This is a genomic window from Blautia sp. MSJ-9 (genome assembly GCF_018919065.1).
GTDB lineage: Bacteria > Bacillota > Clostridia > Lachnospirales > Lachnospiraceae > Blautia_A.
On record NZ_JAHLQG010000024.1, the window covers coordinates 1 to 57671 of the forward strand.

Annotated in this window: 52 protein-coding genes and 3 pseudogenes (1 of these 55 running past the window's edge); 12 read left to right on the plus strand and 43 right to left on the minus strand. The window is 42.0% G+C overall.

What is annotated here, in order from left to right:
* From KQI87_RS06295 to tnpA, 11 genes and pseudogenes are all read right to left on the minus strand, one after another.
* Positions 1-295 (minus strand): annotated as a pseudogene (locus KQI87_RS06295) (IS200/IS605 family accessory protein TnpB-related protein); the annotation flags it as partial.
* Positions 296-595: 300 nt separating this feature from the next.
* Positions 596-1957 (minus strand): MATE family efflux transporter, encoded by a 1362-nt coding sequence (locus KQI87_RS06300; protein ID WP_216459394.1) that lies wholly within the window; start codon positions 1955-1957, stop codon positions 596-598.
* 461 nt (positions 1958-2418) lie between these two features.
* Positions 2419-3384 carry a sulfite reductase subunit C gene (asrC, locus tag KQI87_RS06305; RefSeq protein WP_216459395.1) on the minus strand — a complete coding sequence of 322 codons (966 nt, stop codon included), beginning with the start codon at positions 3382-3384 and terminating at the stop codon, positions 2419-2421.
* A 13-nt stretch (positions 3385-3397) separates the two neighbouring features.
* Positions 3398-4186 carry an anaerobic sulfite reductase subunit AsrB gene (gene asrB, locus KQI87_RS06310; RefSeq protein WP_216459396.1) on the minus strand — a complete coding sequence of 263 codons (789 nt, stop codon included), beginning with the start codon at positions 4184-4186 and terminating at the stop codon, positions 3398-3400.
* Position 4187: 1 nt separating this feature from the next.
* Positions 4188-5186: an anaerobic sulfite reductase subunit AsrA gene (asrA, locus tag KQI87_RS06315; protein ID WP_216459397.1), complete on the minus strand. Its 999-nt coding sequence runs from the start codon at positions 5184-5186 to the stop codon at positions 4188-4190.
* Between the two features lie 20 nt (positions 5187-5206).
* The gene (locus KQI87_RS06320; RefSeq protein WP_216459398.1) at positions 5207-5896 is read right to left on the minus strand and encodes a Crp/Fnr family transcriptional regulator; all 690 of its coding nucleotides are present in this window, start codon (positions 5894-5896) and stop codon (positions 5207-5209) included.
* A gap of 340 nt (positions 5897-6236) precedes the next feature.
* Positions 6237-6416, minus strand: coding sequence for a hypothetical protein (locus tag KQI87_RS06325; RefSeq protein ID WP_216459400.1), 180 nt, complete (start codon positions 6414-6416; stop codon positions 6237-6239).
* 179 nt (positions 6417-6595) lie between these two features.
* Positions 6596-7918: an ATP-binding protein gene (locus KQI87_RS06330; RefSeq protein WP_216459402.1), complete on the minus strand. Its 1323-nt coding sequence runs from the start codon at positions 7916-7918 to the stop codon at positions 6596-6598.
* 549 nt (positions 7919-8467) lie between these two features.
* The gene (locus KQI87_RS06335) at positions 8468-8836 is read right to left on the minus strand and encodes a hypothetical protein (protein ID WP_216459404.1); all 369 of its coding nucleotides are present in this window, start codon (positions 8834-8836) and stop codon (positions 8468-8470) included.
* A gap of 244 nt (positions 8837-9080) precedes the next feature.
* Positions 9081-10184, minus strand: a complete 1104-nt coding sequence (locus tag KQI87_RS06340; RefSeq protein WP_118342288.1) for an RNA-guided endonuclease TnpB family protein — start codon at positions 10182-10184, stop codon at positions 9081-9083.
* Entirely contained in the window at positions 10181-10588 is a 408-nt protein-coding gene (gene tnpA / locus KQI87_RS06345) for an IS200/IS605 family transposase (RefSeq protein ID WP_055058969.1), read from the minus strand. Before tnpA ends, KQI87_RS06340 begins: the two co-directional genes overlap by 4 nt.
* Before the next feature lie 132 nt (positions 10589-10720).
* Between tnpA and KQI87_RS06350 the strand changes: the two genes are divergently transcribed.
* On the plus strand, positions 10721-11062 hold the full coding sequence (locus KQI87_RS06350; RefSeq protein ID WP_330655713.1) for a Fur family transcriptional regulator: 342 nt from the start codon (positions 10721-10723) through the stop codon (positions 11060-11062).
* On the opposite strand, the gene KQI87_RS06355 is transcribed toward KQI87_RS06350, so the two are convergent.
* The 9 genes and pseudogenes from KQI87_RS06355 to KQI87_RS06390 form a co-directional block, all read right to left on the minus strand.
* Complete coding sequence (locus tag KQI87_RS06355) at positions 11053-11826, minus strand: YibE/F family protein (RefSeq protein WP_026649539.1); 774 nt, start codon at positions 11824-11826, stop codon at positions 11053-11055. The genes KQI87_RS06350 and KQI87_RS06355 overlap by 10 nt on opposite strands.
* A complete protein-coding gene (locus tag KQI87_RS06360) occupies positions 11823-12923 on the minus strand; it encodes a YibE/F family protein (RefSeq protein ID WP_216459406.1) in 1101 nt (366 codons plus the stop codon). The genes KQI87_RS06355 and KQI87_RS06360 overlap by 4 nt, the downstream gene beginning before the upstream one ends.
* Before the next feature lie 195 nt (positions 12924-13118).
* Positions 13119-13883, minus strand: a pseudogene (locus KQI87_RS17510) (beta-L-arabinofuranosidase domain-containing protein); the annotation flags it as partial.
* Between the two features lie 27 nt (positions 13884-13910).
* Positions 13911-14453, minus strand: a pseudogene (locus KQI87_RS17515) (ATP-binding cassette domain-containing protein); the annotation flags it as partial.
* A gap of 270 nt (positions 14454-14723) precedes the next feature.
* Positions 14724-15362, minus strand: coding sequence for a bifunctional 4-hydroxy-2-oxoglutarate aldolase/2-dehydro-3-deoxy-phosphogluconate aldolase (locus KQI87_RS06370; protein ID WP_216459409.1), 639 nt, complete (start codon positions 15360-15362; stop codon positions 14724-14726).
* 58 nt (positions 15363-15420) lie between these two features.
* Positions 15421-16473 carry a sugar kinase gene (locus tag KQI87_RS06375; protein WP_216459411.1) on the minus strand — a complete coding sequence of 351 codons (1053 nt, stop codon included), beginning with the start codon at positions 16471-16473 and terminating at the stop codon, positions 15421-15423.
* A 2-nt stretch (positions 16474-16475) separates the two neighbouring features.
* A complete protein-coding gene (gene ilvD, locus KQI87_RS06380; protein WP_173706105.1) occupies positions 16476-18221 on the minus strand; it encodes a dihydroxy-acid dehydratase in 1746 nt (581 codons plus the stop codon).
* A 62-nt stretch (positions 18222-18283) separates the two neighbouring features.
* Positions 18284-18520, minus strand: coding sequence for an HPr family phosphocarrier protein (locus KQI87_RS06385; RefSeq protein WP_195284904.1), 237 nt, complete (start codon positions 18518-18520; stop codon positions 18284-18286).
* A 13-nt stretch (positions 18521-18533) separates the two neighbouring features.
* Positions 18534-19889, minus strand: coding sequence for a GntP family permease (locus KQI87_RS06390; protein ID WP_161276054.1), 1356 nt, complete (start codon positions 19887-19889; stop codon positions 18534-18536).
* A 281-nt stretch (positions 19890-20170) separates the two neighbouring features.
* Between KQI87_RS06390 and KQI87_RS06395 the strand changes: the two genes are divergently transcribed.
* Positions 20171-20863, plus strand: coding sequence for a FadR/GntR family transcriptional regulator (locus tag KQI87_RS06395; protein WP_216459413.1), 693 nt, complete (start codon positions 20171-20173; stop codon positions 20861-20863).
* Between the two features lie 66 nt (positions 20864-20929).
* On the opposite strand, the gene KQI87_RS06400 is transcribed toward KQI87_RS06395, so the two are convergent.
* Positions 20930-21589 carry a trimeric intracellular cation channel family protein gene (locus KQI87_RS06400; protein WP_216459415.1) on the minus strand — a complete coding sequence of 220 codons (660 nt, stop codon included), beginning with the start codon at positions 21587-21589 and terminating at the stop codon, positions 20930-20932.
* A 168-nt stretch (positions 21590-21757) separates the two neighbouring features.
* Positions 21758-22768: a LacI family DNA-binding transcriptional regulator gene (locus KQI87_RS06405; RefSeq protein WP_216459417.1), complete on the minus strand. Its 1011-nt coding sequence runs from the start codon at positions 22766-22768 to the stop codon at positions 21758-21760.
* A gap of 387 nt (positions 22769-23155) precedes the next feature.
* Between KQI87_RS06405 and KQI87_RS06410 the strand changes: the two genes are divergently transcribed.
* Positions 23156-25591 carry a GH36-type glycosyl hydrolase domain-containing protein gene (locus tag KQI87_RS06410; RefSeq protein WP_216459419.1) on the plus strand — a complete coding sequence of 812 codons (2436 nt, stop codon included), beginning with the start codon at positions 23156-23158 and terminating at the stop codon, positions 25589-25591.
* 230 nt (positions 25592-25821) lie between these two features.
* Here KQI87_RS06410 and KQI87_RS06415 read toward each other — a convergent pair whose 3' ends face one another.
* Both KQI87_RS06415 and KQI87_RS06420 read right to left on the minus strand, forming a co-directional pair.
* Positions 25822-26832, minus strand: a complete 1011-nt coding sequence (locus KQI87_RS06415) for a GGGtGRT protein (RefSeq protein WP_008707497.1) — start codon at positions 26830-26832, stop codon at positions 25822-25824.
* 18 nt (positions 26833-26850) lie between these two features.
* Positions 26851-27543: an iron-sulfur cluster assembly scaffold protein gene (locus KQI87_RS06420; RefSeq protein ID WP_019161164.1), complete on the minus strand. Its 693-nt coding sequence runs from the start codon at positions 27541-27543 to the stop codon at positions 26851-26853.
* Positions 27544-27926: 383 nt separating this feature from the next.
* On the opposite strand from KQI87_RS06420, the gene KQI87_RS06425 reads away from it, so the two are divergent.
* The gene (locus KQI87_RS06425) at positions 27927-28667 is read left to right on the plus strand and encodes a TraX family protein (protein ID WP_216459421.1); all 741 of its coding nucleotides are present in this window, start codon (positions 27927-27929) and stop codon (positions 28665-28667) included.
* A 165-nt stretch (positions 28668-28832) separates the two neighbouring features.
* Here the strand turns inward: KQI87_RS06425 and KQI87_RS06430 are convergent, their stop codons facing one another.
* The 12 genes from KQI87_RS06430 to KQI87_RS06485 form a co-directional block, all read right to left on the minus strand.
* The gene (locus KQI87_RS06430; protein ID WP_216459425.1) at positions 28833-29609 is read right to left on the minus strand and encodes a transglutaminase domain-containing protein; all 777 of its coding nucleotides are present in this window, start codon (positions 29607-29609) and stop codon (positions 28833-28835) included.
* Between the two features lie 41 nt (positions 29610-29650).
* The gene (locus KQI87_RS06435; protein WP_216459426.1) at positions 29651-30319 is read right to left on the minus strand and encodes a UDP-N-acetylglucosamine pyrophosphorylase; all 669 of its coding nucleotides are present in this window, start codon (positions 30317-30319) and stop codon (positions 29651-29653) included.
* A gap of 86 nt (positions 30320-30405) precedes the next feature.
* A complete protein-coding gene (locus KQI87_RS06440) occupies positions 30406-32577 on the minus strand; it encodes a DNA topoisomerase (protein WP_216459427.1) in 2172 nt (723 codons plus the stop codon).
* 1 nt (position 32578) lies between these two features.
* Complete coding sequence (locus KQI87_RS06445) at positions 32579-33334, minus strand: formate/nitrite transporter family protein (protein WP_216459428.1); 756 nt, start codon at positions 33332-33334, stop codon at positions 32579-32581.
* Between the two features lie 215 nt (positions 33335-33549).
* On the minus strand, positions 33550-34599 hold the full coding sequence (gene selD, locus KQI87_RS06450) for a selenide, water dikinase SelD (protein ID WP_216459431.1): 1050 nt from the start codon (positions 34597-34599) through the stop codon (positions 33550-33552).
* A gap of 141 nt (positions 34600-34740) precedes the next feature.
* Complete coding sequence (locus tag KQI87_RS06455; protein ID WP_216459433.1) at positions 34741-34977, minus strand: DUF3343 domain-containing protein; 237 nt, start codon at positions 34975-34977, stop codon at positions 34741-34743.
* A gap of 193 nt (positions 34978-35170) precedes the next feature.
* The gene (asd, locus tag KQI87_RS06460; protein ID WP_119233950.1) at positions 35171-36256 is read right to left on the minus strand and encodes an aspartate-semialdehyde dehydrogenase; all 1086 of its coding nucleotides are present in this window, start codon (positions 36254-36256) and stop codon (positions 35171-35173) included.
* Positions 36257-36392: 136 nt separating this feature from the next.
* Positions 36393-37772 carry an argininosuccinate lyase gene (gene argH / locus KQI87_RS06465; protein WP_216459434.1) on the minus strand — a complete coding sequence of 460 codons (1380 nt, stop codon included), beginning with the start codon at positions 37770-37772 and terminating at the stop codon, positions 36393-36395.
* Between the two features lie 78 nt (positions 37773-37850).
* Entirely contained in the window at positions 37851-38483 is a 633-nt protein-coding gene (locus tag KQI87_RS06470; protein WP_216459436.1) for an epoxyqueuosine reductase QueH, read from the minus strand.
* Positions 38484-38557: 74 nt separating this feature from the next.
* Entirely contained in the window at positions 38558-39469 is a 912-nt protein-coding gene (locus KQI87_RS06475) for a phosphatidylserine decarboxylase (RefSeq protein ID WP_216459438.1), read from the minus strand.
* Between the two features lie 126 nt (positions 39470-39595).
* On the minus strand, positions 39596-40216 hold the full coding sequence (locus KQI87_RS06480; RefSeq protein ID WP_216459440.1) for a CDP-alcohol phosphatidyltransferase family protein: 621 nt from the start codon (positions 40214-40216) through the stop codon (positions 39596-39598).
* Between the two features lie 10 nt (positions 40217-40226).
* Positions 40227-41255, minus strand: coding sequence for a lysylphosphatidylglycerol synthase transmembrane domain-containing protein (locus KQI87_RS06485; RefSeq protein ID WP_216459442.1), 1029 nt, complete (start codon positions 41253-41255; stop codon positions 40227-40229).
* 266 nt (positions 41256-41521) lie between these two features.
* Here KQI87_RS06485 and KQI87_RS06490 point away from each other — a divergent pair, with 266 nt between their 5' ends.
* Positions 41522-42289 (plus strand): ABC transporter ATP-binding protein, encoded by a 768-nt coding sequence (locus KQI87_RS06490; protein WP_216459444.1) that lies wholly within the window; start codon positions 41522-41524, stop codon positions 42287-42289.
* Positions 42282-43073 carry an ABC transporter permease gene (locus tag KQI87_RS06495; protein WP_334300725.1) on the plus strand — a complete coding sequence of 264 codons (792 nt, stop codon included), beginning with the start codon at positions 42282-42284 and terminating at the stop codon, positions 43071-43073. Before KQI87_RS06490 ends, KQI87_RS06495 begins: the two co-directional genes overlap by 8 nt.
* Before the next feature lie 195 nt (positions 43074-43268).
* Here KQI87_RS06495 and KQI87_RS06500 read toward each other — a convergent pair whose 3' ends face one another.
* The 3 genes from KQI87_RS06500 to pdxS form a co-directional block, all read right to left on the minus strand.
* Positions 43269-43544: a metal-sensing transcriptional repressor gene (locus KQI87_RS06500; RefSeq protein ID WP_216459446.1), complete on the minus strand. Its 276-nt coding sequence runs from the start codon at positions 43542-43544 to the stop codon at positions 43269-43271.
* Positions 43545-43622: 78 nt separating this feature from the next.
* Positions 43623-44189 carry a pyridoxal 5'-phosphate synthase glutaminase subunit PdxT gene (pdxT, locus tag KQI87_RS06505; protein WP_216459447.1) on the minus strand — a complete coding sequence of 189 codons (567 nt, stop codon included), beginning with the start codon at positions 44187-44189 and terminating at the stop codon, positions 43623-43625.
* Positions 44189-45061 (minus strand): pyridoxal 5'-phosphate synthase lyase subunit PdxS, encoded by an 873-nt coding sequence (pdxS, locus tag KQI87_RS06510; RefSeq protein WP_154779728.1) that lies wholly within the window; start codon positions 45059-45061, stop codon positions 44189-44191. The genes pdxT and pdxS overlap by 1 nt, the downstream gene beginning before the upstream one ends.
* Positions 45062-45369: 308 nt before the next feature.
* Here pdxS and pdxR point away from each other — a divergent pair, with 308 nt between their 5' ends.
* From pdxR to KQI87_RS06525, 3 genes are all read left to right on the plus strand, one after another.
* On the plus strand, positions 45370-46767 hold the full coding sequence (gene pdxR / locus KQI87_RS06515; RefSeq protein WP_216459448.1) for a MocR-like pyridoxine biosynthesis transcription factor PdxR: 1398 nt from the start codon (positions 45370-45372) through the stop codon (positions 46765-46767).
* Positions 46768-46978: 211 nt separating this feature from the next.
* Complete coding sequence (locus KQI87_RS06520) at positions 46979-48673, plus strand: hypothetical protein (protein ID WP_216459450.1); 1695 nt, start codon at positions 46979-46981, stop codon at positions 48671-48673.
* A 248-nt stretch (positions 48674-48921) separates the two neighbouring features.
* The gene (locus KQI87_RS06525) at positions 48922-50295 is read left to right on the plus strand and encodes an MATE family efflux transporter (RefSeq protein WP_216459452.1); all 1374 of its coding nucleotides are present in this window, start codon (positions 48922-48924) and stop codon (positions 50293-50295) included.
* Positions 50296-50313: 18 nt separating this feature from the next.
* On the opposite strand, the gene KQI87_RS06530 is transcribed toward KQI87_RS06525, so the two are convergent.
* The 4 genes from KQI87_RS06530 to KQI87_RS06545 form a co-directional block, all read right to left on the minus strand.
* The gene (locus tag KQI87_RS06530) at positions 50314-51651 is read right to left on the minus strand and encodes an MATE family efflux transporter (protein WP_216459455.1); all 1338 of its coding nucleotides are present in this window, start codon (positions 51649-51651) and stop codon (positions 50314-50316) included.
* A 375-nt stretch (positions 51652-52026) separates the two neighbouring features.
* A complete protein-coding gene (locus KQI87_RS06535) occupies positions 52027-52767 on the minus strand; it encodes a hypothetical protein (RefSeq protein ID WP_216459457.1) in 741 nt (246 codons plus the stop codon).
* 70 nt (positions 52768-52837) lie between these two features.
* Positions 52838-53899 (minus strand): acyltransferase, encoded by a 1062-nt coding sequence (locus tag KQI87_RS06540; protein ID WP_216459459.1) that lies wholly within the window; start codon positions 53897-53899, stop codon positions 52838-52840.
* Positions 53900-54011: 112 nt separating this feature from the next.
* Entirely contained in the window at positions 54012-54767 is a 756-nt protein-coding gene (locus KQI87_RS06545) for a DUF3825 domain-containing protein (RefSeq protein WP_253292402.1), read from the minus strand.
* Between the two features lie 359 nt (positions 54768-55126).
* On the opposite strand from KQI87_RS06545, the gene KQI87_RS06550 reads away from it, so the two are divergent.
* From KQI87_RS06550 to rfbB, 3 genes are all read left to right on the plus strand, one after another.
* Positions 55127-56308: a MerR family transcriptional regulator gene (locus tag KQI87_RS06550; RefSeq protein WP_216459461.1), complete on the plus strand. Its 1182-nt coding sequence runs from the start codon at positions 55127-55129 to the stop codon at positions 56306-56308.
* 224 nt (positions 56309-56532) lie between these two features.
* Positions 56533-57429, plus strand: coding sequence for a glucose-1-phosphate thymidylyltransferase RfbA (gene rfbA / locus KQI87_RS06555; RefSeq protein WP_216459463.1), 897 nt, complete (start codon positions 56533-56535; stop codon positions 57427-57429).
* Between the two features lie 163 nt (positions 57430-57592).
* Positions 57593-57671, plus strand: partial view of a dTDP-glucose 4,6-dehydratase gene (gene rfbB, locus KQI87_RS06560; RefSeq protein WP_216459465.1) — the beginning only. Its footprint extends 950 nt past the window's final position; the window shows 79 of its 1029 coding nt (coding positions 1-79); it begins with the start codon at positions 57593-57595; its stop codon lies off the right edge, out of view.

A 57671-nucleotide genomic window follows, 5' to 3' on the forward strand; every position in this document is an offset into this window, starting at 1 on the left:
CTGACTTTTCCCACAGTTCCATCCGTGTTTCGTAAGAAGATACACTTCCCAATGCATGCTGGATTGCGGCTCGCCTCAGGTAGGACGGCATCTTCGGAAAGCGAAGATCAAAATCAAAGCGTGCAGGATTCTTTTTTGTAGTATGCACCAGATGCTCTGCAGCATTAAACCGCCTTTTGGCATCCGGTATCTCTGCCAGTTCTTCCCACACCTGCTCATATATTTCTGTCAGGTAACTGACCGCAGACCGGTAGATTTCCAGTGTCTGGCGGACTGGGATATTCTGTTTTCTCACTCATAATGAATCCTCCTTAATTTTTGTATATTATTATCTAAAAAATAATGTTCAAAGTAAAGCAATCATCACATTACATTGCATATATAGTTACGTAAAGATTCTTTGACAGGTGCTTTTCTCTGGAAATTCCGATTGTTCTAATTATTTTTAGTTCTACCTTCTTGCCCTTCGGACAAGAAGTATCCCTCGTTTTCAGCTCGGTCAATTCCGATTGAGATTTCACCCGTTTTATAAGCTGATTTTCTTTCCAGTCAATTGTGGAATCCACCTGGCATATAAGTCACAGAGTGGCTGTGACTATTTTCCAGCCCAAATTTTCTTAAAACTTATAACAAAAAACAGAGTTTCTGCAAGTCCTGTAATTCCCCATGAGAAGATATATAAAAGATACAGTGATGAAATCGTCTGGAAATGTGCAAATACTGTATAAATCCAGACAATACGAAATACGCAGGAGCCCAGGATAACGATAATGGTAGGCGGAATACTTTTTCCGATACCTCGGGATGCGGCGATGCTGCCGTCCATAAAACAGCTGAATGCATAGCTGAATGCCATAATACGAATCCTCTGCATACCAGCATCAATAACTGCTGGTTCCGTGGCGAACAGAGAAAGAAACTGTGGGCCAAACACAAGGAGTAGTCCACCCAGGATTGCACCGAAAATGAAGGCATATGTAAGGCTGATTCTATAAGATTTCAGCATTCGTTTTTTATTACCGGCACCCCAGTTCTGACCGATAAAGCTTGCACATGCAGTATAAAAAGAAAACATGACATTATAGATCAGGGAGTCAGCATTTGCAGCAGCTGCATTTCCGGAAACCATCACTGCATCAAAAGAGTTGACACCAGTCTGCACAAACAGGTTTGCAATGGCAAAGATTCCGTTCTGAAGACCTGTAGGGATACCAAGCATGAGAACTGCTTTGCAGGCCTTGGGGTGCAGGCAGATCTTACGCAGAGATACTTTGCAGTCATCGGTTCTTCTGAGGAGATGGATCATCACCAGAGAAGCAGAGACATAGAGAGAAATCGCGCTGGCTGTTGCAACACCTGCGGCTGCCATATGACAGACGATAACGAAAAATAAATTCAGAAGAACATTGATCACACCTGCAATGAAAAGGTAGATCAACGGTCTTTTTGTATCGCCCCGGGCACTTAATACGCCGTTACCGAAATTGTACACAGCCATTGCCGGCATTCCCAGAGAATAAATCTTCATATATAAAATAGCCTGATCAATAAGTTCCGGCTTCGTGTTCATCATGGACAGCATCCGCCCGGAAAACAGAAGACAGATGGCGCAGACGAGCAGACCTGTGATTGCGCACAAAAGAAGAGAAGTATGGATTGTTTCTTCTATGCCTTTTTTATCTCCGGCACCCAGTTCGTGAGCTACGCGAACATTGACACCGGCACCCATTCCGATAAGGATTCCGGTAAACAGAGTAACCAGCAAAGTTGTGGAGCCGACGGCACCTAATGCCATATAATCTGCAAACCGTCCAACAACGGCAACATCGCTTAAGTTAAAAAGAACCTCCAGTACCTGTGATCCCATAAGTGGAAGGCTGAAGAGGAGTATATTTTTCCAGAGAGAGCCTGTGGTCATCTCAATGGAATGAGATTTCTTTTTTTCATTTTCACACATAAAATTACCTCATAAAAATTACTTCATCCGAATTATACAATACTCTGTTGAAAAAGGTTTGTAAAGAGGTGAAAATGAAGAATATTTGCGTGCTTTTTCTTGCTAGCTTTCAGCTCGGGAGTTTGACAGTTGAATAATAAAAAAAGTACTTGCAATTACTATACTTCAAAACAATGGCAAAAATCGCTGAACCCCAGTAAACACAAGGGATACAGTGATTTTTTCTTCTAACAACTGTCAAAGACAGGATTATATCAGAAAAACAAAGAGTTCTCAATCTGACCAAAATCGTTTTATCTACAAAAGGTAACATCCTGTTTCCTGACCGACATCTCGAATGACAAGTCCTGATGAACCAGTAAAAATCAAATTTTCAAAACCTCTGTAAAATCAATAAAGCCCATGCAGTATTCAAAAATCCCGCATCGGCTTTATTGATTCTGATTATCTTTTCCCTGAAATTATCTATAATGTATTCCGCTCCAGTAAATATTATCTTTCACGATTGTTTCCGGTGGAAGCTCTACACCGTCCAATGCCCATTTTTTATATTCTGCAAAACCCACACGGTCAATAATGTATCCCACATGTTCCTTACCGCCAGGCGCATTGGGATCAATATATTCCTTCACAAATTTATAGGTATTCAGGATAACTTTGATGATGGTGTCTTCGTCTGCCCAGATCAGAAAATCTTCTCCCAGACGTGGATTTTTCTTTCCTGTTCGTCCCATAAGTGTCAGACGATAGTATTTCTTTTCACTTCTGGTCCATGCTCTGGTCGGACATTTTGTCACGCAGACGCCACATCCTACGCATTTTTCTTCGTTGCGTACGATCCTGTAGTTTTCCATCTTTAACGCATCCACTGATAACTTATCACAGCCTTTTATGCAGGCACCACAGGAAACACAACGATTCGGGTCATATTGTGGCTCTGTCATGCCGATAATTCCAAAATCATGCATTCTCGCCTTGATACAGTCATTGGCACAGCCTGTAAGTGCAATTTTGAAATGAAAATCATTAGGAAATATCGCCTTTTCAATTCTCTTCGCAAAGGCTGCTGTATTATAATTTCCAAAAGGACAGACTCTGTTTCCGATACATGCACAGACATTTCTGGTTCCTGATGCCGGATACCCGGTACCTGTCTCATTTTGATTAATCTGAAGATTATCTATGATCGGCTGGAGCATCTCATTAACTTTATCCATATCTTCCATATGGATTCCTTCAATTTCAAATCCCTGGCGTGTGGTAAGATGAATCTGTCCGTTTCCATATTTTCTGGCAATATCCACCACCTGCTGCATGACATCTGCATTACAGCAGCCTCCCGGAACACGCACTCTGGAGGCCGTAAGCCCACGAACCTTTGATACACGGAAGGCATTTTTCTTCAGTTTCTTTGTATTAATATCCATTATGATTTCCTCCCTAATCAAACAGTTTTTTGCCTTCTGAATAGCAGAATACCGGACCATCCAGACAAATATAGGTGTCATTCATTCGGCAATGCCCGCATTTACCAAGTCCGCAGCACATTTTTCTTTCCTGCGAGATCCATATCTGTTCTTCCTTCATTCCCAGCTTTAAAAGCTCTGCTACTGCAAATTTCATCATGACCGGAGGTCCGACAACAATAGCTGCAGTCTCATGGATATTATCAGGTTCAAGTTCCGGAATATATTTTGTAACAAGTCCTGTCCTATAAGAATCGTCATCGGATGAGTCCACCGTCAGGATCAGATCCATCTGCTGTTCCCATTTCTTCAGATCTTCACGGAACAAAATATCTGACGGAGATTTAAAACCAAGGATCGTATGTAATTTTTTTACTTCATTCTGATGCTCACCGAAGTAACTGATCACACCTCGCACAGGAGATACTCCTGTTCCACCGGCTACCACGATCAGTTCTTTCCCCTGATAATTCTCTTTCTCGAAACCATTTCCATAAGGACCACGCATAAAAAAGCTGCTTCCCTCATTCAATTCAAAAATTTCTCCGGTTACTTTACCAACCTTACGTATGGTCAGATCAACATAATCTTCTCCGATACCACTGACAGAAATGGGCGCCTCACCATATTTCGGAATAGAAACTTCAAAAAACTGCCCTGGTCTTACATCTCCCACATATGTCATGCGGAATGTATATTCTGTTTCTGTATGCTTCACAATTTCTTTTATCTTAGATAAGAAAGGAATATATTCATTTGCCATCTTATTTTCCCTCCTTTTCTTTCAGTTTCTGAAGACATGCAATATAGGAAATATACTCCGGACACACATTTTCACAACGTCCGCAACCGACACACATATGGTATCCAAATCTTTTCTTATAATCTGAAATTTTATGTAATACCTTAAAACGCATTCTTTCACCCTGATTCTGGCGGAAGCTGTGCCCTCCGGCAATGTCAGAATATCCGTCCACCTGACAGGAAGCCCATACACGGCGGCGCTCTCCAGCCTTTGGATTGTCTTTATAAAAAATATCCTGCATAGTAAAACAGGTACATGTGGGACAGACAAAATTGCAGCGGCCACAGCCAATACAGCGGCTGCCATATTCCTGCCACATGGAATCCTGGTGAATTGTATCCGGAAGTTTCTCCGGAACCTCTACATGAACCTCATTCTTTTCCACAAAAGTGGGTTCCTCCTGAACATTCTGTCCATAATCCCATAATAATTCTTCCAGTTCTCTGCATCTCAGTTCCATGTAACAGCCCTTTTCATCCTGAAAAATATACATATCATATTCTTCACAACGATTTGTGCCCATACTTACACAAAAACAATTTTTGCCGGATTCCTTACACCCCATCACAGCAAAAACTGTATTTTCCCGCATTCTTCTGTAATAATAATCCTCTGCACCGTTTTTCAGGTACATCTCATCCAGACGTTTCAGAGCATGAAAATCACAGCTTTTCAAAAAAATCAATCTCTGCCTTGCTGCTCCGTCTGCTGTTTTCATCTCATTCTCTGTAAAATAAAGAATCGTCTCTGAAATTGGAAACAATACTTCCTTAAAACTGTAATCCGACTTCTGATCCCAGACAAGTTCTTCCCAGCTGTCCAACCGTCCATAACGAATTACATCTGTATCTGAAAAACATCCTGTTCCCTGGTAAATTCTCGGTCCATACACATCATAGGATTCCTGCAGAATTTCAAAAATCTTCTGCATCTCATCATTGTTGAAACGTTTTCCCATCAGATACCCCTTTCTTATAATCACATTTTATAGAATTCTGCAAGACCTTCAAAATCTGTCAGTGTAAATCGCTTATTACCATAATGGATCAGACCTCTGTCCGTAAGGACCTTACAGGCACGGGATACATTTTCCCTTGGTGCTCCAACCAGATCTGCCATCAGGGTAATGGTAAGATCAATATCTATCATCACTCCGTCTTCCGTATCCACACCAAAATCACGACCCAGCTTCCACAATTTTGCAGCTATTTTTCGCTCCATCTGCATGTTCCCGGTCGTATTTTTTAACTGATGGCCCATTCGCCAGAGATTTCTTTCATATTCTCTCAGAACAGCTCTTGTCAGATCATGACTCTGCTCCATAAGATGAAGGAATGGTTCTTCTGCAATTTCCAGTATCTGCACCGGACAGGCAGCCTCACAAAAAAGTGCATTGGGCTTTTTACTTACAATACTCTGATTTAAAAGCCGTCCTTTTCCCAGGATAAAAATCACCTTTCGATTTCCGTGCTTTGTCAGATTATAAAGCATCACTTCTCCTGAATACACAAAATACACTGTTTTTGTTCTGCTGCGTGAATGAAAAATCACTTCCTTTTTCTTATAAGAAACAATCTTACTTTCATTAAGCAGATTCTGCAGAATGTCCTTTGGTATTTCTCTGAAAAAATCCATATTCCCCAATTCCCTGATTGTTATCTGTCCCATTGTATCAACCTCACTGGCATAACTTTTGCAGCCTTGATAATAAACTACTCCTGTCTTGCTCTCCTTTTGTATTATAATGAAAAAGTTTATCGTTTTCCGTGATGTACGTCACATTTATATAGATAATTACTTCATCCGAATATTTATGTACAGATGTCCATCTGCTTATAATTTACCAATCTTATAATTAAAAATCAATCTTCACTTATCAGTTCTTGTCCACACATGGACATTCTTGTAAAATTGTACATAAAAATGCCAGTGCATATTTAATGTCCACTGGCATTATGATTTTGCAACATTCAATTTTCTCTGATTAGACAAATACCGAGTTGTATCATCACTTATCTTTATCTTTTTTCGAAAAAATAAGACTGCCAGATATACCAAACGATATACCCAGGCATATTCCGATTCCAATTCCTGCCATGCTGTTTAATGAGTTTATAAAAACAACGCTCCAGAGCATCGCTGCTATGATTCCGATGGTGATACCTATAATTATCCTTTTGCTTTTCATAATCTTATCCTCCAACAAGCTTTAAATCCCGATTAAGCATTCACCTGTTTTAGGAGATTTAATAACTGTTATATTCTGTTATTAAATTCTTCACACCCCCTTAAAAACACTGAATTTATCACAGATGAACTTTCCCTTAAAAAGACTGTTAGATATTATTTCTACAAAAATAAGAACAGTTATTCTGATACTTTATCAAAGAAAGCGATCATATAGAGCGGTAATGTGATTATTCCCTCTTCGCTGGTTCCTACATTCCCATCTATGAACTTATATCCATAGCTTATATCTTTATTATTTTTCATGATCGACTTTAGTGAATTTGCACGTGTATTTCCACTCTTGACCTCAATAGGAACTACTTTTCCATCTTTTTGAATGATTACATCAATTTCTTTTTTCGTTGTCTCATTTTTGTAGAAATATAACTGATATCCCTTCTTATAAAGAGCATCTGCTACAGCACATTCAAATATTCCTCCTTTGGAATTTCCTGCTAAGGTATTTTCTATAATATGCTGCTTCAAGGAAAAATCTTTCATCGCCATCAACAGAGACAAGTCCGTTGTATAAGCTCTGAAAAAATCATCTCTTGCATAATCATCCAGATCAAATCTTATATCTGTTACAAGTTTACACAAATACAACATATCTGCACGAAGTAACCATTCGATACTAGAAAAATACTTCTGTGCCCTGCCTCCATGCTCAACTTCTTTATATTGAAATTTATGATTCTCTTTATCCAATAACTGTTTCGCAAGGGAAAGGTAGCACTTCTCCGCTTTTACCTTTTCTTCAGCTGTAGCATAATGAACTATATCATACTGATATCCCTGTAACAGGCTTCTCTGAATCCGGTCAACCTCCCTAAAATCTTTTGTATCTATATACTTCTGAACTGCTTCCGGCATACCACCTATAGCGACATACTGCCTAAAATATTTCATCATCTGAGAATGAATTGCCTCTGGAATAGTAGCTTTTGAACCAAGATATCCACAGAGATTCATTATCATATCCTCAGAGATTCCCATTCCCCAAAGAAACTCCTCAAAATCTATTCCATACATTTTCAAATAATCAACATACCCAACAGGGTAAGAAGAAGCACGTTTATAATCAATTCCTAAAAGTGATCCTGATGCAATAACATCAAATCTATTATCTAATGCCCAAAACTTAAGAGAAGTTATTGCTTCCTGACACTCCTGAATCTCATCCAGAAAAATCATAGTCTTTCCTGGAATAATCTTCTTTTCAGGAAAACGAAACCGCATAGCCATAACCATATTATCTACTGTTAGATCACCGGAAAAAATATCCATCGCAGACGGTATCTGTTTAAAATTAATTTCAACAATTTCTTCATAGTTCTCTTCTGCAAATCTTTCAACTATATATGTTTTTCCTGTTTGTCTGGCTCCCTGAATCACAAGACATTTTTTGTTTTTTGAATCTACCCATTTTTTTATGTAATGCGTCACTTTTCTTTTTAACATAAAACACCTCCTGTTACCAAACAATATTTTTATCAAGAACAACTTTGCAACATTTTTAATTACTATATTTCTTTTATTATCAACATTTTAGAAAGCAAAAATGTCCATATGTCAACATTTTAGAAAATAAAAATGTCCATCCATCAATATTTTAGAATATTATATCATTGATCAGGATATATTAAAAGACTTTTTTCTATCAAAAGCCCTCATAACTGCAACCTCCGATGTTCTCAAGGTACCGGCATTGTAACTCTCTTAATTATAAATATATGTATTTAATAATGAAAAATTTCAATCATTTTATATTTACATGAGAACAAAGGAAGTACCCGTGAAGAAGGATTCTATATTACTACAAAATATAAAAGAAAAACATATGTCTGCAAAGTATATGTAGTAAAAAATTCAAGGATTTACGTAGTAGCAACCGCACCGACAGGCGCTTGACAAGGGGCATATCATCCCGCATCGGCTTTTTACTTCGGTTTCTTTTCCCTGTAATTTTTTCTACCTCCCAAACATATCATTGCTCCATAACAAGGAAATCTATTGTACAGCTTTTTTTAAGTTCATAAAGAAAATTGCTATTTTATCTAACTTTCCTTCATTATATTCTGCAAAATCCAGATAATATTTTGGAATACTTACAGCTTGAATTTCTTTTTTATATAACCATTGTCTTGTTTTTGCTTCCGGTGCAAAAATAACTGCCTGATTTTCACCGGAAAAAATCTCATTATAAGTACATGCTGAACGATCCAAAACACACTTCCAATCCATATTCTTATTCTGAAAATATCGATTTAATTGATTCAAAAATTTCTTTGCTTTTTGCATATAAATGACATTCATAATTGGATTATAATGTTCTCCCTCTATTACAGGAATTTCCCATACTAAACAACACGTTTTCATTTACAAATCTCCCTTTACAAAATGCATGACTCCTCAATTTCCTAATCAACAAAACTTGAATTTATTTATGTTTCGTCATTAGTGACATGCTCCCACCACTTAAATCTCTGATTTTGAAGTGGGGGCTTCTTGCTCAATGGCTCTACTGAGCCAAGTATCTACAAGCTATCCTCGCGTGCCCCGCGATTTTTTGCCCGGACACGGGCATATTTCTTACTTATTGTCTTGTCCGGATACGGACAGTTTATGCTGCCAGCATCCTTCTTGCCTCTTCACGGATGTTGATTGCTGCATTTCGATCTCTGTCCATCTCATTTCCGCACGTACAGCGGTAAACTCTTTCGGATAATTTCAGCTCTTTTTTTATCTTTCCGCATTTACTGCATTTTTTGCTTGACGGGAAAAAGCGGTCTACCTTTACTAATTCTTTTCCCTTCCAGGCAAGCTTATAATCCAGCATATTCCGGAACATCCCGTATCCATTATCCTGTATACTTTTCCCAAAATGCAGGCACTGGCTCATCGCTTTCATATCAATATCTTCCACCGCAACTATATCGTACTGGTCTGTGATCCTGCGGCTCAGTTTATGCAGATAATCTCTTCTCTGGCTGCGTATTTTTTCATGGCACCTGGCAACTTTCTTTTTCTGTCGCACATAATTACGGCTTCCTTTTACACATCTCGACAGTTTACGCTGCTCCCTTGCCAGCCTTTTTTCATTTTTTCTGAAGAATCCTGCTTCTTCCATCTCAATCTCTTCTGAAAACACAGCCATCCCCTGCATCGCATAATCAATCCCAAGTATTTTAGCATTACTGTAATCCTTATCTGCTGCTTGATTTTCGCAGCTGTATCCTTCATACAGCAGACTTGCAAAATATTTTCCGGATGGCTCCATACTGACTGTCACTGATTTCAAACGGCAGTTTTCTGCAGGCTCCCTGTGTTTTTTCATGGAGATCCATTTTAATTTCGGAAGCCGGATCCGGTTATCTTCTACCAGAATATTTCCGTTGACTACATTTGTTGTATAGCTGTTTTTGGAGTGATGTTTTGACTTGAAACGTGGAAATCCAACCTTAGGATCACGAAAAAAATTCTTATATGCTTTTTCCAGATGGAGCTGAACATTTGCCAGTGCCAGCGAATCAACTTCTTTCAGAAATGGATACTCCTTTTTATACATAGCTGGTGTATTCTTTAACATCTTCTTTGTCTTTTTATACTCCTGGATCTTGTCATTAAGCATCTGGTTGTACAGAAAACGACAGCAGCCAAATGTTTTTCCAAGGAGTATCTTCTGTTCTTCTGTTGGATAAATCCGGAAACGATATGCTATGTTCAATTCTTTTTCTCTCCCTGATTTTCGATGTATTGACGGATCACTTCTACTGGTGCCCCTCCTGCCGTCAAAAGACAGAAACTCTGACTCCAGAACGCTTCTTTCCAAAGTTTTTCCCGGATTTCCGGATACTCTTTTTTCAGCAGCCTGCTGCTGGCACTTTTATAAGCATTGATAAATTTGCTGAGTTCTGTTTTAGGCTGTGCACGAAACATTACATGAACATGGTCAATATCATGATTCCATTCCTCCAAAACAATTCCATACCGTGGGGCAATATATCCCCATATTTCCTTTGCTCTTTCTGAAATCGGATCATTGATAACTTTTCTTCGATATTTCACCACCATAATCAGGTGATAATACATCAAGTACACTGAATGTGCATTATGATCCATATTTTCCATAAAACCAGTCCTTTTTTTGAGTAATTATCTTATCGACTGATTCTATTATACCATGGATCCCACTACCAAACAAGTGTTCTTTTTATTTTTTGCAATTCATCTCCCACCTGTAGAGGAAGGAGAATTCTTGCTATATATTATGTTAAAAAGTATTTAAAAGAAATGGGAATTAAAGTAAACACAACAACTGTCTACCGCTATCTGGATAAGCTTTGCGCAGAACACGTTGTAATTAAATACCCGGATCTGAATTCTGACAAAGCAGTGTTTCAATTCGCAGGAGAAGAAAAAAAATGTACAGACCACCTGCATCTGAAATGTATCAGATGCGGAAATGTTGTACATCTTGACTGTGACTTTATGGGTGAATTAAAAGAGCATCTGTTCCGGGATCATGGATTCCGTCTGCAGTGCAGCGGAGATATGCTTCATGGAATCTGCAAAGACTGTGAAAACAAATCCGATCAGCTGTGATCTGTTTCAGATGTAGCATGATGAATCTGGCGAATCACACATCTGATTGATACCGGTACTGTAAAAAGGCAGGCAATCGCCCCAGACAGCATGATTGCAACATCCTGAAAAAGAAATTTGGAATTGAGAATAATTTCCAGGTTATATTGCTGTGTCTGAACATAGGCAAATAACAGAATAGAGCCTCCAAGATAAGCAAAAAGCAACGTATTTACAGTTGTTCCTATGATTTCTTTTCCAACCTGATAGCCGGAAGAAGTAAGTTCTTTCGCTGTCAGGCTGTTTTTATGTGTCCAGACTTCATATACAGAAGAAGTTACAGATAAAGCAGTATCAATAACCGCTCCAAGAGTACTGAAAACAGTTACAAAAACTGCCACATGAAGCATATTAATATGGATATCCGTACTGTAATAATACATAAAATCATCTTCTGAAAGCTGAAGCTCATTCAGTCCGTAGCTTCCTGATCTCCATATAATAAGATAAATCGGAATAAATAAAAGCAGCATTACAAGCAAGGTAGCCAGAAAAGCCGCCCGTGTCTTTGGATTGTTTCCATTCTGGTAGAACAGGGAATTATAGCAGACTCCTGCCCCTGCAGCCAATATCAGAAGCAGCGCCGGGAAACCAATGGACATCAGAAGAATCGAAATAAACAGAATTACAATATTACCGGCCAGTGTCATAAGAGAAACTGCTCCGCGCTCCCCACCAATCAGAATCATTAAAATAATCAACACCAGTGCAAGAAAAATTATCATTTTTTGTCGCTCCTTTTCAGAGATGGTAGTTTCATGATAATAGAAGAAATAAAAACAGATACAGGGATTGCCAGTACAATTCCTATACTTTCAATCAGAAAACGACAGATATCATATGGAATATGATATCGTATGATCGTTATAAACCTGATCTCATTGTTCATTTTCAGGATAAACATAGGAATCATGCCGCTTGTCAGAACAAAAAGCAACACATTTATCATAGTTCCCATAATGTCATATCCGATTTCCCGTCCTGAATGTATTAATTTTCTCAGAGAAACATCTGGATTTTTCCGGACAATTTCCCCTGTTGCAGCACTAATAGTTACAGCTACATCCATGATAGCTCCAAGTCCTGTCAGCATAATATCTGTCCAGAATATATCAGCAGAATTACTCATACTCCCCAGATATTCCAGATTGGAATAATCCAGATCTCCAAAAAACTGAATAGAAAATTCAAATAGTGCCATGATCAGAAACAGTACACATATGGTTGAAATAACAGAAGCCCATGTTTTTCTGTGGATTCCATTCAGACAGATCAAAGTTGTTACCGAAAAAAGAAAAGCAATTACATTGCAGATATTTAAGATATTTTCCCCTTTCATAAAAGCCTGAAATCCAAACACGAATATAATTGTGTTCAATATCAACGATATGATCGTATAGAATCCCTGTTTTCCTGTAATACAGATCAGAAGAAAAAACAGACCACCTGCCAGCAATGCCAGATAACCATCACGCTTTATGGAACGTATGGATTTCCCTGGATTTTCCCTTGAACCGCTTAAAAGGACCGTGTCTCCTTTATGATATTTCTGATTCTGAACCTGAGACGATGTATATTCATTAGAAATAGAAATCTCTTCCCCTTTATGGGTACCGTTTAATATACGCGCTGTAATTTTCTGAGTATAATAATGCTCTTCTGCATCTCTGGTTCCTTTCCTGCTCATTGTTTCCTTTTCTGTTACTGAAGATATCTTCGCCAGAGGCGTATGGTAAAACCTGGCGTTAAAGCAGGTAAATAAAACACAAATAATATAGATACCTGCCAATAGATATTTCATCCGAAATAAATGAGATTTCATAGGATTCTTTTTTCTCCTTCTTAGTAAAAAACATTACAACCTTAAAGATACTAATCAGTTACTTTTTATCGAAATAATATTTTACACTTTTTTAAATCCTAGTCAAGATATAAATTTGCAAGTAATTTGCAATATAAATTTAAAATACCCTTTAATAGATATTTCTCATCTACTTAAGGGGTATCTGTTTCATTTCTATGGTCTGAGTTCCTTCATCCACACAAGCATTTCACCCTCGCCTCTGTTATTCCAGTAAGGATACGGGATTGCTGTGAGTTCTATGTCTTCCAACTGTGGTTTCTGTCCGCTGTAAAGGCTGTCGGAAACGGAAGATTCTACGATTTTCTTTGCTTTGGCTTTTACAGTTACAATTCCGCCGAAGAGATCAGATTTTTCTTCTCTCAGAGGTGCATCTGTATCAACAAAGATTGCCGGGAGATTCTGGGAATTGTCGATTTCTTCCAGACTGTAAGTATTTACCCATGGAAATTCTGTCTGAAGTTTTACGGAAATCTTATCTTCATTCCAGTCAAGCTCTGTCTCATTGGATACAAAGAGATTTACATACAGTTCTTTTTTCTCCGGTTTCTGCGCATAAACATACTGTCCGAGAGATGCCAATGTTCTCGCGATATTCGGAGGACAGCATGCTACTCCAAACCATTTCTGGCGAATTGGTTTTACATGTTTCTTGGAGGTTCCTTCCATGCATGCAGGCGGCCATACCTCCAGAGGATTCACATAGAAGAAGCTCTTTCCGTCCAGCACGATTCCCGCAAGAACCGTATTGTATAATGCACGTTCTGCCACATCCATGTACTGACTTTCTCCTGTGATCTGTGCCATTCTCAGTCCAAACAGGGCAAGTCCGATGGATGCACAGTTCTCAGAATAGTTGTATTCATTTGGCAGGTCATAATCTACGGTAAAGCGTTCCAGATATCCGGATGAACCAATTCCCTGCGGATCAAGTCCATTTACAGGTTCATCCAGAATTATAATTTCCGGATTTCCAAGCATGGCACCAGCGATTCCAAGTCTTTGCTTCATTCCCATAGAAAATCCGCCAAACTGTCCTTTTGCATTCTGTAATCCGACAAATTCAAGAACACGGTCAATCTCTTTCTTATCCTTGATGCCTTTCATCATGCAGTAATAATCCAGATTATCTCTCGCATCCAGATAATCAAAGAAATTCTTTCCTATAAAAAATCCTATTCTTTTTCTTGCCCGCAGCAGATCATTGTTGCTTTTACTTCCTGCAATTGATATTTTCCCATGTTCAAACTCACTAAGACCTAATATTATTTTAAATATCGTTGTCTTACCGGCACCATTTTTTCCAATCAGTCCGTATATTTCTCCCTGATGGATATTCAGATTAACATCTTTTAATACCTGATGAGTTCCATAACTTTTTTGAATATCTTTTAGTGTAATCATATTCATATCCTCTGCTTCCTTTCGTATTTGTTGACCTGATTGTATAAAAAAAGTACGGTTGCAGCCACCAATTATTGCGTATATCATGCTTTACATTGGGGTTTACATCGTACATTTACAGCGTTTTATGAGATATAAGGTTAGTATTTTATGCCCCTGACTGTATCAATGCTTTTTGCGCAGCCGTCTTGTAGTACTTCGTACCGTTAAAAATGGAATAGCCGTTTTGCAGTAGCGGAACTGGCATTCCGTTTAAGCGTAATTTGCACTACTTGCTCATAACCGAAACATAACGAAGGGACAGGAAATCCTAAACGACTCCTGTCCCTGTCTGTTGAATATGTGTAACAGCACCGATTATTTTCGGATAGATTCAACCAGATTTCTGGCTTCTGCTGTCAGCTCTTTAATTTTGTCAAATGCCCCTGCTTTTACAAGATCTCCTTTTACCATCCAGCTTCCGCCGCAGCATACGATCTTGTCAAAGGAGAGATAATCTTCCAGGTTCTTTGCATTAATTCCGCCTGTAGGCATGAATTTAATTCCTGTATAAGGTGCTGCCATAGCTTTGATCATGGCAATTCCTCCTGCCTGTTCTGCAGGGAAGAATTTTACAGTTTTCAGGCCGCGTTTCACTGCCTGTGCAACCTCAGAAGGAGTAACGCATCCCGGTAAAACAGGAATCTCTTTTTTCAGACAATAGTCTACGATTTCCGGATCAAAGCCAGGGCTTACAATAAACTTTGCACCTGCTTTCACAGCCGCATCTACCTGCTCTGTGGTAAGTACAGTTCCTGCTCCAACCAGCATTTCCGGGAACTTTTCAGCCATCAGACGAATGGACTCTTCTGCTGCCGCTGTACGGAAAGTAACTTCCGCACATGGAAGTCCGCCTTCTACAAGTGCCTGGGCAAGCGGCACTGCATCCTTTGCATCTTCCAGAACTACTACAGGGACAACTCCCACTTCATGAAATCTTTCTGCTAAATCTTTCATTCGAATTTTCTCACCTTTCATAATGTTTTATCGAACTTCAGCCATAAATCCTGATGTCTTATCTCTTAATATCAAAATTCATTTCCATTACATGTCTGATCAGGGAAACGTCATCTGTAATATTTCCGTCTCCATGGATCGTATGCTTCACCGCACTTGCAGCAACACCGAAGTTTACTGTATCCTCAGGTGTGTAATCATTCATCAGAGCGTAGATGATTCCGCTTACAAATGCATCTCCGCCTCCCACTCTGTCCAGAATGTGGAAAGTCAGACGTCTGCTTTCATAGATTTCTCCATCTTTCCACAGATAAGCAGAAAGACTGTTTTCACTGCAGCTGTGTGCAAATCTCACATGTCTCGCAATGCATTTGATATTTGGATATCTCTCCACAAAGGCTTCAAATACTTTTTTCTGTTCTTCACAGTTGGGCTGGAAAGGAACACCGTCCTTCACATCTCCGGCTCCATGATCCTCTTCATTTTTCCAGATATGATAAGGTTCTATTCCAAAAAGGACATCCACATACGGCAGACAGAGTGTGCAGAAATCTCTTGCTTCCTCCCAACTCCATAAGGTACTTCTGAAGTTTCCGTCAAAGCTTACTGTCATACCCATTTCCTTTGCAGTTTTCAGACAGGTCAGGATCAGTTCCCTGCAGCTTTTTCCAAGGGCAGGAGTGATGCCGCTTAAATGAAGCCATGTATAACCTTCCAGCAGTTTTTTCACATCTGTCTTACTGAAATCATACTCAGAAAACGCACTGTGCTTTCTGTCATAAACCACCTTGCTTGGGCGGATTCCATATCCGGTTTCCAGATAATAAGTTCCCAGACGATGAGTAGGAGTCTCTTCTTCTGTAGAATAAACAATGCTGTCACAGTTTACATCATTGCTCCGCATCATACGAACAGCACTTTTGCCCAGACTGTTATCCGGCACAACTGTGAAAAATGAGGCATCAATTCCAAGATTTGCAAGGGAAAGGGCCACATTGGCCTCACTTCCCCCATATCTTGCTTCAAAGGTTGTAGCTGTTCTGATTTTTTCATAATCCGGCGGTGTCAGACGCAGCATAATCTCGCCGATGGTAATAAATTTATGCTTCATAATCAATACTCCAGATAAGCTCCCTTCATTGGGCTTGCTGCATGCTGGCTGAAAAGACGCAGCACACCTTTTTTGTATTTTGCTTCTCTTGGTTTCCAGTTTTTACGTCTTTCTGCAAGAATCTCATCGATTTCTTCCATGGACTTGCGCTCTCCTGCGATTCCGATGATATTTAATTTTCTTTCCATAACATCGATTTCGATCAGGTCGCCTTCTTCTACCAGTGCAATAGGGCCTCCGTCAACAGCCTCCGGGCTGCAATGTCCGATAACCGGACCTGTAGATGCACCTGAAAAACGGCCGTCAGTGATCAGGGCAATGCTCTTTCCAAGTTCTTTATCACTGCTGATTGCTTCGGAAGTATAGAACATTTCCGGCATTCCGCTTCCTTTCGGTCCCTCGTAACGGATAAATACAGCATCACCTTTCTGAACCTTATGTTTCAGTACTGCATCCAGGCATTCTTCCTCGCTGTCAAAAGGTCTTGCGCGAAGAACAGATTTAAACATTTCCTTCGGGCATGCAGTATGTTTAATCACTGCGCCTTCCGGTGCCAGGTTTCCACGAAGGATTGCAATACTTCCATCTGTTCCGATTGCTTTATCATATGGACGGATAATATCTTCTTTTGTAAGATTTACATTGTATCGTTTGTTAAATTCCTGAAGCCACTTCTCACATTTCTCATAGAATCCGTTGTTCTTCAGCTCTTCAAGGTTTTCACCCAGAGTCTTGCCTGTAACTGTCATGACATCCAGATGGAGATGCTCTTTGATTTCTTCCATGATTGCCGGTACACCGCCTGCATAGTAGAAGCATTCTGCAGGCCAGCGTCCTGCAGGACGAACATCCAGAAGATATCTTGCATTTCTGTGAAGTCTGTCGAAGGTGTCTCCTGTGATCTCAATGCCAAATTCATGAGCAATTGCAGGAATATGAAGCAGACAGTTTGTACTTCCTGAAATTGCTGCATGTACAAGGATTGCATTCTCAAAGCTGTCCATTGTTACAATATCAGAAGGACGCATATTTTCCATCTGTGCGATTCTCACAGCCTGTCTTCCCGCTTCTCTTGCAAAAGCCAGAAGATCTGGACTTGTGGATGGCATCAGTGCTGTACCCGGAAGTGCAAGTCCCAGTGCTTCTGCCATGATCTGCATTGTAGATGCTGTTCCGATAAAGGAACATGCACCACAGCTTGGGCAGGCATTGCATTTTGCCCAGTCAAGCTTCTCTTCATCAATTTCACCACGTTCAAATTTAGCGCTGTACATTCCAAGCTGTTCCAGAGTCAGCATTTCCGGTCCTGCATTCATAGTTCCGCCCGGTACAAATACAGACGGAATATTAACTCTTGCAAGTCCCATCAGATTTCCGGGTACACCCTTATCACAGCTGGAGAGATAAACTCCTGCATCAAATGGTGTTGCATTTGCATGAATTTCAATCATGTTTGCGATCATTTCACGGCTGGCAAGACTATAATTAATTCCATCTGTACCCTGGCTTTCTCCGTCACAGATATCTGTGCAGTGATAACGGGCACCAAATCCACCTTCCTCAGCAATTCCCTTGCGGACCTCTTCCACAAGAATGTTCAGATGTCCACTTCCTGGATGGCTGTCTCCGTATGTACTCTCTACCATAACCTGTACTTTTCCCAGGTCTTCTTTCTTCCATCCTGTACCAATACGCAGCGGATCAAGCTCCGGTGCAAGCTTTCTCATTTCCTGACTTTTTAACTGCATGATTTTTTCCTCCTGTAATTTTATACTGTCAGAATCAAAAGGTATTTTGACCCTGATATCATTTATTTTCGGATCAGATTCAGGCTTTCCAGCTTTTCTCTGACGAACTCTGCTTCTTCTTCTCCTACACCTATTTCCACCTGTTCAAAGGTCGGCAGACTGAATACCCCAAGCATGGACTTGGCATCTACCACATATCTGCCACAGAGCAGATCTACGTCACCTCTGCAGCTCTCTGCAATCTGTACCAGATGTTTCGCATCATACATATCTCTTAAATAAACCGGTATCTTTACCATTTTTCTTTGCCTCCTATGCAAAAATCGAAATGACCAAGCTTACAATAAGTGCTGTGACACCGATCAGTGTCTCCATAATTGTCCAGGATTTCAGTGTTGTCTTCTCGTCAATCTCAAGGAAGGTTCCTACCAGCCAGAATCCTGCATCATTTACATGGCTCAGAGCTGTGGCACCTCCGCAGATAGCGCAGCACATTGCTGCTCTGTAGAGCATGCTGGTATCCATAACTGCCGGCATGGTTGCCATAATTCCGGATGCCATTGTCATTGCTACGATGGAGCTTCCCACAGAAGCACGGACAAGAATAGCAATGAAAAATGCGATCAGGATCAGCGGAAGTCCGCTTTTCTCAAGAGCAGGTCCGATGATGTTTCCAAGTCCGGAATCCTGCAACATCCAACGGATCACACCGCCACTGGCAATAACCAGAAGGATCATACCTACAGGTCTGAGAGAGTGATCCAGGATTTTCTTTAACTGTGCACCTGAGAAGCCTCTGCGGATTCCCAGGAAATACATTGCAGCCAGAGTTGCAATTGTCAGTGCCAGGAATGGTTTTCCAAGGAATCCCAATACATCCTGTACACCTGCCGGAAGCGGCATATATTTTGATAAGGTACTGAGAAGGATCAGAACAAGAGGTATGAGGATCACACCAAGTACCAGTCCAAAGGATGGCAGTTCTTTTCCGTCATCTTTGATCTCGCCTACATTGGCAGGAAGCTCTGTAAAAATCTTATTTCCGATAAATCCGCCCCAGATAATACCAGAAACCAGCATACAGATTAATGCTGTAGGAATTCCGACCATGATCATGGTTCCAAGATTTACGCCAAGGGCATTTGCCACAAGTACAGATCCGGCTGACGGCGGTACAAAAGCGTAACCACTGGCAAGACCTGACAGAAGGGGGATTGCATAGTACAGAGTTGATTTTTTTGTCTGCTTCGCAACACTGAATGCCAGCGGGATCAGTACCACAACTCCTGCTTCAAAGAACACTGTGGTTCCGATTACCAGTCCTGTAAGTCCCAGTGCCCATCCTGCTTTTTTCTGACCGAATTTATGGATCAGTGTCTCTGCAATCCTCTGTGCGCCACCGCTTACTTCCAGGATTCCTCCAAACATGGAGCCAAGACCTACCAGAAGTGCAATACCCTGAAGTGTTTTTCCAACACCCTTTTCTACTGTGTCGGAAATCATGGTAAGCGGCATTCCTGCACCTGCTCCGATGATAATAGCTGAAATCATCATTGACAGAACCGGATGAAGTTTGAATTTGATGATCAGTACCAGTAATACGATGATTCCTACTGCTGCTGCGATCATTAATCTCATGGGATCTGCTGCAAAAGTTGTTTCTTCCATTTTTTCCTTTTACCTCCTTGATTCATCTGATGTTTTTCTGTTTTTTCTCAAATACATCTGACCTATTTTCTGTTTTTCTTCTGAATTTACTTGTTTTTTCGCTTTTCGCTCTTTAATTCATCTGATGTATTTATCATATATTCTCTTCTCCAAAAATGCAATATGGAATTTTATCTAAATTTTTGTATTTATTTTTGTGCATATTAGCACTTTGACATTCATTTCGAAACACATTATCATAGAGATTAAGAAATTTCACTTTTAGAAACGGAGTAAATCATATGACGAATTCATCAGAAGAAAAAAGTCTTCCACAGAAAATCTCGGAAGACATTATTTCACTTATATTAGAAGAGAACCTGCAGCCCGGAGACAAGCTTCCTAATGAAACGATTCTTTCTGAGCGTCTGAACGCAGGAAGAAGTTCCGTCCGGGAGGCCATGAAGCTGCTTGCTTCACGAAACATTGTTACCATACGTCAGGGTTCCGGCACTTATATTGCTTCTTCTCCGGGAATGGTAGAGGATCCTCTGGGCTTTACCTTTATCGGAAACAAGCAGAAGCTGATCCATGATCTTCTGGAGGTACGCTTCCTTCTGGAGCCTTCCATAGCAGCTATGGCAGCTACGAACGCAGAAGAAAAAGACATAAAAAAAATCACCGCTCTCTGCGATAAAGTAGAAGTGTTACTGAATAATCATGAGGATCACACACAAAAAGATATTGAATTTCACGCTGCCATTGCCCTGAGCAGTAAGAACGTTGTGGTTCCGCGGCTGATCCCGGTGATCAACAGCTCTATTCCTCTTTTTGTGGAGACCACCGGAAATACTCTTCATACCGAAACAATTGAAACGCATCGTGAGATTGCAGATGCCATCGCAGCCCACGATCCTCTCCGCGCACAGGATGCCATGTATCTTCATCTGGTCTATAACAGAAAACGAATCCAGCTTATCGAAAATAAAAACTGAAAAAGTTCTGGCAAAACATACAGAAAAAGAGAATTCCGGAGAAATATGACTCCGGAATTCTCTTTTTTATTTTCGTTCATGTGGTGACAGCCTCGGCAGATTCCAGTGGTAATGTGCTGCCAGATAACGGATCAGCACTACCACGATTGAAGATACGATCATAGCTTCCACATTTCCAACAAACCGATTCATATAAACACACACGATTGCACCAATAATCGACGCACAGGCATAGATATGCTTTACAAAAATATACGGCGGTACACTTGCCATCATGTCTCTGAGCAGACCGCCGCCTACTCCTGTGATGGTTCCAAGGAATACAAGCAGGAATGCATTGTCCATATATCCCTGGTGGATTCCCGTATTTACTCCTACTACTGTAAAAATCCCCAGCCCGACAGAGTCCATCGCCAGCATAATTTTATCATAGGTTTCCCGTCTGTGTCCCTGCAACAGTTCTCTCTTGAAATAAAAGATAAAGAAAACAATGCAGGAAGTAAGCACTGACACCAGCGCATACACGGGATTCGTAAATACAGCCGGAGGGATCACTCCCAGAACAATATCCCTGATCATCCCTCCTCCTACTGCTGTTGCCACTCCCAGAACGCTGACGCCGAAAATATCCATATTCCGTTCTACGCCTACCATGGCTCCTGAAGCGGCAAATGCCACTGACCCTGCCATTTCCATAACAAATGTTACAATTGACTGATAATCCATATTTAGTTTTTAACTCCTGATTCTATTTTATTGTTACTGTTGATTCCATGCACAGTAACTTCTTATTCGCTGCTGTCCCATCCTCTCTGCAGCAGTATACTTTTACAGTATACAAAACATGTTCCCCAAAAGCTTCAAAAATCCTGCCCCTGTAAAAATTCTTTTCTCCTATAACAACTGCTGTACAGATGCTCCTTTAAACAAAGTACCATCCACTGTAAATCTGTCAACCAGTGTTGTCTTCGGATTCTCGATCAGATCGATCAGCTTCTCCGCCGCGATCCTGCCGATCGCCACTGTATCCTGACAGAGTGTGGTCAGTTTCGGCTCCAGTATCTTCGCAATGGTAATTCCATCATATCCCGCAATGGAAATATCCTCCGGAATCCGAAGTCCTCTTTCTCTGATCTCATTGATCCCTCCGATCGCCGCGTAATCATCCGGATAAAGGATACAGGTCGGCGGATTCGGAAGATCCAGAAGTTCTCCCGTTGCTTTCGCTGCACTGTCCGCATCTCTGTATGGACTTTCCTTAATATATTCATCCGGAGTGTCCACTCCCATTCTCTGCAGGGTTCTGTGAAAACTTGTAAGCCGGATTCTTGTCACAGAAGTATTATCGCCGTGAATATAGGCAATTCTTCTGTGTCCCTGCTGGTAAACATAGGTGACAAGATCCTCCATGCCCTGACTGTTATTGGAAACAACCGCAATATTTCCATCAAATACATGGTCGATGGTAACCACCGGAATATCTGACCGGATCAGTTCCTGCACCTCATCTGCATAAAAATCCACGCAGGCAACTACAACTCCGTCTACTCCTCTGTAACGGCAGTGCTCATAGTAACTCAGCTTCTGTCCGGAAATTTTCCCGCTTGTAAAAGTGATATCGTAACCTCTCTCCTCTGCCGTTCTCTTAAAACTCTCCAGCACATGATTAAAATAATCATGGGTAAGTCCGCTGGCCGCTTCATCCACGAACATCACTCCAAGATTGTAGCTTCTCTTGGTCTTCAGCGTTCTTGCCGAAGAATTAGGCAGATAGCCCATTTCCGAAGCCGTTTTCAGGATAAATTTCCTTGTTTCTTCACTGATATCAGAATAACCGTTCAGTGCTTTGCTGACACTCGCCACTGAAACATTACACTTCTTTGCAATCTCTTTCATTGATACCATAGGCGTGCCTCAATCTTTCCTAAAATTTTTCGTAAACGTTTTCGTACATTTTTATGTTTTCATTATATAACTACTCGCACAATTTTTCAAGCTGTAAGGCGATTTCTTTGTGCATTTTTCATACATTTCGTATGGTTGCACAATTTTTCGCCTTCATATTTTCCTTTTATCACAAAGACCATTCATCATTTTAACGAAAATCATCCTTTGATTTTGGCTACTTATTTTTATTCAAAACAGTTGATTTTCTCGTCTTCTTCCGCTATACTAGGGACAAATAGCAGTAATCGCCACGATGATCGTTTGTTTTAGTCTAAACTTATTCGTTTTCGTGTTTGAATTTTCTGTATATTTCAAACAATTCCAGCAAAAACAGGAGGATATTTTATGAAATTCGGTTATTTTGATGACAATGCCAAAGAATACGTCATCACCACACCAGATACTCCACTGCCATGGATCAATTATCTGGGTTCTCAGGACTTCTTTTCACTGATCTCCAACACCTGCGGTGGATACAGTTTCTACAAAGATGCCAAACTTCTTCGTATCACCCGTTATCGTTACAACAACATTCCGGCAGACTCCAACGGAAAATATTACTACATCCATGACGGAGAAGACATCTGGAATCCAGGCAGCATGCCATCAAAGACGCCTCTGGATTCTTATGAATGCCATCACGGAATCGGCTACAGCCGTTTTCTTTCTTCCAAAAACGGATTAAAAGCAGATCTTCTTGCTTTTGTCCCGGTAAATACTACCTGTGAGATCAACAAACTGACTCTTACCAACACAACCGACACTCCGAAAACCTTTTCTCTTTTCTCTTATGTAGAATTCTGTCTCTGGAACGCAGTCGATGACAGCACAAACTTCCAGAGAAATTTAAGTATCGGAGAAGTGGAACTCGAAGGCAGTACGATTTATCACAAAACAGAATATCGTGAACGCCGCAGACATTACAGTTTCTTCAGCGTAAACAGCCCGGTTGATGGTTTTGATACAAGCAGAGATGCTTTTCTTGGTATGAATAACGGAAACTCTTTTCCTGCTGCTGTAAAAGAAAATAAAGCAAGAAATTCCGTGGCAAGCGGCTGGTATCCAATCGCAAGCCACCAGATTAATATAACACTTTCTGCCGGAGAATCCAAGGACTTTATTTTCGTTCTTGGCTACAGTGAAAATCCGCAGGATCAGAAATTCGTGGCTCCGAATGTAATCCGCAAAGACGGCGCACACAAAATCCTTGAACAGTTCCAGACAACTGAACAGGTTGACGCTGCATTTGCAGAGCTGAATGCTTACTGGGATAAATTACTCTCACGTTATCATGTAGAAAGTAACGATGAGCATGTAAACCGTATGGCAAATATCTGGAATCAGTATCAGTGTATGGTTACCTTTAACATGTCACGTTCTGCTTCTTATTATGAATCCGGTACCGGCCGTGGAATGGGATTCCGTGATTCCTGTCAGGATCTGCTCGGTTTCGTACATCTGATTCCTGAACGTGCAAGAGAACGTATCCTGGATATCGCAGCCACCCAGTTCGAGGACGGAAGTGCTTATCACCAGTATCAGCCGCTTACCAAGAAAGGCAACCTGGATATTGGAAGCGGATTCAACGATGATCCGTTATGGCTGATCGCAGCGGTTTCCGCTTACTTAAAAGAAACCGGTGATTTCTCTATCTTAAACGAAATGGTTGACTTTGATAACCAGAAAGAAAAAGCAGCTCCTCTGTATGAGCATCTGCGCCGTTCTTTTGAATACACAGCTACTCACCTCGGACCGCACAAACTTCCGCTGATCGGACGCGCAGACTGGAATGACTGCCTGAATCTGAACTGCTTCTCCACAGAACCAGGAGAATCTTTCCAGACTACAGGACCATCTGAAGGACCGGTTGCCGAATCTGTATTTATCGCCGGTATGTTTGTAAAATATGGTAAAGAATTTGCAGAAATCAGCCGTCATATAGGCGATACCGCCGCTGCTGATAAAGCTGAAAAAGAAGTCGACGCCATGTATCAGGCAATTCTGGATGCAGGCTGGGACGGAGAATGGTTTGTCCGTGCATATGATGCAGAATCTAAGAAAGTCGGTTCCAAAGAATGCAAAGAAGGTCAGATTTTCATTGAGCCGCAGGGCTTCTGTGTTATGGCAGGAATCGGTGTCAAAGAAGGTCTGGCAGAGAAAGCTCTGGATTCTGTCAAAAAACGTCTGGATACCAAATATGGCATTATGATCCTTCAGCCGGCTTACACCCAGTATTATTTGAACCTTGGAGAAATTTCCTCCTACCCACCGGGATATAAAGAAAATGCAGGTATCTTCTGCCACAATAACCCATGGGTTTCCATCGCAGAGACTGTGATCGGACGCGGCAACAGAGCTTTCGAAATCTATAAGAAAACCTGCCCGTCTTATATTGAAAATATCAGTGAAATCCACTGCACAGAGCCATATGTATATTCACAGATGGTCGCAGGCGCTGACGCAGTTTTCCATGGTCAGGCAAAAAACAGCTGGCTGACCGGTACTGCAGCATGGACTTTCTGGAACCTGTCTCAGGCTATCCTGGGTGTACAGCCATCCTACGATGGACTTTGCATCAATCCATGTATCCCGGAAGGATTTGGTGATTTCACACTTACCAGAACATTCCGCGATGCCGTTTACCACATCGAAGTAAAAAATCCGGATAACGTTCAAAAGGGTGTTAAGAAAGTGGTTGTAGACGGCAAAGAATATGAAGGCTGCCTGATTCCATTTGAAAAAGGAAAGAAAGAATATCATGTGACTGTTTACATGGGATAATGATTTCATTCTTTTTACTCACAACAGACACATCATAAACATAAAAGTCGATTTTCAGATATCATCCACAGGAGTTTACTTCTCCTGTGATGATCTGAAAATAGACTTTTTTATTTCCAAATGTAAAAAAACAGACACACCACCAGCTTTTTCAGCTGATAATGTGTCTGCTATTAAACCTGTCTGGACACAAATCTTACTTTATTAAGATCAAAATCTATATTCTGATATTAGAATTTACCAGCTTTAGCAGCTTCCTCGATGGAAACAGCTACTGCAACTGTCATACCAACCATCGGGTTGTTACCAGCGCCGATGAGACCCATCATTTCTACATGAGCCGGTACGGAAGAAGAACCAGCGAACTGTGCATCAGAGTGCATACGTCCTAATGTATCTGTCATACCGTAGGAAGCTGGACCTGCTGCCATGTTGTCCGGGTGAAGTGTACGTCCTGTACCGCCACCGGAAGCAACTGAAAAGTATTTCTTACCTGCTTCAAGACGTTCTTTCTTGTATGTACCTGCAACCGGATGCTGGAAACGTGTCGGGTTTGTGGAGTTACCTGTGATAGAAACGTCAACGTCTTCTTTCCACATGATAGCAACACCTTCCGGAACGCTGTTAGCGCCGTAGCAGTTAACTTTTGCACGAAGTCCTTCGGAGTATGCTTTTCTGAATACTTCTTTAACTTCGTTCTTGTATGGGTCGTATTCTGTCTCTACATATGTAAAGCCGTTGATACGGGAAATGATCTGAGCTGCATCTTTTCCAAGACCGTTCAGGATAACACGTAATGGTTTCTGACGAACTTTGTTAGCTTTCTCAGCGATACCGATAGCACCTTCAGCTGCTGCGAAGGACTCATGTCCAGCCAGGAAGCAGAAGCACTCTGTTTCTTCTTCAAGAAGCATCTTGCCAAGGTTACCATGTCCAAGACCTACTTTACGTGTATCAGCAACGGATCCAGGAATACAGAATGCCTGAAGACCTTCTCCGATAGCTGCTGCTGCGTCTGCTGCTTTCTTACATCCTTTTTTGATTGCGATTGCAGCACCTACTGTATATGCCCAGCAAGCGTTTTCGAAACAGATTGGCTGAATGCCTTTGATCTGATCGTATACGTTAAGACCTGCGTCTTTTGTGATTTTCTCAGCTTCTTCGATAGAAGCAATGCCATAGCTGTTTAAAACAGAATTGATTTTGTCAATTCGTCTCTCATATGATTCAAATAAAGCCATTTCCTGTTACCTCCTAAATTATTCTTTTCTTGGGTCGATAATTTTAACAGCGTCTGCAACACGGCCATACTGACCTTTTGCTTTTTCCCATGCAGTATTCGGGTCATCGCCTTTTTTGATGAAATCAGTCATTTTTCCAAGGCTTACGAACTGATATCCGATAATCTCATCATCTGCATCAAGAGCAATACCTGTTACATAACCTTCTGCCATTTCAAGGTAACGAGGTCCTTTTTTCAGAGTTCCATACATTGTACCAACCTGAGAGCGAAGTCCTTTACCAAGGTCCTCGAGTCCAGCGCCTACCGGAAGTCCGTCTTCTGAGAATGCAGACTGTGTACGTCCGTAAACGATCTGAAGGAAAAGTTCTCTCATAGCTGTGTTAATCGCATCACAAACTAAGTCAGTGTTCAGTGCCTCCATAACTGTAAGTCCCGGAAGGATCTCAGAAGCCATAGCTGCAGAGTGAGTCATACCTGAACATCCGATAGTCTCAACCAGTGCTTCCTGGATGATACCTTCTTTAACATTTAATGTAAGCTTACAGGCACCCTGCTGTGGTGCACACCAGCCAACACCGTGTGTAAGACCGGAAATATCTTTGACTTCTTTTGCCTGTACCCATTTAGCTTCTTCTGGGATTGGAGCGGCGCCATGATGAACGCCCTGTGCAACTGGGCACATTTCTTCTACTTCGCGTGAATAAATCATTGTAAAACTCCTTTCAAGTATAGATTAACTTCATGTTGTTATACCCGTCACTGTACGGAACTGCTGAATGAACCATACAATGTAAATCTCTGAAGTCTGCTGAATCACTTCAGATGAGTATGCCTAACAACCTAGTGTTATTTTCTCACAAAAGTGGTGATTCGTCCAGTCATAATTTGTAAAATTTTTAACTATCTTTAATTTTTTTGGCTGCACAGACATCTTCTTATGCAATGTTTTGGTAAATTTTAATAAATCCCCGCCAAAAATCTCTTTCTGTTAAATAGCGAAGTATATAATTTTATGATACAATGTACTAGAGCGTGTTTGAAAAATCATTTCTCGTTAAATTTTAATCTTATTTTTAAGAAAGGATTTCTGTTATGACAACACAATTACCAGCTTCCTTTCTCCCGGAGAAATTCCGGATTCTGAGTGGAAGCATCTTGAAATTAATTGCTATTATTCTGATGCTCATCGATCATACCGGATTGATGATCCTGTATAATTATCCTGCCACAACTGCGACTCTTTTTCATTTTGGTGGAATAGATTACAGCTGGTATCGCATTTTTCGTGATATCGGAAGAGCCGCATTTCCCATCTTCTGTTTTCTTCTGGTGGAAGGATTTCTGCATACCCATGACCGTAAGAAATACGGGCTGAACCTACTTGTGTTTGCATGTATCTCTGAGATTCCGTGGAACTTCATGTTTACCAACACCTGGAGATACGAGAAGCAGAATGTATTCTTTACTCTGTTTCTGGGATATCTGGCTTTCTGTGCACTGGAATATTTCTGGGATAACCAGAAGATGCAGTTCCTGTGTATACTGGCACTGCTGGCCGTTTCAGTATTCCTGAAGGCAGATTACGGATGGCGTGGATTTGTGTTCCTGCTGATCATGTACTGGTTTCGCAATGAAAAAACCGCTCAGGCAATCATTGGAAGCTGCTGGCTGTATTACGAATGGAAAGCATGTTTTGCATTTCTGTCCATTAATATGTACAATGGCGAACGTGGATTCATAAAAGGAAAATTTCTGAAATATGTTTTTTACTGGTTCTATCCGGTACATATCATCATTTTGGTAATCCTCAGAAAAATCTTATTTCTGTCCTGATGTCCGGCGGATATTCGCAATTAAAGCAGGGGGCTTACCTGATTGGGTTAAAACGCATATAAAATACAGGGCAGACCGATATAAACAATAGGCTTACATAAGCTGACCAAAATAAAAAGATGCAAGAAAGATATCAAGCATATCTTATCTCTATTGCATCTTTTATTATTTCCAGTTTACTTTACCGCCATCTATCTCTAATGCATATGTCTTATCGCATCTGAGTCTATACGGGTATTTGTTTCTTGCCACAAAAAACAGGTTGGCGTCCAGATGTCCATTCTGCATACTGCAGTCTATCATTTTCCATCCTGAATCAACACGTACCTCGCACCATCCATGCGGGGACAGGGGATGTGTCGGTCCCCAGGCTGTTACAGCTCCCACTGCAACCCTGCTGTCATATCCAAGAACCCGGGCAATATATGCCATGGTTACTCCATAATAATAGCAATCACCACAATGTCTGGTAAACATAAACCGGGCATAAGACGGCAATTGCGAAACACCAGGCGGCGTATCCCCTTTATTCAGATATGGGTATTTTCTCAATGCGTCAAAACACTGCCTCAGTCGTGCCCTTTGTCTGGAACCCGGATTTGAATTCTTCATCACAAAATCCACTGCCAGTTTTACCTCAGTTGATGTAACTCTGACTCCGGCTCTGTCTACATAATAGTATCCTCTGGATCTGGAACCTACGATCTTATTTCTTGCCAGAGCATAATCGGATCCAAAATAGTAATATTGTCTTCCAATCTTTTTCCATCCTTTGATCCGTTTACCATTTTCCGCATAATAACGCTGTCTGTTCTTTGTATACCATCCTGTATACAGATTTCCTGTCCTGTCACAGACTTTTCCTTTTTCCATGGTTATTTCAGCCTCTGCAGCAATATTCGAAGCCCCATACGCAGCAGAAGTCAGGAGCAGTATCACCATAAATAACACTGCTATGACAAAAATCTGTTTTAATATCTTTTTCACTGTTTCTCAACAACTTCTGTTCTTGATTTGTAAATGTGATTTGCAGGTACACATCCTCTTACTGAGGAGAGCGGATAAATATTGCAGCAACGTCCGATCACTGTTCCTGGATTTAATACAGAACCGCAGCCAACTTCTACATTGTCGCCAAGCATTGCGCCAAATTTTTTCAAACCTGTTTCAATCTTTTCATCGCCATCTTTTACAACTACCAGTTTCTTGTCAGATTTTACATTAGAACAAATGGAACCTGCACCCATATGGGATTTATAACCAAGAACAGCATCACCTACATAATTGTAATGCGGAACCTGTACTTTGTTAAAGAGCACCGCATTTTTCAGCTCTGTAGAGTTTCCTACCACTGCCCCCTCACCTACGATTGCCTTACCACGAATAAATGCGCAATGACGTACCTCTGCCTCTTTGCCAATAATAACTGGTCCATTGATACAAGCTGTCGGTGCTACTTTTGCACTCTTTGCGATCCACACGTCTTCTGACGGATGGTCATATTCTTCTTCTCTCAAAGTCTGTCCGAGTTTCATAATGAAATCGCCAATCTCTGGTAATACTTCCCACGGATAGGTCTTTCCTTCGAATAAATCCTTTGCGATTGTTTCATTTAAATCCAGAAGATTTGCAATTGTAAAATCTTTTAACATAATATTTTCCTCTTTTCTCTTGCTATACGATAATTTTCATTAAGCCTCTGTTTTCGGCTTCAGATTATAATCTGAAGGCTGCAACACTACTTTTTATCTGCCGTTTTCCTGTAAGTACGTGAACGACTTGTTCCTGCTGTTGTTCTGCCTGCCGTTTTCGTCCCGGTTTTGGCAGTTGAATCTTTATAGTTCACTGCTGCAGCATCAAAAAACCGACGCAGATATGGCTGAAAATTACTTTCCTCTACCTGTTTGGTCCTGATACGGATAAAATGTTCCAGTTTATCCATATACTCCTGTTCCGTGATGCTTCCCTCGGCTACATAATTAAGACCTTTTTCCCAGCTTGCCGTAAGCTCCGAATTCAACAACTGCCTGATAGAACAGTTTACCACGTCAAAAATCATCTCTCCCAGAAGGGTCGGTGTGATCACCTGTGTTTTCTTATTCAACGACAGATATTTGATATTAACCAGTTTCTTAAGAATTTCTGCTCTGGTGGCGCTGGTGCCGATTCCGCAGCTCTTAATCTGAGCACGGAGTTCTTCGTCCTCAATAAGCTGTCCGGCATTTTCCATTGCAAGGATCATCGAACCGGAATTGTAACGCTTCGGCGGTGATGTCTCACCCTCTTTGATACTCAGGCCGTCCACGGAAAGTATATCACCTTTTTTCAGGTTCTGCAACGCAGCAAGGAGTCTGCTGTCACATGCCATATCTTCCGAAGAATCGTCTGAACCATTCTTTCCGTTATCTGAATCTGCATCATCACTTCCATTATTCCCTGCTGCACCAGTTCGGTTTCCACCACTCATAGCATCTGCTGCTTTTCGCTTCGCAAAAGAATTTGTGGCAACTTTTAAGTATCCTTCATCCAGCAATACTTTAAATGAGGAAAAGAAACTTTCATTTTGGATTTTTGTCACAAGACTGACTTTCTGATACACGGCAGGCGGATAGAAAATGCACACAAATCTTCTGACAATTGTTTCATATACACGCTGCGCGGTAAGAGATACACTCTTTAACGCATTCAATCCCTGACCAGTTGGTACGATCGCATAATGGTCGGTAATCTGCTTATCGTTGACATATCTGGTCTTCGCCAGATTTTTATAATTGCCCTGCTCGATAATGTGCTGTGCGATCTCTGCTGTATGTTCATAATTACGCAGGCCGGAGATATTTTTGTAAATCTCCTTTGCTGCAGCAGTTGATAACACACGGGCATCGGTTCTCGGATAAGTGACCAGTTTCTTTTCATACAGTTCCTGTACAATCTTTAATGCCTCATCCGGGCTGATCTTGAACAGTTTGGAGCAGACATTCTGAAGCTCCGCCAGGTTAAACAACAACGGCGGATTCTTATTCTCTTTCTTTCGCTCTACTTTTTCTACAATACACTGCAACGGCTGATTTACGGATAACTCCTGAATCAATTTCTCCGCATACGCTTTCTCTTTAAATCCATTCTCTTTATACAGATAAGGAGTCTGGAAATATCTGCTGCCTTCGACAGCTCTCCACTCTCCCTCAAAGTTTTCTCCCTTAAGGGCAATGCTGCTGAGCACACGGTAAAACGGTGTTTTCACAAATGCACGGATCTCGCGTTCTCTTCGCACTACCATTCCAAGTACACAGGTCATGACTCGTCCTACGGAAATAGCCTGATACTTCGTATTTAAATAATTCGACACACTGTTTCCATAACGCAGTGTCAGTACACGGGAAAAATTGATTCCCATGAGATAGTCTTCTTTCGCCCGAAGATAGGCTGAAGCAGAAAGATTATCATAAGATGACAGATCCTTTGCCTCTCTGATTCCTCGCATGATTTCTTCTTCTGTTTGGGAGTCGATCCAGACTCTCTTTTCTTTTTTTCCATGAACGCCTGCCATCTGTGCGACCAGGCGGTAAATATATTCTCCCTCGCGTCCGGAGTCGGTACACACATAAATCGTGTCCACATCCTCTCGATTGAGCAGTCCTTTTACAATCTCGAACTGCTTCTGAACGCCGGGTATCACTTCATATTTAAATTCGCGCGGCAAAAAAGGCAGGGTATCTAAACTCCACCTTTTATATTTGATATCATATTTTTCCGGGTAGCTCATGGTGACCAGATGTCCTACACACCAGGTCACCACGCTGTCCTGAGATTCCAGGTAGCCATCCCGTCTTTGTCCGTTGATCTTCAAAGCTTTCGCGAATTCCTGTGCCACACTGGGCTTTTCGGCTATGTATAAAGCTTTTGACATATTATTTATCTGCACTCATCTTTCTGAGCGGCCATGCCAGCAACAGGGCACCGCCCACCATATTTCCTAATGTTACTACTACCATGCTTTTGACCATGGCTCCGATGGATAATCCAGGTACCAGGTAATATGCGGTAACAAAGATTCCCATGTTTGCGATGCAGTGCTCAAATCCACTTACAACGAATCCTGAGATACACATGGTGATCATCAGAAATCTTCCTGCATCACTCTTTAATTTCATTCCGCAGAGTACACCGAGGCAGACAAAGAAATTACAGAGCACTGCTCTGAAAAACATCTGTCCAAGTGGAATACTCAGCTTGTTTCCGATAAATCCTGCAAAATAATCCGCAGTTCCGGATGCTCCTGCCCATGCAAAAAGCAATGCCATGATGAAACATCCGACAAAGTTTCCAAGGTAGCTTACGCCCCATACCTTGCCTGCTTCTTTCCAGCTTACCTGCTTGTCAAAGGCTCCGAACGCCATTACCATATTGTTTCCGGTAAAAAGTTCGCCGCCTACGAAGCTGATCAGAAGAACTGCGATGGAGAACACTAAAGCTCCCAGGAATTTTCCCCATTCAGGCATGGTCTTGGAGAAGACGTTTCCAACTACATTACTGTAGATCATGGCCATATCAATGAAAAAACCTGCCATGACCGCACGGATAAAGTACTTGAAAAAGTTAGTGTTTACCAGGTTACTCTTGGCTTTCGCCGCGTTTGACACTTTCTGTACATCTTCGTAATTCATAACTACACCTCCGCAATGTATTTTATTGAGAACATTATATCATTTCAATGTCTGTTCTACAACCAAAATATTCAAACAATTTCTTAATATTTGTTTGGATTTGTAATTATGTTTCATTATATCCGAAGATTTTTTAGTTTAATTTCTTTAACTTTGTAGTTATCTATTCAATTCTGAAATGATACAAGTATCTGAAATTAATGCTGAAAATTTTATTATTCAAACACAACCGCTTTCTCCTGCCGCTCTGTTACATATCCAATAATGCCGCCAAAAATATCCATACCTGAAAGTTCTTCTGCAAGGGCATTAGCTTCTTCTGATGGTACTGCAAGCAGAAGTCCACCGGATGTCTGCGGATCAAATACCAGATCTTCCATCCAGAGCTCTTTGATCTCGCTTCGCACTTCACTGCCTGCGAAATCACGGTTTCTGTATGCACCTTCGGGAATTAATCCCATCTGCGCGTATTCTTCTACTCCCTCAATGATCGGAAGTTTCTCAGACTGGATCATCAGAGTCTTGTGGCTGCCTTTTGCCATCTCCAGGCTGTGTCCTGCGAGGCTGAATCCGGTTACGTCTGTACAGCTGTGGATCGTGTATTTGGATGCGATCTCTGCTGCGTATTTGTTCAGCTTCGCCATGATCTTCTGGACTCTCTCGATTTCTTCCTGAGATGCCATTTCTGCCTTAATAGCAGTGTTGAGGATTCCGCATCCCAGTGGTTTGGTAAGGATGAGGATATCGCCTGCTTCGGCACCGTAGTTTTTCCACATTTTGTCCGGATGTACGTAGCCCGTTACGCAGAGTCCGTATTTCGGTTCTTTGTCATTGATGGTGTGACCGCCAGCAAGGACTGCTCCGGCCTCCATAACCTTATCCGCACCACCGCGCAGGATCTGTTCCAGTACTTCCGGACCAAGGCAGTTTGGAAATGCTACGACATTTAATGCCAGCTTCGGTACACCACCCATTGCATACACATCACTCAGCGCATTGGCCGCTGCGATCTGGCCGTACATGTACGGATCATCTACTACCGGCGGAAAGAAATCTACGGTGTGGATCATTGCCAGTTCATCGTTGATTTTGTATACTGCTGCATCGTCCGATGTCTCCGGGCCTACCAGAAGCATCGGATCTGTAAATTTCGGAAGTTTGCCCACTACCTGTGCCAAGACTTTCGGACCGATCTTTGCGCCGCATCCGGCTGCGCTGGCGAGCTGTGTGAGACGTACTTTATTTTTATCTGTTTCGTTTCCCATAAGTTTATTCACCCCAGTTAAATTCAATACTCAAAATCTCTCCAAATAGAGATTCTGAATTTAATTGTATCATGGATTCACATATCCGTCAAAACACTGGGGTTCTATTATATATTGGATAATCCGATAAATCCAGAAGATTTATATGAGAATCCTATAAATCTTCTCATATTCCAGATCCTGTTCTTTCATATAAGAAGTGGTTTCTTCCTCGCTCTGTTCTCCGCATTTCCACGCAAGACCGCAGGAGGCAGATATCTCTCTTGGAACGGGAATGAGTCTGCCTGTAAATCCAGTTTTCTTACACTCCCGTTCCATAGCAATTGCCTGAGTAGTAGTTCCAAACGTTACTACTGTTGTCAATACCTTTTCTTTCATGACCAATCATATCCTCTCTATCATATGTGTTCCTATTCTAACTTACCAGACACATTTTTGCAAACTCTATCTCCTGTTCGGCAGATATTCTCAATCTACACTCAGTCAATTAACCATTCTAAAGACAATACTCTTTTTTCGCTACATAAAAAGAGGTGCCGACACCGACACCTCTTTCATTACTTTTTATAAATTATTTCGCCTGGATATATCCCTTAGCTTTTAATGTCTCAGCGCAGAGAACTGCTCCGCCTGCTGCACCTCTGACTGTGTTGTGGGAAAGTCCTACGAATTTCCAGTCATATACAGTATCTTCACGAAGACGTCCTACAGATACTCCCATGCCGTGTTCGAAGTTTACATCCTCTGTTACCTGTGGACGGTTGTCCTCTTCCAAGTACTGGATGAACTGCTTCGGAGCGCTTGGAAGTTCTAATTCCTGTGGAAGTCCTTTGAACTCTACCAATGCTTTGATAAGCTGTTCTTTCGTCGGGTTCTTACGGAATTTAACGAATACGGCTGCTGTATGTCCGTTCAGTACCGGTACACGGATGCACTGGCATGTGATAACTGGTTCTGTAGCAGGTTTGATCACACCATCTTCTACTTTACCCCAGATTCTTAACGGCTCTTTCTCACTCTTCTCTTCCTCGCCTCCGATGTATGGAATGATGTTTCCAACCATTTCCGGCCAGTCTTTGAATGTTTTACCTGCTCCGGAGATTGCCTGGTATGTAGTAGCAACTACTTCATATGGCTCGAACTCTTTCCATGCAGTTAATACAGGAGCGTAGCTCTGGATAGAGCAGTTTGGTTTAACAGCGATAAATCCGCGTGTTGTTCCGAGACGTTTCTTCTGGGATTCGATTACATCGAAGTGTTCCGGGTTGATTTCCGGCACTACCATCGGTACGTCCGGTGTCCATCTGTGGGCACTGTTATTTGAAACAACCGGTGTTTCTGTCTTTGCATATTCTTCTTCAATCTTCTTGATCTCTTCTTTTGACATATCTACAGCAGAGAATACAAAGTCAACTGTTGCAGCAACTTTCTCTACTTCATTTACGTTCATTACGATAAGATTCTTAACACCCTCTGGCATTGGAGTGTCCATTTTCCATCTTCCGCCTACTGCTTCTTCGTATGTTTTTCCCGCACTTCTTGGACTTGCAGCTACAGTTACAACTTCAAACCACGGATGATTCTCAAGCAGGGAGATGAATCTCTGACCTACCATACCTGTAGCACCTAAAATACCGACTCTAAGCTTTTCACTCATAATATCTTTCTCCTCTTTATCTTCTACCCGCGTCTCTACCCTTGCGCGGACATTTTTATCCAGGTGTCCTTATATTGCGTACATCTGTCTTTCTTGTACATACTATACCAAACTAAAGTAAAATGCAAGTATTTTTTTAATTTTCTTCCAGATATTTTTTGTTCTCAGCGATGACTTTCCCCATTACATCAGGACCTGGTGCACCGATGATCATACGTTTCTCTACGCAGGTGCGCATACTGATGGCTTCATAAATGTCGTTCTCGAATACAGGGCTGATGGCTTTGTATTCTTCAAGAGGAAGTTCATCCAGGGAGATTCCCTTGTCAATGCAGGCGAGTACCAGACGGCCTACAATACCGTGTGCGTCACGGAAAGGTACACCATGGTTTACCAGATAGTCTGCTGCATCTGTAGCGTTGGTAAAGCCGTTCTTTGCACTTGCTTCCATGTTCTGTTTGTTGAACTGCATAGTGGAGATCATACCTGTGAAGAGGGCAAGGCATCCTTTTACAGTGTCAATTGCGTCAAATGTGAGTTCTTTGTCCTCCTGCATGTCTTTGTTGTATGCAAGCGGAATTCCTTTCATGGTTGTAAGAATGGAAGTTAATGCTCCATATACACGGCCCGTTTTTCCTCTTACAAGTTCTGCGATATCCGGGTTCTTTTTCTGTGGCATGATACTGCTGCCTGTGCTGTATGCATCATCGATTTCTACGAAGCGGTATTCGTTGGAATTCCACATGATGATCTCTTCGCAGAAACGGCTCATGTGCATCATAATTGTGGAGAATGCGGACAGAAGTTCAATTACATAGTCTCTGTCTGATACAGAATCCATGCTGTTTCTGGTCGGTCCGTCGAAGCCGAGAAGTTTAGCTGTGTATTCTCTGTCAAGCGGATAAGTGGTTCCTGCCAGAGCACCTGCTCCCAGAGGACAGGTGTTCATTCTCTTGCGGATATCTGCAAGTCTGCTTCTGTCACGTACGAACATTTCAAAGTATGCACCTACATGGTGAGCAAGGGTGACTGGCTGGGCTTTCTGAAGATGGGTGAAGCCCGGCATGTATGTGTGGACATTCTCTTCCATAATTTTCTGAAGTGCTTCGAGAAGTTTCTTTACCAGTTCGTCTGTTTCGTCGATTTCATCTCTTACATAGAGTTTCATATCAAGAGCTACCTGGTCGTTACGGCTTCTTCCTGTATGAAGTTTCTTGCCTGCGTCACCGATTCTGTCGATGAGGTTTGCTTCTACGAAGCTGTGGATATCTTCATATTCAGATGTGATCTCAAGTTTGCCGGATTTTACGTCTGCAAGGATTCCGTCAAGACCTGCTTCGATCTGGTTTTTTTCTTCTGCTGTCAGGATTCCCTGTTTGGCGAGCATTGCTACGTGTGCTTTGCTGCCTCTGATATCCTGTTCGTAGAATTTCTGGTCAAAAGAGATTGATGCGTTGAAGTTATATACAAGTTTGTCTGTTTCTTTTGTGAAACGTCCGCCCCAAAGCTGTGCCATTGTGTTATTCCTCGTTTCTTTTTATTTTTTTTACTTTTACGTGTTAGTGTATCATATTTTTCCAGGATTGCAAAGTGGTTAGTTGGGATTCCTGTTCTCCGCTTCTCTTCTGGAATAAACGCATCCGCAGTAGTTCTGGCGGTAGAGGTCGTATTCGTGGGAGAGTTCGATGGAACGTTTGTATCCATTCTTTTTCTTAAAGTCGGATGGGAGGTGCTGGACATGGTAGATCTGCGCCAGTTCTTCTCCGATTTCGTTGATCTTGGCCGCATTTTTCAATGGGCTGATAGAGAGGGTTGTTGTGAAATAGTCATAGCCGCCTTCTTCTGCCAGTTTTGCAGCTTCTTCCATACGCAGACGGTAGCATTTGAAACAGCGTTCACCGCCTTCGGGTACATCTTCGAGGCCTTTTGCCATCTGGAAGAATTCCTGTGGATTGTAGTGGCCCTCCACCAGTTTGACAGGATGTTCAAATTCCATGGAATTTACCAGTCTGGTAATTTCGTGGACTCGTTTTTGGTATTCTTCTTCCGGGTAGATGTTTGGGTTGTAGTAGAATACTGTGATGTTGAAATATTTTGACAGGTATTCCAGTACGTAGCTGCTACAGGGTGCGCAGCAACTGTGGAGGAACAGACTTGGAACTTTATTGTCCTTTTGTTCCTGGTCTATAAGTTTTTCCAGTTCTTTTTGATAGTTTCGTTTATTCAATCGTGTTGTTACATCCTTTCTGTATCTTCACAAATGCTTTTTTATTATCATCTTTTATAAGATGCAAATCCAATTCAGGCATTCTCCATTGCTTCTTCGTAATAATGTGCTTTTTTCGATTTTCTGCACTCTCCAATGCGTTCGCCCATTTTTACAATGGTCTCATATCCCTCTTCCGTGTTCTCGATCAGGTCATAGTCAATGCGGACTTTTCCCGGCTGGATGAGGAGAATTACTGTGGAACCACCAAATTCAAAGTTGCCTTTTTCCTGGCCTTTTTTTACATCAGCAGGATTTTTATGGAGGTTTTTGATTTTTCCTACCATCATGGCACCTACCTCCATCATGAGGATTGTGCCAAATTGCTTTGTTTTCAGCAGGATATATTCTCTGGCATTTTCTTTGTAGATTGGGTATACGTCGTTTGCTGCAGGATTTACTGTGTGGAAAACGCCGGGCAGGGTTATGTTTGCGGATTTTCTGCCGTCTGCTACATAGCAGTAATGATGATAGTCGTCCACTGTAAGTCGAAAGATCAATGCATAGCCACCTGTATATCTCTCAGCAAGTGCTTCATTCTTCAGAAGCTGGCCTACTGTATATTCTGTATCTTTAATGCTGAAGCGGGAATCTGAGCTGATCCTGTGTACGGAGAGTTTTCCGTCGCAGGGGCTGATCAGGACGTTTTCACGCATATCGATCGGGCGTTCTTCTTTTCGGATGCGCCTTATGAAGAAATCATTCCATGAAGAGAAATTCCGCTTTTCGTAAATGCTCAGGTCGATCCTGTTGTTCTTTACAAAATCCGGTACAAATCTGGCAGAGAGTCTGGTGTTAAGCAGGACTCCTGCTGCTTTTGACACGAAAGGTCGGATCAGGAGTTTCAGGCAGAGTCTGCCACCCCTGTCGTTATATAAATGCCGCAGAAATTTGTCCTGCTCATTCTCTTCAATCGTGATATTTCCTTTTCTGTCAATATACTTCATTTGTATCGTCCCTCCATGTAAAAGTTCAGTACAGGTAATTCCCATGGAATTTCCTGTTTATAAAAGTATGACCGCAGCATCCCTGTTTCTCGGGACCGCTGCGGTCAGTCAACAGTTGTATTTATTTTATATCAAACGGAACATCTTCGCAAGTGCAAGTGCCACGACTGCAACCAGCAGGATACGTACCGGATTCTGCGGTTTTTTCACCTTGATGTCCAGGATAAAAAGCAGTCCTACGATGATCACTGCAATATGTATCACGATCAGGAAATACAGTCCGCAATATCTTCTCATCAGATAAAGGAACGGCAGAATGATCGCCATGGATGTGATCGGCAGACCCTGATAATACTGTCTGTTCTCAGAAGTCTCATTCTGTCTCTTTGCTTCTGAAACATTAAAATAAGCAAGGCGGATGACTGATGCCACACTGTAAAAAATCAGCGCTGCAACTCCTGCAGGTGTATTCACACCCAGACAGTAACAGATCATTGCCGGAAAAATACCAAAGCAGACTACATCACAAAGAGAATCAATCTGGATTCCGAAGTTCTTCTCATCATCCGTACGGTTCTTCTTTGTTCTGGCAATTTTTCCATCAAACATGTCGCATAATCCGGAAAGTGCCAGACAGAAAATCGCAATTCTGAAATTTCCTTCCAGCGCCCTGGTAATTCCAAATACCGAAATTCCCAGGCTTATATAAGTCAATACCACCGTGTAATCATAAATTCCTAAAAACATAACTTCTCCCCTAACCTTCTTGTTCTTTTCTTCCTATTGTAAGATATGCCACGCAGGTCATCACTGCACTGATGAGCATCTGCGCATAATAGGAAATTCCTCTGCTGAGTAACATTGCAGGGAGCAATGATTCTCCGAAAACCGGTGCAAACATCACCAGATAAAGAGATTCACTGATTCCCATTCCTCCGGGTAAAGGCAGCATATCAACAGAGACAGATATGACAGACTGCAGGATCGTAAGGGTTATGATGGAATATCCATGAAATCCCAGCGAACGGTATACCCAGTATGTAACTGTAAATAACAAAATCCTCTGCACCATAGTGATCAGGAACACTTTCAGGATCACCAGCTTGTGACTCGCCCAGAAAGCTGCCGTCTCATGATACTGATCCATAGATGCTTCCAACTTCTCAAGTCTGGTTTTCTTTGGTTTAAGAAAGCGGAAATGCTCGATAAGCTTCAGGCCTTTTACCATGATCCATTTCGCCAGTCCCGGTGCAAATACAAGGATCATCATAAAAGTGACGCAGAAAATATTCAGGCCTACACCCAGGTAAAATACCCACATGTACTGCCCGAGGTATCCCTCCAGAAAACCTCTGCCAAAAATCCAGATCACAATTCCGATCACCACCAGGACCGCTTTATAAGTAATGGTGACGATCATCAGGACCAGCGTAGTGACAGGAATCGGAAGTTTGTCCTTTTTCATAAAATAGATCTGCATAGGCTGTCCACCGGATGCAGACGGAGTGATGCAGCTGAAAAAGAATCCTACGAAGGAATACAGGGCACAATGTCCCATTTTTACTTTTGCCCCGAGAGTCCTCATCATATAGAAAATGATCACGGACTCGCCAAGTATGAACAGTACCACGCAGACGATACTGATCAGTAAGTAAACCGGATCTGCCTGCCGTACTGTATGAATAATCTCTCCCAGATCCTCGCCCTTAAATACCATATATACAGTAAGGGAAAATACAAGGATCAGAAAGACGGTGTTAAATATCGCTTTCTTTTTGTTTCTCATTTGCTTACACTTTCTTATACAGTTTTTTACAGCATTCGTCTGATTTCTATACCTGATTCCTGTATGTCCGGGTGTCCTGACATCGCGACAAAAATACTATAGTTTATCTATTATATCATACCCTGGCATTTCTGCATATCATAAATTATGAAAATATTCGTTAATATTCTCTCTGCGCTTTCATTCTTAATTGCCTGGGCAATGGAATTTTACAGCGACATATGGACATTAACAAATATTCATCGAATATATATGGAGGTATCTGTATGAAACCACTGCTGGAAATTACAGATGTCTGTCTCTCCTACCACAGTTTATCAGGGGAAACCCCTGCCCTTTCTCATATATCCTTTCAGCTGATGCCAGGTGAATTTCTCGCTATTGTCGGGCCATCCGGCTGTGGAAAGTCTACGCTTCTGAACCTGATCTGCGGTCTGATCCGGCCGGAACAGGGGCAGATTCTTCTGGATGGCACGCCGGTGACTTCCGGCGACTGCCGTATCGGATATATGTTACAAAAGGATCATCTGCTGGAGTGGCGGACAATTTATAAAAATGTTCTTCTCGGTCTGGAGATCCGTAAGGAACTCACTGCCGAAAAACTTGCTTATGTAGATCAGCTTCTCTCAGATTACGGTTTGGACAAATTCCGTTCTGCACATCCGTCTGAATTATCTGGAGGAATGCGCCAGAGAGCTGCCCTGATCCGTACTCTGGCATTAAAGCCGGAACTTCTTCTGCTGGATGAACCGTTCTCTGCACTTGACTACCAGACCCGTCTCAATGTCAGTGACGACATCGGAAGGATCCTGCGTCAAGAGAAAAAAACTGCAATCCTTGTCACTCATGATATTGCGGAAGCGATCAGCATGGCAGACCGGGTTATCATTCTTTCACCCCGGCCTGCCATTATTTGTAAGATCGTGCCGATCCATTTTGATCTGGAAAACCGTACTCCGATGGATTCCAGAAATGCCCCTGACTTTAAATCTTATTTTAATCTTATCTGGAGGGAACTGAATCATGATGCCTGAAGCTTCCTATCATCAACAACAGTATCTCCGTCATCAGAAAAGAGAAAAGAAGCTGGTTACTTTTCTTCGGATTTTTATTCTTCTTCTCTTTCTGGTGTTGTGGGAAATCTCTGCCAGAACCGGGCTGATCGATTCTTTTATCTTCAGCAGTCCGGGAATGATCTGGCACAGTTTCTGCAGTATGTGCAGCGATGGCTCTATTTTTCCCCACCTTTCTGTGACGATCACGGAAACACTGGTCAGTTTTCTGTTCGTTGTTGTTCTGGGTACAGGGATGGCAGTTCTGCTGTGGACCTGTCCCAGACTTGCAAAAATCACAGAGCCTTACCTCGTGGTATTGAACAGTCTGCCGAAATCTGCACTGGCGCCTTTACTTATCGTATGGCTTGGTGCCAATGAACGGACAATTATTGTCTGCGGTATGTCAGTTGCTATCTTTGGTTCGATCCTGAATCTGTATACAGGTTTCGGCGAAGCAGACCCGGAGAAACTGAAACTGATCGAGACGCTGGGCGGCGGGAAGAAAGAGAAACTTATGAAGATTATTCTTCCGTCCTCTGTGCCACTGCTGCTCAGTGTTATGAAAGTTAATATCGGTCTTTGCCTGGTCGGTGTCATCATAGGAGAATTTATCGGTGCCAGAAAAGGACTTGGATATCTGATCATCTATTCCAGTCAGACTTTTAAGCTTACCTGGGTGCTGATGTCCATTATCATCCTGTGCATCATCGCTATTATCCTGTATGGACTCCTCGGACTTGTTGAAAAGCGTGCCCGTAGATAGTTGTTAATTTCTTAACCGCTATCTTTTATAACGAAACGGTTTCGGAAATGGATTCAATGTCCGGAGAAAATTTTTACCACAAAAAATAAGCCCGGAAAATCATGAAGTTCCATTTGACTGGGTACTTCTGAATTTCCGGGTTTTCTCTTGTCTCTGATCACCAGATGATAAAAAATATATTTCTGGTCCTCAACATTATTTCATATTTGCAAATCGTTCCACTGCCTTTGTAAAGTTTGCGATAGTCTTATCCGCATCTCCATGCTCGATTCCATCACGCACACAATGCTGAATATGCCCTTCCAAGACCACCTGTCCTGCTTTATGCAATGCTGATTTCGCTGCGTTTATCTGTGAAAGGATATCCTCACACGGAACATCTTCGTCAATCATACGGTCAATCGCCTGCACCTGTCCGATGATCTTTCTTAATCGTCTGTGCAGATTGTCAGAATCCATACACTGTTTCAAGTTAACACCTCCCAGTACCTCTACAGGTATTTGTATACAGGCATTATCTATGAACCAGCGAATTTTGTCAAGTATGCTTTATTTTTCACACATCGCCAGAAACGCCTTATGTATCTCATCATTCTCGTCCAGTTCCGGGTGGAATGCGAGGGCGAGCTGGTTTTTATATTTTACGGCTACGATTCTGTCTTCTACTGTTGCAAGTACCTGTACGCCGTCTCCTGCTTCTGCTACATACGGGGCGCGGATGAATGTCATTGGGACTTCTCCAATTCCTTCCAGATCAGCTTCTGTATGGAAGCTGCCGAGCTGTCTTCCATAGGCATTACGCTTCACGGTTACTGGCATGGTCTGTAAGTGACCTGGTTCTCCGCCTTCAAGATTGTCTGCCAACAGGATCAGTCCTGCACAGGTTGCCAAAACCGGCATTCCTGCTTCTATCTGAGATTTGATGGTGTCATACATTCCAAGTTCTTTGAGGAGTTTTCCCTGTACTGTGCTTTCTCCTCCCGGAAGTACCAGACCATCGTAATGCTGTTCCAGATCTTCTGCTTTTCTGAGTTCAATACAGGATGCGCCCAGTTTCTCAAGTTTCTTCTCATGTTCGATAAAGGCACCCTGCACTGCTAAAACTGCAATTGTCATTATTTGCCTCTTTCTGCCATCAGAAGCTGGATCTCGCTTTCATTGATACCAACCATGGCCTCTCCAAGATCTTCGGATAACTCTGCGATCATCTTCGCATCTGTATAGTTCGTAACTGCTTTTACGATTGCATTAGCTCTCTTTGCCGGATTACCGGATTTGAAGATGCCGGAACCAACGAATACACCCTCTGCGCCAAGCTGCATCATCAGAGCTGCGTCTGCAGGAGTTGCAACACCGCCTGCTGCGAAGTTTACTACCGGAAGTTTGCCGTTCTTATGTACATATTCAACCAGTTCATATGGTACCTGAAACTGTTTTGCAGCTTCGAAGAGTTCATCTTCTCTCATGCTTGTAAGCTGTGCGATGGCACTGTTCATTTTACGCATATGGCGTACTGCCTGCACGATATCTCCGGTTCCTGGTTCTCCTTTTGTACGGATCATGGAAGCACCTTCATTGATTCTTCTCAGTGCCTCTCCAAGGTCTTTTGCACCGCATACAAACGGAACTTTGAAGTTTCTTTTATTAATATGATAAACATCATCTGCAGGAGATAATACTTCACTCTCATCAATATAGTCGATCTCGATGGCTTCCAGCACCTGCGCCTCTACGAAATGACCGATTCTGCATTTTGCCATGACTGGGATGGAAACTGCATTCTGGATTCCCTGGATCATCTTTGGATCACTCATTCTGGAAACACCGCCTGCTGCACGGATATCTGCCGGGATACGCTCCAATGCCATAACTGCACATGCACCTGCTGCCTCTGCGATCTTTGCCTGCTCCGGTGTGGTAACATCCATGATGACACCGCCTTTTAACATCTGTGCAAGCTGTTTGTTTAATTCATATCTGTTTTCCATGTGAAATTCCTCCTGTGTTATATTTGATTTCTGATATCGTTTCTCCAAATCTGTTCACCCTCATCATCCCGGAATATTATCAACAAGTTATACTTGTCATCTACATCTCCGGTTTTCATTAACATTCACTCATCAAAAATATCTTGAGAAATATTGTCGACGAACAGTAACGATTTCAAACAATTGCAATGAAATATTAAATCTCTTCTGTACGAATCAGCTTGGACAGAGTATAATGCAGAAGTGAATATATTTAAATCGTCAATTCAGATATATTCAGTAAGGTCAGATTGGAGAAACTATCACAAATGATTACCTATAATTTTACAAATACAGGGTCAGATTCCCTTTACGAATATTTATATAAATGCATCAAAAACGACATATTACAGGGAAATATCAAGCCCGGAGAGAAATTACCGTCCAAACGCTCTTTCGCAAAAAATCTGGGTATAAGCGTGATCACTGTAGAAAATGCCTATGAGCAGTTAATTGCAGAAGGTTATATTTATTCCATGCCGAAAAGAGGCTTCTATGTCACTGATTTCAAGAAAGCCATAGAGATCGAAAAGAAAAATATCACAAAAGAAATGGTTCCACTCACAAGCGGAGACTCCGGATACCTGGCTGATTTTTCCAGTAATCAGACACAGTCCGAGCTTTTTCCATTCACGATCTGGACAAAGATGGTTCGTGAAGTATTAAACGAGAATCAGATGCAATTAATGACCAACCCTCCATGCGGCGGAATCCTTTTTCTCCGCGAGGCCATTGCCACATATCTGAAAGAATTCCGCGGCATGACTGTCCTGCCGGAGCAGATCATCGTAGGTGCCGGTACGGAATACCTCTACGGACTTCTGATCCAGCTTTTCGGCAAAGATAAAGTCTATGCTGTAGAAAATCCAGGATACAGAAAAATCCCTCAGATTTATAAAAGCTGGCAGGTTCCCTGCGAATACATCGATATGGACGGCGACGGGGTAAAAGTTTCTAAACTGGAAGAAAAAAAAGCAGATATTCTTCATATCTCCCCTTCTCATCATTATCCTACAGGTATCGTTATGCCGATCAGCAGACGCTATGAGCTTCTCGGATGGGCTTCCAGAGGAGAAAACCGCTATATCATCGAAGATGATTACGACAGCGAGCTTCGGCTGAGCGGTCAGCCAATCCCGACACTACAGAGCATTGATGTCTCGGATAAAGTTATTTATATGAATACATTTACAAAGACCCTTTCCTCTACTGTCCGTATCAGTTATATGGTACTTCCCGGGCATCTGCTGGATGAATTTTATAAAAAACTTTCTTTTTACTCCTGTACTGTCTCAAACTTTGAACAGTACACACTGGCAAAGTTCATTCAGGAAGGTTATTTCGAGAAACATATCAATCGACTAAGAAATTACTATCATTCCAAACGTGATTCTCTGATCAAAGCCATCAGGAACAGCCGATTGAATGATCTTGTTACCATTTCCGGAGAAGAAGCAGGTGTGCATTTCCTTATGGAAGTTCATACTTCTCTGACAGAGTCGAAACTGATCCAGTCTGCAGGTGCTCACAGCATAAAACTTTCCCCCCTGTCCGGTTACTATCACGTTTCGGATGAAGCGCCGGAGAATGTATATATTATGAATTATTCTTCCATTGAAGTGGCTGATATAAAGGAAATCATTCACCGTCTGAGCCAGTGTATGTAAATAATTTTCGAAAATATCGACATCTTTTTCCATATTGTCGAAAATTTGTAGCTTTTTCCATTTATATCTGGTAAAATTGATATAGATTGTTATTTCAGTCTGTAATGTCTTTCAGGGAATAATGACAGGCCTGTTTTTCAGAGCAGAAAATGAATGTCCTGAAATTCAATACCACCACATAAGATTCATAATAGAACATAAGGAGGCTCTTATGAAAACAAAGAAATGGTTCAGAAAAACAACCGCAATCTGTGCTGCGGCACTTCTTGGTACCGCTGCAATTCCATCTACAGCATTTGCAGCAGACAGCTACGCTTCCATCGAAAAAGATGCATGGGCAAAAAAGGTCACAGAAATGGTATCTTCTTACGCTACATCTATAGAGGAAAGCCAGTCTCTGATGTCCGGAATGCAGAGTGATATGATTCTGAAATTTGAAGATTCCGGCCGCTCACTTCTGGGATTTATCGCACCATTTGATGTCTCCTGGCTGGACAATGTCACACTTTCCAATGATATTTCTTTTACAGAGGGAAAAGAGGGAGTGCTCATGAAGCTCCTTCTTAACGACAGCGAAATCTGTACTTTAGAATATTATATGGATCCGGACACCCAGAATATTTATATGCGCATTCCAGAACTCTCTGATAAATATTTCAAGACCAATCTGGCAGAAGCCGCGGACCAGCAGGCTGCCAGCATTGAAAGTGATATCGAAGAGTTAGCCCCTGGCGATACAGACGTAAATATTCCGACTGATCATTTTGCCACAGCTTATTCAGACAGTATCAACCTGAGTGTTTCCATGATGTCTGATCTGGCGGCAACATTGCCGGAAGCATCTGTGGTAGAAACACTTCTGAATAAATACGGCTCTATGCTCTTCGATAACATTACAGAAGGCGAAAGCAGTCAGGAAACTCTTACAACCGGTGAGATCAGCCAGGACTGTACTGTATACGAAGCACAGGTTTCAGCAGAAGATGCCGTCAAAACTGCAACCGCAATCCTGGAAGAAGCAAAATCAGACAGTGATATTGAGAACATCCTCAATACCTGGACAGACAAACTTTCCAGCAATGAAGATCTGTACGAAAACTTCACCAAAGCTGTAGAAGACGGCCTTGATTCTCTGAAAGATGCAGATACCAGTAATTCCGATGATTCTCATCTCAACACCAGAATCTGGGTTGATGAGACCGACAGAATTGCAGGACGTGAGATTGAATTTCAGGAGGGCGATGAAATAACTCCTGTCCTGAACTGGCAGATGACGAAAGACGGCTCAGACTTTGGTTACCTTCTCTCCATTGAAACAGATGATTCCGGCACACTCTCCCTGTCCGGATCCGGTCAGATTAATGACGGTAAATTAAACGGAACCTATGAAATTTCTCAGGACGACACAGCCGCAGCCATTATTGAGGTAAAAGATTACGACACAGAATCTGCAAAAGAAGGTTACTTAAATGGTAACTATACCATCACTTTCCCTGCTGATTCTTCAGAAGACGGAGATTCTTCGCTTTCCATGTTTGAGAACTTCGCGCTTGTATTAGACTTAAATTCAGCAAAAGATTCCGGTTCTGTTGCACTGTCCGTTGAAAGTGCAGGCAGCACTCTCGGAAGCTTCACAATTACTTCCGGTGCAGGAGAATCTGTTGATATCCCGGATCTGACAGCTCTTGGAGACGTTTATGACATAACCAATGACGATGATATGAATTCCTATGCTGCCACACTTGACTTCACCACTCTTATGGACAACTTGTCCAAAGCTGGCGTTCCGGACGAGGTCATCACTTATGTTCTCAGTGGTGGAAGTGCTACAGATCAGGATACAAATGAAGGAACCGTTGAATATGGAGTTTCTGATTACAGTCCTGAGGAAAAAGATGCAGCCTGATCTGAATATCCGGAATACGTTGCGTTACGTAGAACGTTATATTCTGATTGTAGAACAGGCAGAAATAAATTTAATTATAACTTATACGTCAGATATGGCAGAGCATATCTGACACCCATTATTACTGTTATATAAAACAGTGTTACTGTTCGCTCTGTGAACAGTAACAAAACAATAACATTTAATAACAGAAAGGGGCTGCCGCGAAAAAGCGCGACAGTCCCTTTCGAACGGATGAGGAAATAAAAATGAATACAACAGCAGATCTTGGCAAGGCTCCAATACGCACTCTGGTGCTGCAGCTTGCCATTCCTTCTATGACCGCGCAGTTTGTCAATGTCCTTTACAGTATCATTGACAGAATGTATATCGGACATATTGCCGGTAACGGCACGCTTGCCCTTGCAGGTGCAGGTATATGCGGTCCTATCATTACACTTCTTACGTCTTTCGGCACCCTGGTAGGAATCGGCGGTTCCATCACCATGGGCATCCGCCTGGGCGAAAAGAACACCAAAAAAGCAGAACAAGTACTGGCAAATTCCTTTCTTATGCTCAGTATTTTCTCTGTTCTGCTGACTGTCAGCTTTCTTCTGTTAAAAGACAAGCTTCTGATGTGGTTTGGAGCAAGTGCAGCTACTTTTCCATTTGCCAATACTTACCTAACCATTTACACAACAGGAACTTTCTTTGCACTGATGGCTACAGGACTGAACTACTTTATCAACTGTCAGGGTTTTCCGCTCGTGGGAATGTTTACGGTTCTCATCGGTGCAGGCTGCAATATCCTGCTGGATCCTGTGTTTATCTTTGGATTTCATATGGGGATCGCCGGCGCTGCAATTGCAACCGTCATTTCACAGGTACTTTCCTGCATCTTTGCCATGACTTTCCTGTTTGGAAAAAAAGTACCTGTAAAGATCACCTTCGGACAATATGACCTGAAGATCATGGGCAAGATCATTTCTCTGGGATTTTCTCCCTTTCTGATCCTTGCCACTGACAGTCTGATCCTGATCATCATGAATACGGTCCTTCAGAAATACGGCGGCGCCTCCCAGGGTGACATGCTGATCACCTGCGCTACCATCGCCCAGAGCTATATGCTTCTGATCACTTCACCGATGATTGGTATCAGCGGAGGCACACAGGCGATCCTCAGTTACAATTACGGTGCAAAACGTGCGGACAGAGTCAAAGACGCAGAAAGGAACATTCTGGGGGTAATGCTTATATTTACCACCATCATGCTCCTTCTCTCCCGGCTTGTACCGCGGTATTTTGTTCTGTTATTTACAACGGATCCACAATATATCCGCTTCTCTGTCTGGGCAATTCAGACCTATACACTGATGATCATCCCGCTGAGCTTTCAGTATGTTTTCGTAGATGGTCTTACTGCTCTGGAAAGACCGAAAACAGGACTTGCACTTTCCGTTACCAGGAAATCGCTATTTGTGCTCAGCGCAGCAGTTCTGCCTGTTTTTTTCGGAGCAAAAGCTGCTTTTTTCGCGGAACCTGTAGCTGACGGAGTTTGTTCTGTACTCTCCACAATTGTGTTCCTTCTCCTTATCAACCGTCATCTGGAGAAACGCTGTCAGTCAAATACAGATCTGGCTTAACTGCCCTATCGCAATTCCCTACTGCAGCAAACGGTTCCAGTAATATTTTATCCCGATCCCTACTACCACTGCTGTTGTAAGTTCACAAATCCAAAATGCATTCCATACAGCGCCTGCTCCTGCAAAATGGCATAACAGGTAAGCTGCCGGAATGATTACAACAATATATCTTAATAAAGAAATCACCAGAGACTGGGTACCTTTGCCCAGTCCTTCTAATGCTCCGCAGACCGTAACAGAAATTGCAGACGGGATAAATCCAACACAGATGATTCTCAGTGCTGTTGTACCAATCTTTACAGTCTCCGGATTCTCAGTAAACATTCCCATCAGCGATGCTGATGCTGCAAGGCAGAGGATCGTTCCCGCCAGCATGATCATACCATTCAGACAGAGAGAAATACCGAAGATCTTTTTCACACGTTTTGTCTCACCTGCCCCATAATTGTATCCCATCAGAGGACGCATTCCCTGTACAATACCACTTGCCGGCAGATACAGAAAAGTCTGCAGTTTGTAATAGATTCCCAATACTACTACATAACTTCCGGAGAATGCAGACAGGATCTGATTCAGGAATGAGATCAGTACGGAAGGAAGCGCAATATTCAGGATTGCCGGAATACCTACCATATATAATTTTCCATCCAGATTTCTGTCAGCTTTCATATACTTTCTGCTGACTCTGACCGGTATCTCACATTTCTTATATGCGATCAGATACACCAGAACATTAAATACCTGTCCAAGTCCGGTCGCAAGTGCTGCACCTCTGATCCCCATTTTCGGGAAAAATCCAACTCCAAAAATAAGAAGCGGATCCAGGATAATGTTGGAAATACAGCCCACCAGCAGACTGAGCATCGTAAGTTTCATCATGCCTACTGCCTGGAAAATCTTTTCAAAGGATAGGCTGATCATGATCACTGTAGAAAACGCAAATGCGATCGTTGAATACTGTACTCCAAGTGAGATCACATCCTGTTCCTTTGTAAACATCTTAAGGAATACAGGCATGAATGGAATGCAGATTGCTGTAAAGATAATTCCATGAATAATATTAAAAAGCATACCATGAGTAGCTGCTGTATTTGCCTTTCCGATATTCTTTGCTCCCAGATGGAAGGATATCTGTGCATTAATTCCTACACCAAAACCAATCGCAACTGCATTGATAAAGTTCTGCACCGGGTATACCAGAGACAATGCCGTCATTGCCTGCTCGCTGATCTTTGCCACAAAGAAACTGTCCACAATATTGTACAATGAATTCACAAGCATGGACAGGACCATTGGCATAGCCATAGATATCAGCAGTGGAAATACCGGTTTTTCTTTCATAAAAGTGTTATTCATTCTTTTCCCCTTTCTTTTTTCTTTCGTACTGCCATTTCCGTGGCAAAAAAATACCACACAATTATCAGTACATAAATGTACGACAATTGTGTGGCGAAAAAAGTTCATGTTTCTCACAAGACTGAAAAATCCACACCAGTTTTGGCATGATAAACATACCATAAATTGCTGATATCTGTCAAGTATTTGTTAAAACACCTCGCCGGGCGTGTAGATAGTACGTTACTGTTCACTCCGTTTACAGTAACGTAGCCAAAATTCATTCCAGATTGCCTGCGGCAATGGAATTTTGGCTTGTATGTCTCGGGATTTTGGCATATTCATGCCAAAACACCTCGCGGAATAGTGTTGTGTGAACAGTAACGATAGTACCAATCAGTTCTGGTCTGTCAGTGTCTGTACCCACTTTACTGCATTCTCCTGATTCTTTGATGAATATGGGATCACAATACACATCGGTTCATAAGCGACTCCCAACTCTTCGGCAAGTTTACTGTCTGTAATGGAAATATGTGTCTTATCTGTCTGTTCCCCAAAGGATTGAAAGGTATCCTCTCCCAGAAGTTCTTCCAAATCTGCAAACGGCTGATTTTCATTCAACGTCTGATACAGAGATTCCGGCATAACCATCACATCAATGGATCCTGTCTGAACCTGTGTCACATATGCCATCTGTGCAGTATAATCAAATTCCTTCTGCTCAGAATCTGTAGTAAGGTTAACTCCTATCTCAACCCTGCTGTATTTGTCATCACTGCAGCCAAGAACATCCTTAATCTCCTGTTCAAGTGTATCTGTATCGCCTGCCAGAGAATTGACTACAGATACTGCCATTACTGTCTGTATTTTAGCATTTTCATAATAGTCCTTTGCTGCAAATGCGAGTGCGATCGCTGCGATCACTCCGAAAATAGCCGGTTTATAATACATCCAGATATATTCCAGCTTCTTTCCGAATCCCATTCCCTTTAACTTCTCTTTCTCAATCAGGCGTCTTTCCTTCTTTGACAGATCCGTCTCATTCTTGATCTCCGGATTAAGCACACTCTCATCGTGCTGTTCTGTCTGTTCCACTCTCTTCTCCCTCTGGTTCGTGTCCTGATTTTTTTCTGTCATTTCTTCTCCTTTGTGCCTTTTTCAGCTGATTTTCTTATGATTCTTCAGGCATCTGCACAGATGTCAAAACTCAGTGTAGTTTTGTTTTTCTGTCATAAGATTTACTGAATACTATACCACATTTCTCATGGTGTGAACAGCTTTTGACATAGATATTTACTCTGAAAATACAGTAAATGATCAGTAATGTCATTCCATATACACACAATGGTCGCAACCAGAGCCAGCATCCAATTCTGCTGATTCCTGTGCAGCCAGAGATTCTTTTCGCAGCATCAGCCACTGCAGGATGAATCAGATAAACGGGAAACGCATACTTCTGTCCTGCTTCTGCCAGCACCTGCGGAAATGTTTTTTTCCTTCCATATAATATAAGCCAGATAAACAGACAGATGACCGTAATACAGTTTCCCAGATAAATCTCTCTGGCTCCCTGCAGACAGTATTCCAGAACACTGAGTATGATCCCTGACACAATCCCTGCAACAAACTTTCGTTCTATACTCTCTGACAGTCTCTGTTCCAGTTTATCCTGCTTCTCGTGGATCATCTGCCCCATAAGATAAAAACTCATACCTGTAAACAAAAAGTTTCTGTATTCCATCGTATGGTAAAATCCACCTGCAAATCTGCAGAACTCTGCTCTCCACAAAAGTACCACAGATAATATCGGAATGCAGCAGTACGCCGCCTTTCTGATATGCAGCTTTTCGATACAGAAATCAACCGCATAACAGTAAATAAGTGCAGGCAAAAACCACAGATGTGCCCTGACAGGTGAAGTACTGTTATAAAAAACAAATTCCTTCAGATGCTCTATATCCGTAAGTTCTTTTATCCACTCTGCCGCATTCCCTCCGCCTGAAACTTTCATCAGATATTCCCAGCCAAAATAAAACAGGATAGATACTGCAAAGAGTTTCAGGATATGTATGATCTTAAAGGGTATCTTAACTGCAGCATTATTGTTTTCATAATAGCAGAAATATCCGGATACCATAAAGAAAAATGGCACTGCACATCTGGCAAATACTTTTATGATCTGACCTGTCTCTCCTGGAAAGCTTACATGAATACAGACTACCAGAAATGCTGCTATTGCTTTTGCCACATCCAGACTTTTGTTCCTCATCTTATCACCTGCCTTTATCTTCTGCGTGTCAATATAGCAAAGCTTATCCTCTGTGTCAATCTGTTACTGTTCCTTCCGTGCCCAGTAACGTCTATCTTTCCTGTAGTCCATCTCAGGCAGATGGAGCACCCAGAAGCCAGCTTTTATCTACTCTGGCAAGAAGTCTGGCATTGTGATACGCCATCCGCAATGTCAGGCAGGTCCGGCCCAGATATTTGCTTCCATCGGGTGTCTTCATACATGCCAGTGCCAGATCCGGCCTGCCCGGGTGTCTCAGACAGATAGGGATCAGTAACTGGATAGAATGATTGTAATACTGCGGGATCGCAGTCTTATAATCTGCCTCCAGCATCCGTCTGGTCTGCTTCAGTGCCCCGTCAAACAGCTGCAGACGCATGCTGCTTTCCCGCACTTCTTTTGGCAGACGCGCTGCATTCTCTTCATCTCCGAATATGTGATCATACTGTGGGATGACCGGAAGCTTCGTGTCAAATACAAGATCTGACGGATTCTCTACATAGCTTGCTTTTTCCGGCAGACTGGTGATTCCTTCTTTTAATAAATAATATTCTGTGTAAAATCCATCCAGAAACCACGGCTGCCTGTCCGGAACCAGATTGGGAATAAAGTACGCATAGATCGGCTGATAATAGTAATTAAAGAGTCCTGTATTAAATATGGCATAATTCTTTCTCTCCCACACCTTCTGTTCTTCATAAAGACGTTTAAATGTATGCTCCAGATATCCTTTCAGGATTCCGTTATCTTCTGTATCCGAAAAACTCCACTTCTCCGGCACCATCCTTGCCAGATTCTGGATCTGACGGTTATAATCACCGCAGTAAGTAAAATCGAATAAATTGATCATCAGGCTCCTCCTGTTCCTGCACCTTACATATTGTTCTCTCTTATATTTATTGTATTTTGGAAAAATTGTGGCAGAACTGCCAGATTATGATTCGTATGGAAAATCTGTTTCCAGCATAGAAATATGCTGCTTTTGGTTCTTATTTAACATATCATATCTACAGTTAAAAGACAAGCATTAGTATCCTTCAAAAAAATCCAAAACTCCCCATTTCATGCACTGGCAGAGCCTGATGCTTGTAGGCTGACAGTAAACTGTGTTATACTTTACCCAGATTGGAAATCAGCAAATGTAAACTATTTATCTGTTATAGTACGCATTTGTTAACAGCACTATTTTTTTTAAAAGAAGGTTTTCACATGAAAAAAGACGGCTACTACTCTTCCGGAGAATTTGCACGGATGGCTCATGTAACGCTCCGGACCATCCGTTATTATGATAAACAGAATATCCTCAAACCCTCCTATGTGACAGAATCCGGGGCACGTTTCTACACAGATGAGGATTTCGCCAGACTTTCCCAGATCCTGCTTCTGAAATATCTGGGATTCTCTCTGGACGATATCCGGGAGATGACCATTGATGATTCGGATTATCATTTCATGGAGAACTCTCTGAACATTCAGCTGAAACTGGTGCGTGACCGCATCGAGCAGATGCAGCTGGTAGAAAAAGCAATCCAGGATACTACAGAAGCAATCCGCTCCCAACATGCCATTGACTGGAATCAGATGCTTGACCTGATCCATCTGACCGGCATGGAAAAGAGCATGAAGAATCAGTACCAGAATGCATCCAATATTTCTTCCCGTATCAATCTCCACAGTCTCTACTCCCAGAATAAGCAGGGATGGTTTCCATGGATTTATGAACAGTGCCACATTCAGCCCGGTATGCGGATTCTGGAATTAGGATGTGGCGACGGAGCTCTGTGGGCACAGAATATCCAGTTCCTTCCCCAGGATATTTCGGTTACACTTTCCGATCTGTCTTCGGGAATGCTCCGTGATGCCAGACGTGCCATCGGGCGAAAGGACAGCCGTTTCTCTTTTGAGGTATTTGACTGCGCAGAAATTCCTCATGAAGACTGCTACTTTGATCTGGTGATCGCCAACCATGTACTGTTTTACTGCGAGAATATTCCTGCTGTATGCAATGAGATCCGCAGGGTGCTTGTCCCAGGCGGCAGGCTTGTATGCAGTACTTACGGAAGCAGACATATGCAGGAAGTCAGTCAGCTGGTACAGAATTTCGACGACCGCATTGTCCTCTCTGCTGACAGACTGTATGAACGTTTCGGCAGAGAAAACGGAGCTGCGATACTGAATCCGTATTTTTCCCATATTTCCTGGGAATCCTATAAGGACTCCCTTCTTGTCCCGGATGCAGAACCGCTGATCTCCTATATTCTTTCCTGCCATGGAAACCAGAATCAGTATCTTCTGGACAGATATAAGGATTTCCGTGGATTCGTATCACGAAAAACAAAGGATGGCTTCTTCATTACAAAAGATGCAGGCATTTTTCTTTGTGAAAAATAACCAAATTTTAACTTTTTTGTAAAAAGCACTTGAAGGTGACCTTAGGTCACCTTTTATAATACAATTACCAAAGTCAGGAATATATCGTAAATCAGCCTGACAATCCAGAAACCCGTTGAACCAGCCAGTATCGTAACAGTCTGATATTCCACTTATCATTTACACAGATAACTGACGAAATATCACCCTAACTACGTACTGACAAATGAAAAAGGAGAATACAAATGAAAGGTATTATTTTAGCAGGCGGTTCCGGCACACGCCTCTACCCGCTCACCATGGTAACATCCAAGCAGCTTCTGCCAATCTATGATAAACCAATGATCTACTATCCAATGTCTGTACTGATGAACGCAGGGATCCGTGATATCCTGATCATCTCTACTCCACAGGATACCCCACGTTTCGAAGAACTTCTGGGTGACGGACATCAGTTTGGTGTTCATCTCACCTACGCCGTACAGCCAAGCCCGGATGGACTTGCACAGGCCTTTATCATTGGCGAGGAATTTATCGGTAATGACACAGTTGCCATGGTTCTTGGCGATAACATTTTCGCAGGACATGGTCTGAAGAAGAGACTTCAGGCTGCTGTACAGAATGCAGAATCAGGCGAAGGCGCTACTGTATTCGGATACTATGTAGATGATCCGGAGAGATTCGGCATTGTGGAATTTGACAAAGAAGGCAAAGCCATCTCTATTGAAGAGAAACCGGAACATCCGAAGAGCAATTACTGTGTAACAGGATTATATTTCTATGACAACCGTGTTGTAGAATATGCAAAGAATCTGAAACCAAGTGCCAGAGGCGAGCTTGAGATCACAGACCTCAACCGCATTTATCTGGAAAAAAACGAATTAAACGTTGAACTTCTCGGTCAGGGATTCACATGGCTGGATACCGGCACACATGAGAGCCTCGTAGAAGCCACAAACTTCGTAAAAACTATGGAAAGCCACCAGCACCGCAAGATTGGATGCCTGGAAGAGATCGCATATCTCAATGGATGGATCACAAAAGAGGATGTGCTGAAAGTTTATGAAGTACTGAAAAAGAACCAGTATGGCCAGTATCTGAAAGATGTACTGGATGGCAAATACCTGGATGTACTTCACTAATTGAATCAGAACCATCCTTCTGATTCTGCCGAAATTGTTTCTGTTAAACAGAATTTAAATCATTCGCCCCTAATACTTTCTCTCTGTAATCTGTCATCAGTTCCTTCTATGACAGATTACAGCAGAATACTTATATTATTTATAAAATTAAAGGAGAATCACAATGAATATTATCGTAACCGGCGGTGCCGGATTTATCGGAAGCAACTTTATTTTTCACATGTTAAAGAAATACCCGGACT

Excerpts from the sequence above, each read along its gene's own strand:
- KQI87_RS06300 (WP_216459394.1), bottom strand. The coding sequence starts at position 1,957 with ATGTGTGAAAATGAAAAAAAGAAATCTCATTCCATTGAGATGACCACA.
- asrC (WP_216459395.1), bottom strand. The coding sequence starts at position 3,384 with ATGGATATTAATACAAAGAAACTGAAGAAAAATGCCTTCCGTGTATCA.
- asrB (WP_216459396.1), bottom strand. The coding sequence starts at position 4,186 with ATGGCAAATGAATATATTCCTTTCTTATCTAAGATAAAAGAAATTGTG.
- asrA (WP_216459397.1), bottom strand. The coding sequence starts at position 5,186 with ATGGGAAAACGTTTCAACAATGATGAGATGCAGAAGATTTTTGAAATT.
- KQI87_RS06320 (WP_216459398.1), bottom strand. The coding sequence starts at position 5,896 with ATGGGACAGATAACAATCAGGGAATTGGGGAATATGGATTTTTTCAGA.
- KQI87_RS06325 (WP_216459400.1), bottom strand. The coding sequence starts at position 6,416 with ATGAAAAGCAAAAGGATAATTATAGGTATCACCATCGGAATCATAGCA.
- KQI87_RS06330 (WP_216459402.1), bottom strand. The coding sequence starts at position 7,918 with ATGTTAAAAAGAAAAGTGACGCATTACATAAAAAAATGGGTAGATTCA.
- KQI87_RS06335 (WP_216459404.1), bottom strand. The coding sequence starts at position 8,836 with ATGAAAACGTGTTGTTTAGTATGGGAAATTCCTGTAATAGAGGGAGAA.
- tnpA (WP_055058969.1), bottom strand. The coding sequence starts at position 10,588 with ATGGAAAATATGGATCATAATGCACATTCAGTGTACTTGATGTATTAT.
- KQI87_RS06355 (WP_026649539.1), bottom strand. The coding sequence starts at position 11,826 with ATGATAATTTTTCTTGCACTGGTGTTGATTATTTTAATGATTCTGATT.
- KQI87_RS06360 (WP_216459406.1), bottom strand. The coding sequence starts at position 12,923 with ATGAAATCTCATTTATTTCGGATGAAATATCTATTGGCAGGTATCTAT.
- KQI87_RS06370 (WP_216459409.1), bottom strand. The coding sequence starts at position 15,362 with ATGAAAGATTTAGCAGAAAGATTTCATGAAGTGGGAGTTGTCCCTGTA.
- KQI87_RS06375 (WP_216459411.1), bottom strand. The coding sequence starts at position 16,473 with ATGAAGCATAAATTTATTACCATCGGCGAGATTATGCTGCGTCTGACA.
- ilvD (WP_173706105.1), bottom strand. The coding sequence starts at position 18,221 with ATGCAGTTAAAAAGTCAGGAAATGAGAAAGCTTGCACCGGAGCTTGAT.
- KQI87_RS06385 (WP_195284904.1), bottom strand. The coding sequence starts at position 18,520 with ATGGTAAAGATACCGGTTTATTTAAGAGATATGTATGATGCGAAACAT.
- KQI87_RS06390 (WP_161276054.1), bottom strand. The coding sequence starts at position 19,889 with ATGGAAGAAACAACTTTTGCAGCAGATCCCATGAGATTAATGATCGCA.
- KQI87_RS06395 (WP_216459413.1), top strand. The coding sequence starts at position 20,171 with ATGACGAATTCATCAGAAGAAAAAAGTCTTCCACAGAAAATCTCGGAA.
- KQI87_RS06400 (WP_216459415.1), bottom strand. The coding sequence starts at position 21,589 with ATGGATTATCAGTCAATTGTAACATTTGTTATGGAAATGGCAGGGTCA.
- KQI87_RS06405 (WP_216459417.1), bottom strand. The coding sequence starts at position 22,768 with ATGGTATCAATGAAAGAGATTGCAAAGAAGTGTAATGTTTCAGTGGCG.
- KQI87_RS06410 (WP_216459419.1), top strand. The coding sequence starts at position 23,156 with ATGAAATTCGGTTATTTTGATGACAATGCCAAAGAATACGTCATCACC.
- KQI87_RS06415 (WP_008707497.1), bottom strand. The coding sequence starts at position 26,832 with ATGGCTTTATTTGAATCATATGAGAGACGAATTGACAAAATCAATTCT.
- KQI87_RS06420 (WP_019161164.1), bottom strand. The coding sequence starts at position 27,543 with ATGATTTATTCACGCGAAGTAGAAGAAATGTGCCCAGTTGCACAGGGC.
- KQI87_RS06425 (WP_216459421.1), top strand. The coding sequence starts at position 27,927 with ATGACAACACAATTACCAGCTTCCTTTCTCCCGGAGAAATTCCGGATT.
- KQI87_RS06430 (WP_216459425.1), bottom strand. The coding sequence starts at position 29,609 with ATGGTGATACTGCTCCTGACTTCTGCTGCGTATGGGGCTTCGAATATT.
- KQI87_RS06435 (WP_216459426.1), bottom strand. The coding sequence starts at position 30,319 with ATGTTAAAAGATTTTACAATTGCAAATCTTCTGGATTTAAATGAAACA.
- KQI87_RS06440 (WP_216459427.1), bottom strand. The coding sequence starts at position 32,577 with ATGTCAAAAGCTTTATACATAGCCGAAAAGCCCAGTGTGGCACAGGAA.
- KQI87_RS06445 (WP_216459428.1), bottom strand. The coding sequence starts at position 33,334 with ATGAATTACGAAGATGTACAGAAAGTGTCAAACGCGGCGAAAGCCAAG.
- selD (WP_216459431.1), bottom strand. The coding sequence starts at position 34,599 with ATGGGAAACGAAACAGATAAAAATAAAGTACGTCTCACACAGCTCGCC.
- KQI87_RS06455 (WP_216459433.1), bottom strand. The coding sequence starts at position 34,977 with ATGAAAGAAAAGGTATTGACAACAGTAGTAACGTTTGGAACTACTACT.
- asd (WP_119233950.1), bottom strand. The coding sequence starts at position 36,256 with ATGAGTGAAAAGCTTAGAGTCGGTATTTTAGGTGCTACAGGTATGGTA.
- argH (WP_216459434.1), bottom strand. The coding sequence starts at position 37,772 with ATGGCACAGCTTTGGGGCGGACGTTTCACAAAAGAAACAGACAAACTT.
- KQI87_RS06475 (WP_216459438.1), bottom strand. The coding sequence starts at position 39,469 with ATGAAGTATATTGACAGAAAAGGAAATATCACGATTGAAGAGAATGAG.
- KQI87_RS06480 (WP_216459440.1), bottom strand. The coding sequence starts at position 40,216 with ATGTTTTTAGGAATTTATGATTACACGGTGGTATTGACTTATATAAGC.
- KQI87_RS06485 (WP_216459442.1), bottom strand. The coding sequence starts at position 41,255 with ATGAGAAACAAAAAGAAAGCGATATTTAACACCGTCTTTCTGATCCTT.
- KQI87_RS06490 (WP_216459444.1), top strand. The coding sequence starts at position 41,522 with ATGAAACCACTGCTGGAAATTACAGATGTCTGTCTCTCCTACCACAGT.
- KQI87_RS06495 (WP_334300725.1), top strand. The coding sequence starts at position 42,282 with ATGCCTGAAGCTTCCTATCATCAACAACAGTATCTCCGTCATCAGAAA.
- pdxT (WP_216459447.1), bottom strand. The coding sequence starts at position 44,189 with ATGACAATTGCAGTTTTAGCAGTGCAGGGTGCCTTTATCGAACATGAG.
- pdxS (WP_154779728.1), bottom strand. The coding sequence starts at position 45,061 with ATGGAAAACAGATATGAATTAAACAAACAGCTTGCACAGATGTTAAAA.
- pdxR (WP_216459448.1), top strand. The coding sequence starts at position 45,370 with ATGATTACCTATAATTTTACAAATACAGGGTCAGATTCCCTTTACGAA.
- KQI87_RS06520 (WP_216459450.1), top strand. The coding sequence starts at position 46,979 with ATGAAAACAAAGAAATGGTTCAGAAAAACAACCGCAATCTGTGCTGCG.
- KQI87_RS06525 (WP_216459452.1), top strand. The coding sequence starts at position 48,922 with ATGAATACAACAGCAGATCTTGGCAAGGCTCCAATACGCACTCTGGTG.
- KQI87_RS06530 (WP_216459455.1), bottom strand. The coding sequence starts at position 51,651 with ATGAATAACACTTTTATGAAAGAAAAACCGGTATTTCCACTGCTGATA.
- KQI87_RS06535 (WP_216459457.1), bottom strand. The coding sequence starts at position 52,767 with ATGACAGAAAAAAATCAGGACACGAACCAGAGGGAGAAGAGAGTGGAA.
- KQI87_RS06540 (WP_216459459.1), bottom strand. The coding sequence starts at position 53,899 with ATGAGGAACAAAAGTCTGGATGTGGCAAAAGCAATAGCAGCATTTCTG.
- KQI87_RS06545 (WP_253292402.1), bottom strand. The coding sequence starts at position 54,767 with ATGATCAATTTATTCGATTTTACTTACTGCGGTGATTATAACCGTCAG.
- KQI87_RS06550 (WP_216459461.1), top strand. The coding sequence starts at position 55,127 with ATGAAAAAAGACGGCTACTACTCTTCCGGAGAATTTGCACGGATGGCT.
- rfbA (WP_216459463.1), top strand. The coding sequence starts at position 56,533 with ATGAAAGGTATTATTTTAGCAGGCGGTTCCGGCACACGCCTCTACCCG.